This is a genomic window from Yinghuangia soli, from assembly GCF_021502675.1.
Lineage (GTDB): Bacteria > Actinomycetota > Actinomycetes > Streptomycetales > Streptomycetaceae > Yinghuangia > Yinghuangia soli.
The window spans coordinates 1-54,377 of sequence record NZ_JAKFHA010000046.1; the positions used below are offsets into that span (position 1 = coordinate 1).

Sequence of the window (54,377 nt, forward strand, 5' to 3'; positions counted from 1 at the left end):
AGCCGAAGTCCAGGGCGGACTCGGCTTCGGCGCCGGCTTCCGGGGCGAGTGCGGAGGCCCGGATCAGGAAGGCGCGGGCCGCGCGGTCGGCTCCCGCGTCCTGACCGTGCGATCCCTTCCGGGTGCGGCGCTCCGTACCCGGAAGGGATCACCCCCGCAGGAACTTCAGCACCGCCATGACGCGCCGGTGGTCCTCGTCGGAGGGCGGCAGGTCGAGCTTGGTGAAGATGCTGCCGATGTGCTTCTCGACGGCCCGGTCGCTGACCTTCAGGCCCTTGGCGATGGCGGCGTTCGAGCGGCCTTCGGCCATCAGGCCGAGGACGTCGCGCTCGCGCGGGGTGAGTGTGTCGAGGGCGTCGACGCGGCGGCCCGCGCCGAGGAGTTGGCCGACGACCTCGGGGTCGAGCGCGGTGCCGCCGGCCGCCACGCGCGCGAGGGCGTCGACGAAGTCGCGGACGTCCACGACGCGTTCCTTGAGCAGGTAGCCCACGCCCGCGGCGTTCTCGGCGAGCAGCCGGGCGGCGTAGCGGGTCTCGACGTACTGCGAGAAGACGAGGACGCCCAGGGTCGGGTGGGCGCGCCGCAGTTCTATCGCGGCGCGCAGCCCTTCGTCGGTGTGCGTCGGCGGCATGCGGATGTCGACGACGATCACGTCGGGCCGGTGTTCGGCGACCGCGGCGGCGAGCCCGTCCGCATCGGCCAGCGCGGCGGGGACCTCGTGGCCGCGGTCGGTGAGGAGTTGGACGAGTCCGTCGCGCAGGACCGCGGCGTCCTCGGCAATCACGATTCGCATGGTCCCGATGCTCTCAGGCGGCCGGCAGCTCGACGGTCACGCGGGTGGGGCCGTGCTCGGGGCTCTCGATGCGGACGCTGCCGTCGACGGTGCGGACGCGTTCGGCCAGCCCCGCGAGGCCGCCGCCGGGCCGGACCCGGGCGCCGCCGGAGCCGTTGTCCTGCACGGTGACGACGAGGGTGTCACCGGTGCGGACGACGTCGAGCTGCACGGCGGTGGCGTCGCTGTGCCGGGCCACGTTGGTGAGGAGTTCCGCGGCGCAGAAGTACGCGATGGACTCGACCGCGGCGGGCGGGCGGACCGGGATGTCGGCGTGCATGCGGACCGGCACGGCACTGCCCGCGATGAGGGTGGCGAACGCGACGTCGAGGCCTTCGTCCAGGACCGGCGGGTGGATGCCGCGGGCCAGGTCGCGCAGTTCGGTGATGGCCAGGCGGGCGTTGCCGAGTGCGGAGTCGACGTGGGCGCGGGCCTTGGTGAGGTCGGGGGTGCCTTCGTCCTCGTCGAGCCTTTCCTGCGCCTGGCTGAGGTGCATGGCCAGGGCGACGATGCGGGCCTGGGCGCCGTCGTGGAGGTCGCGTTCGATGCGGCGCAGGCGGGCGGCCGAGTCGTCGACGGCGAGGGCGCGCGTCTCTTCGAGGTCGCGGACGCGCTCGGAGACGCGGGTGGGGCCGAGGAGTACGCGCATGAGCCAGATGTCGGCCTTGGCGACGAGGCGGACGGCCCACGGGGCGACGAGGACCATGGCCAGGCCGATAGCGGTGATCCAGGCGATCTCGTACCAGCTGTCCATGTGGTTCTGGCCGAGCGTGACGCCGGCGTCCGGGTCGACGTCGGTCGCGGCCACGTACCACCAGGTCGGGTAGCTGAGGAACATGAGGCCGACGCCCCACAGGGTCCATGCCGTCAGGGATGCGACGAAGGTGACCGGGAGGCGGACGACGAGGTACGCCAGTCCGCGCCAGCCGTCCGCGTGGCCGAGGGCAGAGCCGAGCCAGCCGAAGGCGCCGGGCCGGGGCCGGAACGGACGCGGCCCCTCCAGGTCGGCGCCGAGGAGCGTGCGGCCGATGGCCCGGTCGAATGTGCCTTGGTAGCGGCCGAGCAGGACGACGACGGCGAGCAGCGGGATGCCGACGACGGTGATGGTCAGCGAGACGGAGACCGCGAAGGCGATGAAGAACACGATCGCGAGGGTGAGGGCGATCGGGAACGCGATCAGCCCGTAAAGGAGTTCGCGGAGCGAGCGCACGCGGGTCGGCTCGCGGAGGATCCGCACGAGCAGGGCCCGGGCATCGGGTCCGGTCCGGGGGACGCCCGGGGCACGGGGCTTCCCGGAAGCGGCAGGTCCGCCGGGCCGTCCGGACGCGACGCCTTGGGCGGGTTCGGCATGCCGCGTGGGCCCGGGTTCCGTGCCCTGCGGTTCTGATGCGGAGGTCATGCGCCCATGCTGGCCGCCCCGGGCGGCACCGCGACAGGGCGCCCCCACCCTGTGCCGGGGTACGGCTCACCCCACCCCGGCAGTGCGGTCCGGCACACGGCGGCTCGGCCGAAGGCACCCGGCGACGTGTCCGGTCGCCGCGTTGTCGGAGCGATCTGACACCGTACGCGCATGGCACAGCCGCTCAAGGACATGATCGACACCGGGTCCGTCACCCGCCTCGCCGACGGCATCGCCGCCGCCTCCCCCGCCGGGCGCGCGGCCCGCGACCCGTTCGTCGCCGCCGCGCTCGCCGGGTTGGACGGCCGCGAGCTCAAGGACCGCATCCGGCATGTCGCCGGTGCGCTGCACGAGGCGCTCGCGCTGCCCTTCCCCGCAGCCGCGGCGGTCCTGCGCGACGCGACCGCGCATGTGCGGCTGGACATGTGGAGCGGCTGGCCCGCCACGGAGTACGTCGGCACGTACGGCGTCGACCACCTCGACGAGGCCATGTCCACGATCGCGGTGCTGACCCCGTATGCGACGGGCGAGTTCGCGGTGCGCCCCTTCCTGGACCGGTACGGCGACATTGCGCTGAAGACCATGCGCGACTGGGCCGACGCCGACGACGAGCACCTGCGCAGGCTCGCCTCCGAAGGCTCGCGGCCGCGGCTGCCGTGGGGTTCGCGGGTGCGGTGGCTGATGGCCCCGGGGCCGACCGTGCCGATCCTGGACCGGCTGCGGGACGACCCGAGCGAGTACGTGCGGCGTTCCGTCGCCAACCACGTCAACGACTTCTCGAAGGACGACCCGGACGCCGCGCTCGCGCTGCTCACCCGGTGGCGTGCCGAAGGCGGCACGCATGTCGACCGCGTGCTGCGGCATGCGCTGCGCGGCATGTTGCGGGCCGGCCATCCGGAGGCGCTGGCCCTCGTGGGAGCGGCGCCGGGAGCCGGGGCGGTCGAGGCGCTGGCGGTCGCCGCGGAGGTCGCGGTCGGCGACCGGCTGCCGTTCACCGTCACGGTGCGGGCCGGTGCGCCGGGGCCGCTGATCCTCAAGTACGCGGTGCGCCGGGACGGTTCGCGCCGGGTGTTCCACTTGGCCGAGCGGGTCGCGGCGCGTGCGGACGAGACGTTCACGGTCACCAAGAACCACTCGTTCCGGCCGGTGACCACGCGCACCGAACCGCCCGGCCCGCGCGAGCTGGACATCATCGTGAACGGCGAGCCGCGCGCGACCGCCGCGTTCACCCTGGTCGAGGCGCGCACGGGCTGACGCGGTCAGACCATCAGCCCCACGACGACCGCCCCGACCGCGAGTACGAAGCCGAGGACGAAGAGGCCGCAGCCGTCGTTCGAGGAGTGCCGCGTACGGCTGCGTCCGCGGCCTCCGCCCCGGCGCGGGCGCCGCGGCCGCCGGGCCGCGGCGCCTCCGGTGTGCTGCGCGCAGAACCTCGACCCGGGCGCGGCCGGGTTGCGGCAGTTGACGCCGCCGCGGCTGGAGCGCGTCGAATGCTGACACTTGGCCAAAGTCATCCTCCCCCGACGAGACCCTGAGTGCCGTGCGTGTGCGAACCGTCCGATGCCGCTGCGGGCGGTCTGCGGGGACGCGTGCCGCCCTTCGGCCCTTATGTCCGCTTCATTGCCGCCGGGCGCACCGGTCAACCCTCGTTCGGCCTTGCTGCGCAGGGGAGTTCGTACCTCAGAGCTCGCGCCACCGGGCCATGGCGAACGAGAAGACCCCGAACAGGACGAGCCCGGCCGCGACGGCGACCAGCAGCCAAGGGCCGGCCGGGGTGCCGGCGAACGACCTGAGCGTGTCGTCGACGCCCTTGGCCTTGTCCGGGTTGTAGTCCTTGGCCGCGGTGACCGCGAAGATGCCGGCCGCGGTGAAGACCGCGCCGCGGCTCACTCCGCCGGCGACGCCCACGAAGTCCACGGCCTTGCGCAGGTGCTCGGGGATCTTCCCGGTCTCCATGCGCTTGCGGAACTTCCGCAGGGCCGCGCGTATGCCGATCCAGATGCCGGCGATCGCGATCCCGAGTCCGGCGATGCCGACCAGCCAGCGCCCGGCGGGGAGGTCGAGTACGTCGGCGGTGACGTCCTTGGACTGCTTGTCGCTCGACTCGTTGCCCTTGCCCACGGCGGCGAGGGCCAGTACCGAGCCCGCGACGAAGCCGTAGAAGACGAAGCGCACGAACGCCAGGAGGCGTCGGGAGGCTTTGTCTCCTTCCGGGCCCGCGGCCCCGAAGACGGCCTCGGACAGCCGCCACAGCGCCATGCAGGCCAGCCCGATGCCCAACGCCCAGACCAGCGCGCCGCCGAACGGCTGCCGCGCCAACTCGCCCACCGCGCCGCTGCGGTCCGCCTCGGTGTCCCGCTCCCCGAAGGCGATCTGCAGCGCCAGGGCGCCCACCAGGATGTACACCACGCCGCGCGCGACGAATCCGAAACGGGCCGCGACCCGCACCGCGGTTCCGCCGGCTCCGGGCTGCTCGGCGGCGGTGGAGCCGGGGCTGACTGTGCTCGTCTTCATGCCTCTGCCCTTCTGTGTCCTTGTTGCCGCTGCCCGGATACCGCTATCGGATGCGCGGCGGGCCGCTGCGGGGGCGGGCCGACCGCTCGGAGGGCAGGGCACCGGGGCGGCATAGGATCTGCGGCGGTGCGGGGAGACACACCCCCTGCCGGACCCGATCCGATGCCGCGGGACAGCGCCGTCCCGCAGGAGGCGTGCACGTGAACCACTTCGATGTCGAGACCCTGCCGGTCAGCCCGTGGCGCAACGGGGGCGGTGAGACCCGTGAGATCGCCTCCGGACCGGCCGGCTCGGAGGGACCGGCACCGGCGGCGGCCTGGGGGTGGCGGGCCAGCATCGCGACGATCGCGCAGGACGGGCCGTTCTCGGTGTTCCCGGGCGTCGACCGGTCGATCACGCTGCTGTCCGGCGACGGTGTACGCCTGGTCGGCGAGGGCGGGGTGGACCATCTGCTCGTCCGCGCGGGCGAGCCGTTCGCATTCCCGGGCGACATCGCGCTCGGCGCGACGCTCACCGGAGGCAGCAGCCGCGACTTCAACATCATGACGCGCCGCGGCGGGTGGGCCGCGGACGTGCGCCGCGTGACCGGCCCGGCGACCCCGCCGCCCGGGCACGCCGGGGTGTTCTACGTTCTGCAGGGCACATGGTCGTACGACGGCACCGTGCTGGCGGCCGGCCACGGCGTGTGGTGGCCGCACGACTCCGCCCACTCCCCTGCGACCGCCGCGCCGGCGTCCCCGGACGCGGCCGCACTGTGGGCCGACATCCGCCCCGCGCCGGACGCCGGGCCCGCCGAAGGCTGAACTGGTGCCACACCGGCGCCGCACCGGCGCCGTCTCGCAGTGCGGGCGCACGAAGGCGACAGCCCGGAGGCCGGGCGACTAGCCTGCTCGAATCGTGCGAGGGTCGGGGAAACGAGGGTCGGCGCGTATGGGGTTCTTCTCCGCATGGGGCGAGCGGACGGCAAGACGCAGCGATTTAGCGGCTGCCGACCAGGTCGGCGCGGCCGCCGCCTGCCAAGCTGCCCACCAGGCCGACAAGCAGGCCGAGGAACACGCCGAGGAACAAGCCGACGAGCAAGCCGACGCGGACGACATACGTATGGAGCGGATGTACCGCCAGTACGCCGTCCCGCTCCTGTCGTTCTGCCTGAAGCACACCGGCGGCGACCGGCAGTGGGCCGAGGACGTCGTGCAGGAGACGCTGCTGCGTGCCTGGCGGAACACCGGACTCCAGGACGGTGAGGGCAAGTCGCTGATGCCGTGGCTGGCCACGGTGGCCCGCAGGATCGTGATCGACGACCGCCGGGCCCGCAGTGCGCGGCCCCAGGAGGTCAACCCGGAGCCGCTGGAGTTCGTCCCCGCGGACGACCAGTGGGAGCCGCTGCTCCGCAGCATGGTCGTCGCGGACGCGCTGCAGTCGCTGTCCCCCGCACACCGCGAGGTGCTGGTCGAGACGGTGCTGCGCGACCGCAGTGTCAATCAGGCCGCCGAGGCCCTGGGGATCCCCGTGGGTACCGTGAAGTCCCGGGTCTATTACGCGGTGCGCGCGCTGAAGATCGCACTCGAGGAGAGGGGGGTGGAACGATGAGCGGGTCCGTCGAGCACACCGACGTCGGCGCCTACGCCCTCGGCCTGTTGGAGGACGACGACCGCCGGGCGTTCGAGGCGCACCTGGCCGGGTGTGCGGCGTGCACCGCGGAACTTGCCGATATCGGCGACATGCGGGGCCTGTTCGCCGACATCGAGGCCGACGCCTTCACTCCCATCACGGCCGCGGCCCCGCCTGTCGCACCTGCTGTCCCTGACCGGCCCGAAGCGCCTGTCGCGCCTGTCGCGCCAGTCGCTCCTGTGGTCGACCTCGCCGCGGCCCGCAGCCGCCGCGTCCGGCGCGCCGCGACCGCCTTCGCCGCCGCGGCGGCCGCCGCGGTGCTGGTGCTCGCCGGGGTGGCCATCGGTGGCGGCTTCGACTCGTCGGACGACGCGGGCAAGCAGACCTCCGCGGAGCCGGGGCACGTCATGCCGACGACGCCGTCCGGGACACTGATGCTCACCGGCGAGCGGCATCCCGCGCAGGGCTCGGTGACCGGGGCCGACGGCGCCACGGGGGCGATCGCGCTCGAGGAGAAGGGCTGGGGCACCCACATCGGCCTGGAACTCGGCGGCGTAAGGGGGCCGTTGAACTGCGAGATGGTCGTGGTCGCCAAGGACGGCACCCGCCAGGTCATCGGCAACTGGTCGGTGCCCGCGAAGGGCTACGGCGTCCCGGAGAACACCGTCCCGCTCACCTTCCACGGCGGTACCGCGATCACCAAGGGCAACGTGCAGGCGGTCGAGGTCCGCGTGGTCGGCGGGAAGACCCTGGTGTCGGTGCCGGTCTGAGCCGCGCTGCCGTGCGGGTCAGGCCGCCGCGCGAGCCAGCAGGCCGAGCAGCAAGACCTCCAGCGCGCTGCTCAGCGTGTCGGTGAAGTCCAGGCGCAGAGTGGCCAGTTCCGGGTGCGCCTCGTAGGCCGCGAGCATGGCCGCGGACGGCTGCGCGTGGGTCCACACCGCGCCGGCGGTCAGCACCGCCAAGGCGGCGAACTGCACCGCGTCGGCCTCGTCCAGTTCGGGCAGGTGCCGGCGGACGAGTGCGACCAGGGTGGCGAGACTGGCATGCGCACCGCGCTTGTAGGCGGCGGCGATCTCCGCGGAGACGTTGCGTTCGAGTACGGCGGCCTGGGCGGCGACCAGGTCGCACAGCACGGGCCGGGCGGCGAGTGAGGCCGCGGTGGCGGTGCCGATCTGCCGGGCGCGCCGGGCCGGGGGCGCATCCGCGGTGACGGCGGCGGCCAGGTCCGCCTCGTACTGCGCGAGCCAGTCCCGGACCGCGGCGTCCAGCAGGTCCAGGAGCACGGCCTCGCGCGATTCGAAGTAGCGCAGCACGTTGGACTTGGCCAGGCCGACGCGGCGGCTCAGCTCGTTGAGGCTCAGTTCGGCGACGGGCATCTCGGTGAGCATCGTGCTCGCGGTGTCGAGGATCGCCCGGCGGCGGATCTCGCGCTGTTCGTCGCTGCGCGCGCGTTGGAACGTGGCCATGCCGCGATTCTACGGACCCGCGGTCTGTTGTTAAGAGACCGCAGGTCTTCTACCCTGTCCGCCGCCGACCTGCGGCACCGGTCGGCTCAGAGGCCGAACTCCGCGGCCGGCAGCCCCAGGGCGAAGCACACCTCGCGGACGATTGCGCGCTCCTGCGGGTCGAAGTGCCCGTCCGCGCCGCCGATGACGATGCCGATCTGGATCACCGCGCGGGCCTCGTCGGGCTTCTTCTTGGCCTTGGCGATCTCCTGCATGACCTGGATCTTGCCGACCTGGAAGTCCGTCCCGAGCTGCCCGGCGTAGGCGTAGAACCGGCGCTGCAGGTCGTCCTTGTCGAAGTTCTGCAGGACTTCGTTGGTGGCGATCAGCTGGGCGACCTTCTGGGTCTCGGACTCGTCGATCGTGCCGTCGGCCGCCGCCACCAGCGCGCACATGGCCATACTGGCGTCCCGGAACGCGCCACTGGTCAGGTCCTTCTTCTTCGCGAGCAATTGCGCCTGCATGCTCTGCGCGGACTGCTTGAACTTGTCCCACAGGGCCATGTGTCTCTCCCCGGTCGGCGGCCGCACCCGCCCCGGGCGGCGGTCGCCCGGGATTCGTCGATCCACGCATCAAACGGTTGCCGCCATCCTCCGGTTCCCGCCCGCCGGCGCGGTGGTCGCCGCGCCGGATGGATCATGTGCGGGGCCGGTGCGGTCCGGGTGCGACGATCTGGCCATGACTCTCACCGAACGCACCGGCGTCGCGGAGCAGCCGTGGCCGCACGAGGATCTGGCCGAGGCGTGGCGGACCGCGCGTGCGGCCGTCCCGCCGGGCTACCTGAATGCGGCGGCCTGCAACGTGCCCAGCGATGCCGTGCTGGCGGCGATGGCCGGGCACCTGGACCTGGAGCGCTCGGTCGGCGGCTACGAGGCGGCCGCGCAGGCCGGGCCGGTGCTGGATGCGGGGCGTGCGGCGATCGCCGCGTACGTCGGACTCGCCGCGCAGGACGTGGGGTTCGTGGAGAGCGGCACGGTGGCGATGGCCGTGCTGCTCGGCGGTCTGCGGCTGGGCGCGGGGGCGCGGGTCGGGGTGCTGCGCGCCGAGTTCGGCAGCAACCGGATGCTGCTGAACCGGCTGGTCGCGCAGCGCGGTTGGACGCTGGTCGAGCTTGCCGCGGACGGGCATTCGCGTCTGGACCTGGAGGCGCTCGCCGACGAATTGGCGCGCGGGCTGGACCTGGTCGTCTTCCCGCACATCGCGTCGCAGCACGGCATCGTGCAGCCCGCCCAGGAGGCCGGGGCACTGTGCCGGGGCGCGGGCGTTCCGCTGGTCCTCGACATCTGCCAGTCGCTGGGCCATGTCGAGGTGGGCGGCGTGGATGCGGCGGCGTACGTCGGGACGTCCCGCAAGTGGCTGGCGGGCCCGCGCGGCGTGGGCTTCGTGATCATGCCAGGGCTGGCCGAGGGCGCCGGGCCGGACGGGTTCGCGCCCTCCGTGCAGTCGCACACCTGGGACCGCCCCGAAGGCGCGCCGGTCGCGGGGGCGCTGCGCTTCCAGACGGACGAGGCGTCCGTCGCGGGCCGTGTGGGACTGGCGGTCGCGGTCCAGGAGCACCGGGCGGCCGGTCCGGGACGCGCGTATGCCCGCCTCGCGGCGGCCGGGCAGGCCGTCCGCCACACGCTCGACGGCGTCGGCGGCTGGCGCGCGGTCGAACCGCTCGGCGAACCCAGCGCGATCGTGACGCTGCGGCCCCCGGCCGGGGCAGACCCTCAGGCCGCGGTCCAGGAAGCTGCGGCCAAGGCGCGGGCGGCGGGCATCACCGTGGGGGCGATCCCGGTCAGCCGCGCTCCGTCCGACATGCCCACGCCGGTGCTGCGGGTGTCGCCGCTGCTCGGCTCGGACATGGCGACCGTGGCGGCGCTGGCGGCAGCTCTGGCCCGCTGAGCACGGCACGCCCCGGGACGCGGCGCCGGTCGCGTCAGGCGACCATGCCGGACTCGTAGGCGAAGATCACCAGTTGGGCGCGGTCCCGGGCCCCGGTCTTGGCCAGCAGGTTCGTCAGGTGCGTCTTGACGGTGCTGGTGGCCAGCACCAGGTCGGCGGCGGTCTCGGCGTTGGACATGCCGCGTGCCACCCGGTCCAGGACGTCGCGTTCCCGGTCGGTGAGGGTGGCCAGGACCTGCCGGGCCGGGCTCGGGAAGGCGTCGTCGGCGCGGGTCGCGGGGGTGGCGGTGAAGCGGTCGATGAGGCGCCGGGTCGCCGCGGGGGTGAGCAGTGCCTCGCCGGCCGCGACCACGCGGATCGCGGTGAGCAGGTCCTCGGGCGGGGAGTCCTTGAGGAGGAAGCCGCTTGCCCCGGCGCGCAGCCCGGCGAAGACGTACTCGTCGAGGTCGAACGAGGTCAGGATGACCACGCGGACCGCCGGGTCCGCGGTGATCGCGCGGGTCGCGTCGATGCCGTTCATGCCGGGCATGCGGACGTCCATCAGGACCACGTCGGGGCGCAGCGCGGCGGCGAGTTCCACGGCCTGGACGCCGTTCTCCGCGGTGCCCGCGACTTCCATGCCGGGCTCGGTGCCGAGCAGCGCGGCCAGCGAGGCGCGCAGGAGGGCCTGGTCGTCGGCGATCAGCAGGCGGATCATGGGCGGTCCTCGTGCGGTGCGGAGCGGTACGGGATCCAGGCCTCGACCTGCCAGCCGTCCGGCGGGGTGGGGCCGGCGTGCACGGTGCCGCCGTAGAGGCGGGCGCGTTCCTGCATGCCCGATATGCCTTGGCCGGTCCGGGCGGTGGCGGCCGGTCCCGGGTTGGCGACCCGGAGGCGGATGCCGTCGTCCTCGTGCCCGACGGTGACCGCCGCGGTCCTGGTCGCGGCGTGCTTGACGGCGTTGGTGAGGGCTTCCTGGGCGATCCGGTAGGCGGCCAGGTCGGCGCCGGGCGGCAGCCCGCGCGGCGTGCCGTGGACCGCGATCTCGGTACGCAGCCCGGCCGCCGACGCGGCGGCGACGAGGCCGCCCAGGTCGGCGAGGCCGGGCTGCGGGGCGAGGCCGTCGGTGTCGTCGCCGCGCAGCAGGTTCATGAGGCGGCGCATCTCGGCGAGCGAGGAGCGTCCGGTCTGCTCGATCGTCGCGACGACGTCGTGCAGCGGGTCGTCGGGCGCGGAGCGGAGCCGGGCGATGCCCGCCTGGACGGTCATCAGGGTCACGCCGTGCGCGACGACGTCGTGCAGTTCGCGGGCGATGGTGAGGCGTTCCGCGGCGATGCGGGCCTCGGCCTCGGCATCCGCACGCCGGCGCTGCTGGTCGGCGAACGCGGTACGCCAGGTGCGGCGCTGCCGGACGATGTCGGCGACCAGGCAAGGCGGCAGCGCGATGATGGCCGGCATGACGGCCAGTTGCAGCGGGGTCATGCCGCCTTGGTGCAGCACGATCCCCTGGGCGAGCAGCCAGGTGCCGATCCCGGTGACGACCGCGGCGCGGCGGGACCGGACGGCGGCCGAGTAGGACGCCAGCATCCAGGCCGCGGGCAGCAGGCTGGGTTCCAGCTTGAGGACGAACAAATAGGTGATGGCGTTCGTCCAGATCAGCACCGGCACCGGGTATTTGCGGCGCAGCAGGACCGGCGCGGTGACCAGGAACAGCGGCAGGAACAGGCCCGGTTCGCCGTCGCCGTCCGCGGCGAGCACGGCCAGCAGCAGCACCGCGACGGCATCCAGCGCCACCCAGTGCCACGGCCGCAGTTCGATCATCGGCCGACCGTACCGCCTGGCCGGGCGGCGCCGGTTCCCCCCACGGTCCCGACCGGGGTCGGGACCGTGGGGGGAAGTGCCGGGGCGGCCCGGTCGGCGAGGGTGGGTCCGGGAGGTCGAAATGATCGAGATCACCGGTCTGGTCAAGCGGTACGGCAGGACCACGGCCGTCGACGGGCTCACGTTCGCGGTCCGCCCCGGGGGCGTCACCGGGTTCCTCGGGCCGAACGGCGCGGGCAAGTCGACGACGATGCGCCTGGCCTTGGGCCTGGAACACCCGCAGGAGGGCCGCGTACTGATCGACGGGCGGCCGCTGCGTGCGCACGACCGGCCGCTGACCCGGGTCGGCGCGCTGCTGGATGCCGCGGCGGTGCACCCCGGGCGGTCGGCCCGCAACCATCTGCGGTCGCTCGCGGCGGCGAACGGCATCGGCGACCGGCGGGTGGACGCGTGTCTGGAACGCGTCGGGCTGGCCGGCGTCGCGGGCCGCCGGATCCGCACGTTCAGCCTGGGGATGCGCCAGCGGCTCGGGATCGCCGCGGCGCTGCTCGGCGATCCGTGGGTGCTGATGTTCGACGAGCCGGTCAACGGGCTGGACCCGGAGGGCATCCAATGGGTCCGGACGCTGATGCGCGACTTGGCCGCCGAAGGCCGGACGGTGTTCGTGTCGTCGCATCTGATGGCCGAGATGCAGAACACCGCCGACCATCTCGTGGTGATCGGCCGCGGCAGGCTGCTGGCCGACGCCCCGATCCGCGAACTGGTGGCGGCTGCGTCCGTCGATGTGCAGGTGCCGGACTCGGACCGCGGCCATGCGGTCGCGCAACTGGCGGCCGCGGGCGGCACGGTGGCCGCGGACCGGACCGGCCTGGTGGTGCGCGGGCTGAGTGCCGACCGGGTCGGCGAGGTGCTGCACGGGGCCGGGATCGCGGTGGTCCGGCTGGCCGAGCGGCAGGCGTCGTTGGAGGACGCGTATCTGGAACTCACCGGCGGCAGCGTCGAGCACCGTGCCCAGGAGGTCGGGTCGTGATCATGGGTCGGGTCGGGCCGGCGGAGTTCCGGCATGCGCTGCGCGCGGAGTGGATCAAGCTGTGGTCGGTGCGCTCGACTTGGTGGTGCCTGGGGACGGCGGCCGTCTTGGTGCCCGTGTTCGGGGTACTGGCTGCGGCGTCGGCCGATCCTGCGGATGCCGCGCTGCCCAAGGCCTGGGAGGTCGCGGACGGCGGTTTCGACCCGCTCGAACCGCTGCGCGGCATGCTGCTGGCGCAGTTCGCGTTCGGCGTGCTCGGGGTGCTGGTGATCAGTGCGGAGTTCTCGTCGGGGCAGATCCGCAGCTCGCTCGTCGCGGTGCCGCGGCGTCGTCGGCTCCTGGCCGCCAAGCTCGCGGTGCTGGTCCCGGTGGCCGCGGTCGCGGCGGCGGTCCTGGCGTTCGGGACGTTCTTCCTGACCCAGGCGGTCCTGCCGGACGCCCTGGCCATCGGGCCGGGCGACGGCGGTGCCTGGCGGGCACTGCTCGGCCTGGTCGGCTACAGCGTGTTCATCGCGGTGTTCGGGTTCGCGGTCGGCACGGTGGTGCGCCGCACGGCCGCGTCGGTGACGGTGTTCCTGGCGGTGACCTTCGTGGTGATGAGCGCGCTGCCGGCGGTGTTCCCGGCGTCGATGCGGGACGGTGTCGGGCGCTACACCTTCGTCGGGCTGGCCGATTCGCTGACCGCGCTGCAGCCGGACCCGCGGCCCGGCGTGCCCGTCGCGGCACTCGTCCTGGCCGGGTACGCCGCGGCCGCACTGGCCGCCGGGCTGCTGCCGGCCGAGCGCCGCGACGTCTGAACGGCCGCGGCGCCGGCCGCGGGGCTTCAGCGGCGCTGGTGTACCCCGTCCGCGGCGATCATCAGTACCACGCCCAGGACGAGCAGGATCGGGTTCACCCACAGCTGGAAGTCGCCCAGGAAGGTGAGGTGGCGGGTGAACGTCCACAGCCGGAACCAGCCGAAGAAGTGGTGCACGATGCCCGCGGCACCGGCGATGGCGAACAGGAAGCCGACGGTCTCCAGGAATTTCTTCACGCGTCGATCGTGTCCGGCGGGCGGGGGCCGAGCCTAGCGCCGGAGGTTCCGGGCGGTGCGACGAAAGTAGGTCGTGCCATCGACCTCGGACGGGGCCGGGAATCCCGTACTCCTCCCGGGTGACCGCGAAGGTGCGCGGGGCCGGGGCGGGCCGGGATGCTGGCCCCGGCGCCCGGCCGCAAGGGTCCGCGCCGGCCGAGCGAACCGGAGTCTGCCATGCCGTCCGTCCTGCGTACCGCCGTGCATCGGTCGGGGCTTTCGCGTCCGGTGCGGCACGCACTCGTGTCGGTGTCCATGGCGGGTGCGCTGGTCGCGGCGCTGGCCCCGGCCGTCGAGGCGGCGCCCGCGGCGTCGAACCCGTGCCCGAAGGGCTACGTGCGGATCGTGTGCGTGGACCTGAACCGGCAGAGCCTGTGGATGCAGGACGCGTCCGGCAAGCGCACGTTCGGGCCGGTGCCGATCCGCAGCGGCCGCAAGGGCTTTGCCACGCGTACCGGGATGAAGAAGATCTTCGCGAAGTACGAGAAGGACTACTCGCGGCTCTACCACGTGTCGATGCCGTACGCGCAGTACTTCGACGGCGGTCAGGCGCTGCACGCGTACGCGGGGGCGATCACGAACCCGCCGGGCTCGCACGGCTGCGTGAACATGCGGCACGCGGATGCCAAGAAAGTGTTCTCGCTGACCCGCAACGGCGACCGCGTGTACATCTGGGGCCGCCGGCCCTGACCCCCGCCGCCAGGTGCGCTCGGGCCGTCAGCGGCCCGGGTGCATGGCCAGGCGGTAGGTGGCGCGGTCGAGTTCGGTGATCTGGACGGCGACCGCGGCGGGGGCGTCCACGTGGCGCTGCAGCAGGTCGAGGACCTGCGCGGACAACTCGGCGCGCAGTTCTACGCCGCGGCCCGCGAGGATCTTGATCTCGGCGAGCACCACCGCGCGACCCTCGCTGCCGTCCCCGACCAGGTGGTCCGAGGCGGGCCGGAACACCGTCTTGCACTCCGGGACCGTGGTGTCGATGACGTCGGCGATCAGCCCGTGCAACTCCTTGGCGAGCGCAAGGCGGTCGAAGGTCAGCTCGGCCGAGTAGTCGACCAGGATCTGCGGCACACGGACCTCCGGCGGCAGCGGGAACTACGAGCGGACAGCACGCACCGGCACGGACCGCGTACCTGCGGGCGGCGGCCGGTGATGATCACGACGCTATCGCGCGCCGGGCCCTGCCGTGTCGGCCCCGGCGGCCGCGCGGTCCGCGGCCCCGAGCAGCGCTGCGGCAACCCTGCGGGCCCGGTCCGCCGCGTCCGGAGTGCGCTCGCGCAGTGCAGTGACGATCGCGCCGTCCATGAGCAGGACGAAATGCTCGGCGAGCACGCCTGGTTCGGAGACTCCGTCGGCGGCCAGCAGGCCGCGTACGTACGCGATGACCGCCGCTTTGTGGCCCGCCGCGACGCGGTGCGCGGCGCTGTCCGGGTCCGCCGACTCGACCATCGTGTTGATGAACGCGCAGCCGCGGAAGTCGGCGGCCGCGAAGCGTTCGGCCAGGGCGTCGAACACCGCGAGCGGTCCGCCGCCCTGCGCCTCGACGCGTTCGGCCAGCCAGGCGCGCCACCGCACGTCGCGGCCTTCGAGGACCGCGACGACGAGGTCGTCCTTGCCGGGGAAGTGCCGGTAGAACGACGCGCGGCCGACGCCGGACTCGCCGAGGATGCGCTCGACTCCGACCGCCCTGATCCCGTCGGCGTAGAAGAGCTCCTCGGCGGTGCGGAGCAGGCGTTCGCGTGCTTGGACTGGCATGCCCGCCAGCCTAATCGCCCTTGACCGAAAACGGAACCGGTCGGTACCGTCCATGCCGTCAGAACGGAACCGATCAGTACCGTTTGGAGCGACACGCCATGCCCCGCATCCCCCTCGTCGCCGACGACCCCGGCGGCCTGCTCGACGCGACGCGCCGCAGCCTCGGCCGCGTCCCCAACCTGTACGCGACGCTCGCCAACGGCCCGCAGGCGCTCGCCGGGTACCTGGCCATGCGCGACGCGCTCACCGAGGGCGTCCTCAGTGCCCGGGTCCGCGAGCAGCTCGCCCTGCTCATCGCCCAGGAGAACGCCTGCACCTACTGCGTCAGCGCGCACACCCTGCGCGGCTCGAAGATGGGCTTCAGCGCCGACGAGCTGGTGGGCACGCGCAAGGCGTCCGACGCCGACCCGCACGTCGCCGCGCTCCTCCACCTCACCCGGGAACTCGTGCGGACCCGGGGCCGGGTCGGCGACGACGCACTCGCCGAGGCCCGCGCGGCCGGCGTGACCGACGCCGAACTGGCCGAGGTCGTCGCGCACATCGCGCTCAACACGCTCAGCAACTACTTCAACCACCTGGCCGAGCCGGAGCTCGACTTCCCGGAGGTGGCTGCATGACGCCCGCCCCGCGGCGCACCGCGCGCATCGAACTCCTGCCCGATCACCCGGTCACCGGCCCCGACGGGCAGCCGACCACCGACGTCGAGGCCGAGTTCGCGATCACCGGCGGATACCTCGAACTCCGCGTACCGGGCACCGGGACCGTCCAGATCGTGTCGGCCCCGGCCGTCCGCCGCATCACCCATCCGGACGCCTCCTGACCGGAGTCCGGCTTGCTCCCGCAGCGCGTCCCGCCTGATCCACCGGCGGGACGCGCTGCGCGGTCACGGACCGGTTGGCCTATCGTGCCGGGATGCCGACCACGCCGGCGCAGGACGCCCGGTGCCCCGAGGAGGAACTGTGACCCACGCGATCGGGATCGACCTGGGCTCCACCACGTCGGTCGTGGCCGCGGCCGCCGGCGCCCGGGAAGCCGCGGTCGTACCGGTCGGGAAGAAGGAGCGCACGACCCCGTCGTACGTCTCGTTCGACGGCCGCAAGACACTGCTCGGCGCCGCGGCGCAGCGGCAGACCGGCGCGAACCCGGGCGGCACGTTCCGCCTGCCGCCCGGCCTGGCCCCCTCGGCAGCAATCCCTGGCGGCCCGTCCCCCTACGAACTGGCCCGCCTCGTCGCCGACGGCATCCGCAACGGCCTTGGCAAACCGTTCCGCTCCGGCACCCTGGAAACCGTCGTCGCGGTCCCCGGCACCGCAGACGAGACGCAACTCGCGCTCTACCGCGACGCAGTCGCCCACGCGGGCTTCGCCGTGCGCGGCACGGTGAGCGCGGCCCAAGCCGCCGCCACCGCACACGGCCTGGACCAGGCATCGCAGGCGCGGGCCCTCGTGGTGATCCTCGGCGGCACCACCCTCGAGGTCACGGCCCTGCAGATCAGTGACGGCCGGACGACCATCCTCGGCACCCCCATCAGCCGCCCGCTCGGCGGCGACCACTGGACTTACGCCATCGCCGAAGAGGTCGCCGCCTCCGTCCACGCCGCGCACGGCTTCGACGCCCGCCGCGACCCCCTCGCCTGGCAACGCGTCTTCGAAGCCGCCGAGGCAGCCAAGATCCGACTCACCACCCGCGACTCGGCGTCCGTGGACATCCCCTACCTGGCCAAGAACGGCCGCAACCCGGTACACGCCGACGCCACGATCACCCGCGCCCGGTTCACCGCCATGACCGCCCACCTCGTCGACGAAGCAGTAGCCGCCCTCGCTCCCACCCTCGACCGAGCAGACCTCGCCCCGACCGACCTGGACGCCCTGATCCTGACCGGCGGCGGCACCCTGACCCCCGCCATCGCCACCGCGATCCCCACCCACCTCGCCATCCCCCCGACCCCCGGCCCCCACCCCCAGGAATCAACCGCCCTCGGCGCCGCCCTCCACGCCTGGCACCTCCGCTGACGCCTCCCCGGGCCGGGGTCAGAGGCGTTCGAGGCCCAGTTCGGTGAAGACGTAGTCGGGGTCGGGGCGGCGGCCGTTGCGGAAGGCTCGTATGCGGAGGTCTTTGGGGGTGCCGGCGCCGAGGAGGCGGAGGGCGGTGACGGCTTTGCGGGCCAGGGGGCCGGCGCCGGCGTGGATGACGGGTTCGCCGAGGGTCCATTCGGCCATGCCCGCGGTGAAGATGCTGGGCTCCCAGCCGTCGTCGAAGAAGGTGCGGTGGCGTTCGTCGCCCGGGGATTCGCGGGTGGGCAGGTCGGCGGCGTCGAGGGTGCTGTCCATGGCGCTGGTGTGGACGGTGCTGCCGAAGGTGGTCATGAACTGCACGACGCTGTTGCCGGGGCCGGCGATCACGACGGCGGCGTCGGCGGGGAGGGTGGAGAGGACCCAGTCGAGCCTGGTGCGGAGGTCGTGCCAGTCGGTGCAGGGGCCGGTCGCGGCGCGCAGGCTGGGGCGGTCGTCGAACTCTTCGAAGCCGTAGGCGCGGAAGGGCCCGTCGTTGCCCCAGCCGCGTACCGTCAGCCGGTCGGCGGGCAGTGCGAGGACGTCGCGGAGTGCGGCCACGATGGCGCGGCCGCGCGGTGCGCGGGTCTCGGCGTCGGCGTACCAGCGCCATTCGAGGCACCAGGTAGGCCGGATCGGGGATGTGCCCGATTCGGTCTGTTCCCAGCCGAGGGCGGTGAGTTGCTGTTCCTGGTCCCTGGTCAGTTCCTCGCCTTCGGGGAGGAAGACCTCGGCGATGACGTGGCGGTCGCTGTATCTGGTGAGGGTGACCGATGCGGCGTCGTCGGGCGGGCCGATCCGGACGCGGTCCTGGGCCGCCACTTCCTCGCCCCAGAGGAGGTCCGCCACGGCCGGGACGCCGTCGCTTCCGCTCCGCAACAGGGCGTCCCACACGCTCGGTTCCTTGGTCGCCATGGCCGACAGCATGCCGGGTCGGCCCGCGGGACGTCAGGCCGGGGCCGGGTCGCGCAGGTGGAGGGCGGCGGCCAGGGCGTGCAGGAGGGCGGGGAGTTCCGCGGCGGTGGCGGCCGTGCCGAACAGGTAGTGGTCGGGGCGTACGACCGCGATCTCGTGGCCGTTGGCACGCATGTGGGGCAGGTAGAAGCCGTCGGTGTCGGTGACGACGCGGACCGGGCAGCCGTCGGGTGCGGGCGGGGCGAGGTGGCCGGGTTCGGTGATGTGGACGATGTGGGCGCCGAGGGTGGTGAGGAGGGCGGTGGTCTCGGGGGTGAGGTCGAGGCCGGTGGTGGTGGCCACGACGAATCCGGGGCCGGTGATCTGGTCGAGGCGGTCGGTACGCCCGGTCGCGTCGGTGACCCGGGCCTGCTCGGTGCGTTGTCCGGCGGTGCCGATCGGTATGCCGTCGGCGTCGGTGTGCAGGACGCCGGGGCCGAGCACCGCCGGGGGTATCGGCGGCAGCGCGACCTCGGGGTCGCCGCCGGCCTTGAGCAGGTATTCGTCGCGGAGCGCGGCCGCGGCCGGGTCGGCCAGGCAGATGACGTTGCCGAGTTCGACGGATATGGCGATCGCGTTGCGGACGTGGGCGGCGCGTTCGCTGGTGTAGGTGTCGAGGAGTGCCTCGGCGGCTCGTCCGGTGAGGACGAGGTCGAGTTTCCAGGCGAGGTTGGCGGCGTCCCGGATGCCCGAGCACATGCCCTGTCCGGCGAACGGCGGCATGAGGTGTGCGGCGTCCCCGGCGATGAGGACGCGTCCCGAGCGCCAGCATTCGGCCCAGCGTGCGGCGAAGGTGTAGACGGTGTGGCGTTCCAGGGTGGCGGTGTCCGGTGTGACGTCCCAGGGTGCGAGGAGCCGCCAGGCGGCCTCGGGGGTGTCGAGGTCCGCGGTCGTCTCGTGCGGCAGGCGCATGAACTCCCAGCGGCGGCGGCCGGGGCCGCCGGAGACCATGGTGGTCGGCCGGGCGGGGTCGCAGAGCTGCAGGTTGGTCGGGTGCCACGGGCGCGGTTCGTGCGGGACGACGTCGACGATCAGCCAGTCGTACTGGAAGCCGAGGTCGGTGACGGTTCCGCCGAGGTGGTCGCGGACGAAGCTGTTCGCGCCGTCGCAGCCGACGACGTAGCGGGCGGTGAGGGTGCCCGGTGCGGGGCCGTCGGGCAGTCCTGCGCTTTGAAGCGTGAGACGGACGTGTCCGCGGTCTGCGTCCCCGTCCGGCGCGTGCTCTTCGCTGATGCCGACGACCTGGCAGCCGCGCCGGACGGTCACCCCGAGGGCGGCCGCACGCTCGGCCAGTACCGCTTCGAGTTCGGGCTGGCCGAACATGTTGGCGGTGGGCCAGGCGCCCGGGCCGAGGCCGCCCCAGTCGAAGTGCAGGAGGGTGGCGCCGTCGGCATTGCGCCAGTCGTACGCGTCCGCAGTCTCGGTGATCCGGGCGAGTTCGGGCCCGATGCCCATGCCCGCGAAGGCCCGGGCGATCTCGTCGTCGAAGTGCACGGCGCGCGGCAACCGGTAGGGCTCGGGGCGGCGTTCGAGGACGGTGACGCGGTGGCCGGACTGGGCGAGGAGGATCGCCAGGGCCTGGCCGACCGGTCCGGCGCCGACGACGGCGACGTCGGCATCGACGTCGCGGTCCGTCACCGGTCACCGCCGTGCGCGCCGGTCATGAGCTCGGCCAGGTCGTCCGGGGCGAGGAACGACGGCGGCGGGGGCGGTCCCCAGTTGTAGAGCCCGCGCAGGCCTTCGACGGCCTCGGGGCGCCACAGGGCGTCCTCGACGATGCAGTCGAGGTCGGAGTAGTACTCGGAGAAGTTCCCGGCCGGGTCGCGCAGGTACCAGAAGAAGTTCGAGCCGATGTGGTGCCGTCCGAGGCCCCAGATGTGGCGTTCGGGGTGGCCTTCGAGCATCGCGCTCGCGCCGCGGCCCACCTCGTCGACGTCGTCGACCTCCCATGCGGTGTGGTGCAGGAAGGCGAGCGGTGCCTGCTGGACGAGCACGTTGTGGTGGTCGGTCGAGCAGCGCATGAAGGCGGCCAGGCCGGGCACGGTGTCGCTGGTCTTGAAGCCGAGGCCGGCGCCGAAGAAGCGCTCCGACTGCTCCTGGTCGGTGGAGCCGACGACGACGTGGCCGAGCCGCCGGGGCCGGACGCGCTCGTCGCGCAGGACGCCGGGCGCCCGGGTGTCGGGGCGTACGACGCTGCCGGGTGCGTTGTACGGCGGTGCCGGGGTCTCCTTCTGCACGATCCGCGCGGTCACTTCGACCACCACCGCGGTTTCGGTGCCGGCGTCGACGGCCCGGATGGCACCGCCGCCGGGCGCCCGGGTGGCGGTGATGCCGAGCGCGGCGAGTTGGGCGGCGATCCGGTCGATGTCGTCCGGGTCGTCGGCGCCGATGCGGATCTCGGCGAGCCGGCGGCGCTCGCCGTGCACGAGGCGGAGCTGGTCGCCGCCGTCGGCGGTGGCGTACGTGCCGTCCTGGGCGGCGGACGGTTCGAGGCCGAACTCCGCGTAGTACGCCCCGACTGCGGCGACGTCGGGTACGGCGACGGTGATCTGGTTCAGGCGGTGCAGGGGCATGTCCTGGTCTCCTGGTCTCCGGCTGTCCTGGTCGCCGGCTGTCCTGTGTCTCAGTCGCGCGGGCCGCTGGTCTCCCCGGAAGCGGGCACGGGGCCGGCGACCATGGTGTTGCGCAGTTCGCCGATGCCGACGACGTGGCTGACCAACGTGGTGCCCGGCTGCAGGTAGCGCTGCGGGTCGCGGGCCATGCCGACGCCGGACGGCGTGCCGGTGAAGATGATGTCGCCGGGCAGCAGCGGGCAGACCGCGGAGAGCCGGGCGATCAGTTCGGCGACGCCGAAGATCATGTCCCGGGTCCGGCCCTGCTGCAGCACCTCGTCGCCGATGCGGCAGCCGAGTTCCAGGTCGTCCGGGTCGGCGAACTCGTCCGGGGCGACGAGCGCGGGCCCCAGCGGGGCGAAGCCCGGGTACGACTTGCCGAGCGAGAACTGCGGTACGGGGCCCGATAGCTGCACCATGCGCTCGGACAGGTCCTGGCCGACGGTGAGCCCCGCGACGTGGTCCCAGGCGGCCGACTCGGCGACGCCGACCGCGGTACGCCCGATGGCGACCACCAGCTCGACCTCCCAGTCGACGTGGGCGCTCGGCAGCACCACCTGGGCGCGCGGGCCGGTGATCGAGGTCGGGAACTTGGTGAAGACCGGCGGGGTGTCCGGCCGGGCGATCCGCGATTCCGCGGCGTGCTCGGCGTAGTTGAGGCCGATGGCGAACACCTGCCGGGGCGTCGGCGCCGGGGCGCCGAGCTGCGTCGCGTCGACCGCGAAGTCGCCGCCGCTGCCGCCCGTTTGCGCCGCCCAGTCGCGCAGGGCGTCCCAGTGCTCGAACAGCGCCTGGGGGTCGGAGGGCAGCCGGCCGCCGCTTGCCTTCGCGACGTCCAGTCCCCCGCCGTCGGTGTCCAGCAAGGTGGCTCGTCCGGCGACGTTGGCGATGCGCATGTGGTCTCTCCCGTGAGCGGTGGTGCGGGGCGTGACGGCTGCGGCCAGCCTGCGCCCCGGCGGATGAACCGTCAAGACAAAATCGATTTTCCGTCGGAATGATTGGTGATCCACAGACAATCGTTTCCTCGGTGGTAGCGTGGCCGCGCTCGAAGTCCCGGCACTTTGGGGAGGCATCCGGTATGACCGAGACACCCGGCACACCCACCAGGACGTCGATGAACCCGCCCGCCGCACAGGAGATATCCGCGGAGGAACCGCGTCCGCCGGCAGCACTCTGGGAGCCCGACCCGGACGCCGTGCAGGCCGCGACCATCTCGGCCTTCATGCGCGACGTCGAGCAGCGGTACGGCGTCCCGCTGGCGAACTACCGCGACCTGTGGCGGTGGTCGGTGGACCGGCTGCCGGACTTCTGGTCCGCGGTGTGGACGTTCTTCGCGGTGGCGCCGGGCGAGGCCCCGTCGCCGGTGCTGGCCGCCGACGCGCTGCCGGGGGCCGAGTGGTTCCCGGGCGTGCAGCTCAACTTCGTCGACCGGGTCTTCGCCGGACGCCGCGCGGACGAGGTCGCACTGATCGCGGTGACCGAGGCCGGTGTCGAAGCAGGCGAGGCAGGCGAAGCAGGCGGCCCCGACTCGGCACGCACCCCGGCCGACGCCGAAGAGCGCCTCACCTGGTCCGAGTTGGAGCAGCGCGTGGCCGCGACCGCCGACCTGCTGCGCGATCTGGGGGTGGGTCCCGGCGACCGGGTCGTCGGCTTCCTGCCCAACGGGACGGCAGCCGTGGTCGCGTTCCTGGCCGCCGCGAGCATCGGGGCGATCTGGTCGTGCTGCGGCCCGGACTATGCGGCACCCGCCGCCGCGAACCGCCTCGCGCAGCTCGAACCCAAGGTGCTCGTGTGCGCCGACGGCTACCACTTCAACGGCCGCCGCCACGACCGGAGGGCCGAGGCGGTCCGCCTGGCCGGCCTGCTGCCGACCGTCTCCGCGGTGGTGCACGTCCGGCATCTGGGTCTGCCCGCCCATGAGTTCCCGGTTCCGTCGGTGGACTGGCGGTCCGCCGCCGACCCTGCGCCGGGGCCGCTCCGGGTCGAGCCCGTACCGTTCGACCACCCCCTGTGGGTGCTCTATTCGTCCGGTACGACCGGCGTGCCGAAGGCGATCGTGCACGGCCACGGCGGCGTGGTCCTGGACGGGCTCAAGACCCTCGGCCTGCACTTGGACCTGACCGACCGCGACCGGTTGTTCTGGTACACGACCACCAACTGGATGATGTGGAATTTCACGGTCCAGGCGCTGCTCTCCGGTGCGTCGCTGCTGCTGTACGACGGCAGTCCGGCCCGTCCGCACGTCGACCGCCTGTGGGAACTGGCCGCCGAGCACCGCGTCACGGTGCTCGGCACCAGCCCCGGATACCTCGCGGCTTGCGAGCGCGACGACTCGCGGCGCCTCGCGGAGGCGTACGACCTGTCGGCTCTGCGGCTCCTGGGCGCGACGGGGTCACCGGTGCCCGCGGCGTCCTCGGCGTGGATCCACGGGCAGTTCGGCGGCCGGGTGCCGCTGGTGTCCGTGTCGGGCGGCACGGACGTGGTGACGGCCTTGGCCGGCTGGGCACCGAACCTGCCGATCCGGCCGGGCGAGATCTCCGCCCCGGCGCTGGGCGTCGCGCTCGATTCCTTCGATGCGGACGGCAAACCGGTGCGCGGCGACGTGGGCGAGCTGGTCGTCACCCGCCCGATGCCCACGATGCCGCTGTACTTCTGGAACGACCCGGACGGCACGAAGTACCACGAGGCGTACTTCGACACGTACGACGGCATCTGGCGGCACGGCGACTGGGTCACCGTGACCGAGCGCGGCAGCATCGTGATCCACGGCCGCTCGGACGCGACGCTCAACCGGCACGGCGTACGCCTGGGCAGCGCCGACATCTACGACGTGGTCGAGCGGGTCCCCGGGGTGCTGGACAGCCTGGTGGTGGGCATCGACCGCCCGGACGGGGCGTACTGGATGCCGCTGTTCGTGGTGGTGGACGGCGAGCTGGACGACGGCCTGCGGGCGGCGATCGCGGAACGCCTGAGGCGCGAGGCGTCGCCGCGGCATGTGCCGGACGCGATCGTCGCGGTGCCGGGGATTCCGCGTACCCGGACCGGCAAGAAGATCGAGGTGCCGGTCAAGCGGATCCTGCTGGGCGCCGAACCGGGACGCGTGGTGAGCCGGGACGCGGTGGACGATCCGGTGCTGCTGGACGCGTTTCTCGCGATCGCCCGGAAGGCGGCCGGGGCCTGACCGTCGCGGCTTGCCGTGCGGCGGCCCTTCAGGGCAGGTCAGGGGGCGGCTGCGTCCGCCGCCGCGGCTCGTTCGGCGTAGGCCAGCAGCAGGTCCGTGGTGCGGTTGATGTGCGCGGCCAAGAGCTCCGCGGCGCGGTCGGCGTCGCGGTCGAGGGCCGCGTCCATGAGGTCGCGGTGCTCGCAGGCGACGTCGCGGGTGCGGTCCTGGCTGCCGAGCGGGCCGGACCAGCGCCGGTACAGCTCGGCGCGGTCGCGCAGGCTCGCCGCCAGGCCGCGGAGCCGCGGGCTCGGCGAGGCGCTGATCAGCGCGTCGTGGAACAGGGCGTGCGCGGCGGCCCATTCGTCGGTGACGGTGAGGGTCGCCGGGTCCTTCAGGAACGGGGTACGCGCGAGGCGGTGGTGCGCGCCGACCACGAGCGCCTCGTACTCGACGTCCGCGTGCTCGACCGCTTCGCGCAGCGCGGCCGTCTCGATCAGGACGCGCACTTTGGTGAGGTCGACGAGGTCGGCGACGTCGAGCGAGACGACCGAGAACCCGAGCTGCGGGGCGGCCACCACGAGCCCTTGCTCGGTCAGCCGGCTCAGCGACTCGCGGACCACCGACAGGCTCACCTCGAAGCGGTCGGCGAGCGCCCGGGGGCTCAGCCTTGCGCCGGGCGGGTGGACGCCGGCGAGGATCTGGGCGCGCAGCTCGGTCTGGACGGCGACACCGAGGCTCGGAGCCGACCCGCCGTCGGCGGCCTTGTCCACCCGGCGACCGGACGGACGCTCCTTGCTCTGTCGTGCCGGCAACGCACTGCCCCTTGGCGTCGGAAGACCTGTTCGCGGAACGCGAGTTTAGCCGATTTTCCCCTGATGATCATAAATCCCACGGGCGATCGATTATCCGCCGACACTCGCCGCCTCGACGTCGGCCAGCACGGCGCCGAGCACATGCCGGGCGTTGGCCGCCATCGCCTGATTGGTCGTCCGGTAGTAGGGCAGGGCGATGAGGGCCTGCGACAGCGTGCGCCCGCGCCCGCGGGTCCAGGCGGCATCGTCCGCGTCGAGCGCCTTGCGGAAGGCCTCGCGCCCTGCGGCGGGCAGCAGGTTCCAGGCCGGGAACAGGTCGCAGGCCGGGTCGCCGAGGCCCAGGCAGCCGAAGTCGATCACCGCGGCGAGCCGGCCCGCGCCGTCGAGCAGGAGGTTGCCCGGCATCAGGTCGGCGTGCAGCCACACGGGCGGTCCGTCCGGGCCGGGTGCCCGCAGCGCAGCGTCCCAGACGGCCTCGACCGCATCCCAGTCGAACTTCTCCTCGGCGATGCCGCGGAGTTCGGCGAGTGCCGACCGCGTCGCACGGTCCAAGGAGGCGATCGGGCCTCCGCGGTGCGCAATCGGCGCCCCGGCGGCCGGCCCCGACTCCGACTTCGGCTTGGTGGCCGGATCGGGCACCGGCAGGCTGCCGCGCATCTCGGTCACGAAGGCGGCCAGGTCCGCGGCCAGCAGCTCGGGCTCGGCGAGCGCGTCCGCCTGCGGGATCTCACCGGGGAGCCACCGCAGGACGGACCACGGCCAGGGGTACCCCTCCCCCGGCTCGCCGGCGCCGAGCACCACCGGAATGGCCGTCGACAGGCGTCCGGCCAGACGCGGCAGCCATTCCTGTTCGAGCCGGACGTCCGGTGCCCCGTCGGCAAGCAGGGGCAGGCGGACGGCCATGGCGTCGCCCAGCCGGTACATGGCGTTGACCGTCCCGCCGGATGGCACGCGTACCACCGGCAGGTCCGCCCACTGCGGGAACTGCGCGGCGACGAGCCGTCGCACGAGGGCTTCGTCGACGGGGTGCTGACCGGGGTGCATCTGGAGGGCGCTCATAGGCGGCCATCCGACCGCCGCGTCCCGCCCGCGTCAAACGAGAATCCACCGGCCGCGACGCACCGGCCTACCCCGTCAAGGAATCGAAGTACGCGGCATCCGCTTCCATCGCGGCCCGAATCGCCGCCAGCGCCGGACCCCGGGCGCGGAGTTTGGTGGCGGCATGCGCCTGCCCGTCGAGACGGGCGAGCTCGGCGGCCTTGCGCTGCGCGGCCTCGGCGAGTTCGCCGTCCGCGACCACGGCGTCCAGGAAGCCGGGCGCGACCGCATCGGCGGTCGCGTACACCTCGGCATTGACGACCGCGCGGGTGAAGTGCGCGGGTGTCAGCCGCTGCCGGCAGATCTCGACGGCCGCGTGCGGCATCGTCAGACCGATTGCCGCCTCGTTCGCGGTGATCGTGTACGGCCCGGCCACCCCGATGCGGTAGTCGGCGGACAGCAGCACGAACACCGCCATCGCGATCGTGTGGCCGTTGCACGCGATGACCACCGGCCGCGGGAACGCCAGCAGCCGCGCGGCAAGCTCGAAGCCCGCCAGCAGCATCGCGGACGCATCGGGCCCGCCGCCCTGCAGCACCCCCAGGTCGAACCCGGCCGAGAACACCTTTCCTTGGCCGGTGAGGATCACCACCACACCGTCGGCCTCGGCCTGGTCCAGAGCCGAACCGAGCTCGTCGAGCATCTGCGGCGACAGGACGTTCACCTTGCCGTCGTCCATCGTGATCGTCGCGACGTCGCCCTCGCGGTGGTACGTGACCAGCGTTCCCATGGCGGCTCCCTCGTCGGCTGACCGGCACCCGGCGGCGCATCCGCGCCCCGGGCAGCCTAGGGGCAACTCCCGTGTTTTCGACGGAAGTCACCCGGGCCGACACGCCCGCGGTCCCCTCCCCCTCCCCTCCCGCCTCGGACGGAGCGGTACGCAACCGGCTGCCCGGCCGGCAGCCCGCCTTCGACTGCCGGCCGGGCACAGGGCATCACCGGCCGGGCGCCCTCGCGCACCGGTGGCCTTCGGCAATCACGCGGGCCGCCTGACAGGCGCTAACGACCGGATGAGCTGGTGCGCAGGGCATCCTTCGCCTGGTCGACCATCGCGGCGAACGGGCCGACCGTCCAGGCCGCTGTCGTCGAGCCGGCGGCACCAGGGTGGGCGTGCGTCGGCGCGAACTTCTCCGCGGCACGCAGGCGCGAGCCCATGGTCCGGCGTTCCTCGGGCGTGTAGCCGTCGCGCAGGTTCGGGAACTCCTGGCGCTCCTCCAGTTCCGCGTGGCGCTTGACGAAGGCCTCCAGCGACGCGAACTTCACCGCGAACTCCGCGCTGCTGACGTCCAGATCCTCCAACTCGGCCAGCACCTGCGCAGCCTGCTTCTCCTCGCGGTTGCGGGCATCCGTCTCGGCCGTCCCGGCGACCTTCTTCGCCGCAGGCCGTACGACCATCTCCTCGGCGGCCTCGTGGACCGCGAGCAGGCAGCGCAACTCGTCGAAGGCCCGCCGCTTGGCCGGGCCACCGCTGTCGTAATGCTTCACATCGGCGAACAACTCCTCGATCCGCGCGTGCTGGTCGAGCAGGATTCCGACGACGTCATCGCGATGCAGCCGAGCAGCCTCGGCCCGCGTAGCCTCGGGTCCGGTCATGACCGTTGCCTCCTTCAGATCGGCGCGGGCGGTGTTGCGGACGACCGTCTCGACCGTGGCCGCCATGCCCTTCGCGCGCTGCGAATCTGCGCCGCTACCCGGTCCGCCCGAGATATGCCTCCGGATATGCCTCCCGATATGCCTGCCGGCAACCGCCCCGCGTTCTGCCCGTGCCGGGCCGTTTGTCCGCTGCATCCGGGGACAGCGTCCGGCCATGCGCTTGCTGAAAGCGGCTTCGCCCGCTGAACCGTCCACCCGACCGCGTGCGCACCCGCCCTCCCACGACGGGCTGCGGCCGCGGCTCCGGTCCCGTTTCGGGTCCGGCGCACCGCCTCCGGATCCGTCCTGCCGGGCGCACCGGGTCTCCGCCGCCGACTCCCTGCGCGTGGCCGCCCGGGTGGTCCTGCCGCTCATCGCCCAGGGTCCGATCATCCGGCGGCCGCGTGCCGAGTCCGCGGCAGCACGGGTCGACGCCATGCGGCGGAGCAGCACCCTGCTGAGCCGGTTGCGCGACAAGTACGGTGACGACCCGCTGCTGGTGTCGGTCGGCGGGCGGCAGGTCGTCCTCCCACTCGCGGCCCGGGACGTACGCGAGATCCTCGCCCTGACGCCCGACCCCTACTCCCCCGCAAGCCGCGAAAAGAGCGCGGCGCTCAGGCATTTCGAACCGGACGCGGTGCTGATCACGCCACCCGGGCAGCGCCCGCCGCGCCGGGCTCTCAACGAAGCAGTCCTGGACACGCCGCATTCCGCGCACCACCTTGCGGGTGCCTTCCATAGCGCGGTCCGGGACGAGACCGGGCGGCTGCTCCAGCGTGTCGGTCCGACCGGCATCGTCACCTGGGAGCGGTTCCACCTGATGTTCCACCGCATCGTCCGGCGCATCGTGCTGGGCAGCGGTGCTGCCGACGATGTCGTGCTCACCCGATTGCTGGACAGCCTGCGCGCGGACGGGAACTGGGCGTTCGCGCACCCGCGCCGGTCCGGGGAACGCGGCCTCTTCGCGGACCGGCTGGCCGGGCACCTGCGGCGCGCCGAAGCGGGCAGCCTCGCCGGCTCCCTGGCGGATCTCGACGGCGGCCCGGAAGCCGAGCCGTACGCCCAGGTCCCGCATTGGCTGTTCGCTTTCGACGCGGCAGCCATCGCCGCGTTCGACACGTTGGCGCTGCTGGCGGCGCATGAGTCGGAGACCGAGCGGGCCTGCCGCGAGGTCGAGGCGTACGACCCCGACGACCCGCGGGTGCCGGCCGAGCTCGCTTTCCTGCGCAGTTGCGTCCTCGAAGCGCTGCGCTTGTGGCCGACGACGCTGGTGATCCTCCGCGAACCGCTTCGCCCTACCCCGCTTGCGCCGGTCGGCGCGGCGGTGGCCATCGTGAGCTCGTTCTTCCACCGGGACGCCCAGGCCTTGGACTTCGCCGACCGGTTCACCCCCGAGGCGTGGCCCGACGGGCGTGCGGCTCCGGCTCGCGGGATCGTGCCCTTCAGTGACGGCGCGGCCGCCTGCCCGGGGCGCAATCTCGTGCTCTATACGGTGACCGCTGTTCTCGCGGAGGTCCTGCGCGATTTCCGCGGCATGCGCCTGCTGTCGCCGATGCTCGTCGGCGGCCCCCTCCCGCACACGCTCGACCACACCCAGATCGAGATCGCCTTCGGCCCTGCCAAGTAGTTCCTGGGGGTTGCGGCCACGAGAACGGCGAGCTGTCGCCGTCCCCCTGCCACGCGTAGCGCAGAAGTGCCTGCGGCTTGCCAATACGCCTCGCGATGGTGTTAGTTGGATTTTCCAACTTACTCCGCTGCGGGAGGGTATACGAGCATGAGCGACATCGGTGTGCGCATCGACGGGGTCACCGCACTCGTCACGGGTGCGAATCGCGGGCTGGGGCGGGCCATTGCCTCGGCGTTGCTGGACCGTGGGGCTGCCACTGTCTACGCGGGGGTGCGGGATGCGGCGTCGGTGACCGATTCCCGGCTCATGCCGGTCGAGCTGGACGTCACTGATCCCGCGGCGGTCGCTGCTGCGGCCCTCCGATGCGGGGATACCGCGCTGCTCGTCAACAACGCGGGGATCGCGCGGGGCGGCGGGTTCGCGGCTTCTGCGTCGTCGGCTGCGGCGCGTGCGGAGATGGAGACGAACTACTTCGGGACGCTGGAGATGTCCCGCGCCTTCGCCCCGGTGCTCGCCCGCAACGGGGGCGGGGCGCTGGTCAACGTGCTGTCGGTGCTCTCGTGGATCACGCTGCCGAACGTCGCCTCTTACGCGGCGTCCAAGGCCGCGGCCTGGTCCCTGACGAACGCGCTGCGGCTGGAGCTCGCGGAGCAGCGCACCCTCGTGGTCGGCGTGCACGCGGCGTTCATCGACACCGACATGGCGGCCGGCATCGCGCAGCCGAAGACCTCGCCCGAGGACGTGGCCGCGCAGATCCTCGATGCCGTCGAGAAGGGCCTGCCCAGCGTCTTCGCGGACGCGATCACGCGCGGCACGGCCGCGACGGGCGTCGGACGACTGGGCGTACCCGCCTCATGAGCGCGGCCGAGGCGTTCGCCGCCGAGGTACGGCAGGCGTTCGAGGAGCTCCGGAGTGCACTCGCCGAAGAGGGACTGGGCTTCGAGCGGGTGGCGAAGCTGCGACTGACCATGGTCGGCCACGACGAACTTTCGCTGGCGGTCGTCCTCGCCGAGGTCGCCCGACTCGGGGACGGTACGACGCCTGCCTACACGCTGCGGCGCGTGGCGGGGCTTGCGGAGGCGCATGCGCTCTTCGAGGTGGCCGTCGAGAGGAAGGATGACGCCGTTCGGGAAGCCTACCGTCCGCTTTCCGACCTCGGCGAACGCTGCGGGGAACTCCCTGCCGACATGGCTGCGCATCCCCGGTAGGTTCGGGTCGGCGGCCGTGGGGACTGCCGCTTCGGTCGAGACAGGAACAGGGACGGGGACGGGGGCGCCATGCGCAGATTGGCACCGGGGGACAGCGCGCACGTGGGCGAGTTCGCCCCGTCCGGCGATCTGGTGGTCGGGATGGCCGCGGTCGGCCACGGCGCCGTGCTCCAGGGCGGCTGCCTCGGTCTGCAGGAGGGTTGGCGGTTCGCGGGTGCGCAGTACGCGGTCGGCCCGATGCGCGGTGCCTTCCCCGAAGGCGGCGTACGGTCGCTGTCCAGCCCGATCGGCGAGACTCTGTTCGCCATCGACCCGCGCGCGCTCCCGCCGCATCTGCACCACCTGGTGTTCGTGGTGCACCTGGTCGCGCCCGGACCCGGTTCGGGCCTGCCGGTCGGCGGCGCGCCCGGTCCGCAGATGCCGGCCTCGGTACGCGTCCGCCTTGCATCCGGCGGTGTCGACACCGCGCATCTGGACCTCCCCGCGGGCCAGTTGGCGCCCGGGCGCAGCGGTCTCGTACTGGAGATCAAGCGGCACGGGAACGGCTGGTGGCTGGGCGCGCTTGCGCATGTGTACGCGGGCGGGCTGGCCCAGCTCTCCGGCGAGCTGGGCGTACCGCTGAACCACCTGCCGTTCCCGACCGTGGCCGCGGACCCGACGAACTCGACGGGCGGGGCTGCCGCGTACGTCCAGGCGTACCAGGAGCGCGCGGCGCAGAATCCGACGCCGTCGGCACCGACGCCGTACGCGCCGTTGCATACGCCGTGGGGTGTCCCGCCCGGGCAGGCGGGGCAGCCGGGTCCGCCGCCGCAGTTCCCGGTCGCCCCGGCCGCGCCGGTCGCCCCGGTGCCGCCGTCGCCTGCCGAATACGGGCCGTTCGCCGAGTTGCACGGGTCCACGACGACGTCCATGCGGATCCCCCAACTGCCGCCGCAGCAGCCTCCGTATCCGCCGCAGCAGCCCGCGGTTCCCTACCCCCAGCCCGGCGTCCCGTACCCGCAAACCGGAGGTCCCTTCCCGCAAGGCGGAATCCCGGCACCGCAGGCTGCGCCCTACCCGCCGGCCGCGCCGTACCCGCCTGCTCCGGTCCACTCGCTGCCCCCGTCCCCGCCTCCGGCGCATGGCCCGCAGCACATGGGAGCACCGCCCGCCCCGCCCATGTCCGGCGCCGCGGCGCGGCAGGACGGGCACGGCAACGGGACGATCGCCCTGGCGGCTCCGCCCGGCGCCCGGATGGTGCTCGTGGAGTTCACCCCGACCGACGCCAGGCCCGACTCGACCGCGTCGGTGGACGTCATCGACCACACCGGCCGTTCGGGGAGCGCTGTCCTCGACTCCCACGACGGGACCCGTGCCCTCGGCATCGCGCCGGTCCCTGCCGACGGCCAGTGCCGGTTCCGGGTGCGGTACCGGGGGTCGTGGTCGGTGGCGCTGCTGCCCGTCGGGACGGTCCGCAGTCTCGGACCGGGGCTGCGCTTGCGCGGCCGCGGAAGCGACGTCGTCCGATGGGACGGTGGCGGGTCGGTGGGCATGGCCTACGACGGCGACAGCATGTTCACGGTGGAGACGTTCGACTACTCGGGCCGCTCGCGCGGCATCATCGCGGACGAACTCGACTACTGCCGGCTGCAGATCCCGATGCCGCCGGAGCCCTGCTACCTGCGGATCACGACCGAGGGCCCGTGGACCTTGTCCTACGGCTGACCTTGTCCTACGGCTGACCTGCTCACCCGAGCAGGTCAGCCGCCAGGCAGGTCGCCGCCGTACTGCTTGCCGACCTGCCGACGCACGAGGAGTCGCAGACCCACGGTGCGGCCGACGACTCTTGTCAGCGCCTCGGAAATCTCCGGGAAAACCCAGGCCACTACGGACAGCATGCCCACTCCCTTCCTCATGTTCATCGGAAGGAACGAGCAGCACGGAGGCCGCAGTTCCGCGATGTCCACAATGCGCGAAGGACGGCAGCGCACATTGTCGCGCGAGTCCGCGGGTCAGCGTCAGACGCGGCTGTGCCGACGCGGCGCCAGCAGGCCGGATGCCGCGGCGACCGCCTCGGCCAGCGGGGCCGCCTCGTCCTCGCGGAGTTGGGCGACGGTGATGCGGATGGCCGGCCCGGAGTTCAGCCGGTAGCGCTTGCCGGGGGCGACCAGCCATCCGCGGGCGAGGAGTTCGGCGACCGCGCCGACCTCGTCGCGGACCGGTACCCAGACGTTGATGCCGGACTTCCCGTGCGCGGTCACGCCGCGCGCAGCGAGTGCGTCGACGAGCCATGCGCGGCGCTGGGCGTACGTGCGCCGGGCGACTTCCACCTGGGCCGCGACATCCGGGGATGTCCAGGCGTGCGCGACCGCATGCTGCAGGGCGTGGCTGACCCAGCCGGGGCCGAGGCGCTGGCGTCCGGCGATGCGGCCGATGGTGGTCTCGTCGCCGGACGCGACCGCGCAGCGCAGGTCGGGGCCGTACGCCTTGGCGCTGGACCGCACGTACAGCCAGTGCTCGGAGCCGCCCAGCACCGACGCCAGTTCGGGGCCGGCGATGGCGTTGCCGTGGTCGTCCTCGACGACGAGGACGCCCGGATACCCGGCGAGCACCGAGCGCAGGTCGGCGGCGCGGGCCGCGGAGACTGCGGCGCCGGTCGGGTTCTGCGCGCGTGAGGTGATGACGAGTCCGCGGGCGCCTTCGCGCAGGCCGGCGGCGACCTCGTCGGGGTCGGGGCCGTCGTCGTCGATGCGTACCGGACGGGCCGTCAGGTTGAGGGCGGCGAGCAGGTCCAGGTAGTTCGCCCAGCCGGGGTCCTCGACAAGGACGGTGTCGCCGGGGCGCAGGTGGGCCATGAGCCCGCGTTCGATGGCGTCCAGCGCTCCGGAGGTGGCCACGAGGTGGTCGGCGGGCACGCCGTCCGCGGTGAACACGGCGCGGGCGGCGTCGGCGAGCGGTTCGTACAGCGGCGGGTGGCTGTAGAGGGGACGCCAGGTCGCCGGGTCCGGGAACGCCGGATCGGGCAGCAGCGCGGCGTCGGGTTCGCCTTTGGCAAGGTGCCGGGTGCCGGGCGGAGCGGTCGGGCCGAGGGCGTTGCGCTCGGTGGCAGCGGGCCGCGGGCGGACGCGGGTGCCGGCGCGGCCGTGGGTCTCGACCGTGCCGCGGTCGCGCAGCAGCCGGTACGCGGCGGCGACGGTGTTGGCGTTGACCCCGAGTTCCGCGGCGAGTGTCCGGACCGGGGGCAGCGCATCGCCGGGTGCGAGGTCGCCGCGGCGCAGGTCGCGCTCGACGGAGGCCGCGATGTCGGCGGCGGTGCGGCCGGTCGGTGCCACGGGCGTTCCTCCTGCGGGCGGTCGTTCCTGCGTTCGTGCGTGCTGTTCGTGCGTGCTGTTCGCGCCTGTGGTTCATGCGTGAGTGGACGTCCGACCACGCACGCTACGCCACCACAGGCCCGCGGACCCCGGCCGGGATTCGCCGTTGACAGCACTCCCCGCTCTGCATTTATTGTACTACCGCGAAGACACGATTGAACTAGTACAAAGAAGGTCCCGCCATGACCGTCGCTCCCGAGGCCCCTCCCGTCTACGCCCGCACCGAGGCCACCACGCCCACCCGCGCCCGCGACCGCATGCGCTACGACGCCGATGTGGTCCACGCGATCCTCGACGAGGCGTTCCTTGCGCACATCTCGTTCACCGCCTTCGGGCAGCCGCACATCCTGCCGCTGGCCTTCGGCCGTGACGGCAGCCGCGTGTACGTGCACGTCTCCAGCGGTTCGCACCTCGCCACGGCGGTCCGCAAGGCCGGCGACGAGGGGCTCCCGGTCTCGTTCGCGGTCACGCACGCCGACGCGCTCGTCCTGGCCCGCTCGGCGATGCACCACTCGCTGAACTTCCGCTGCGTCATCGCGCACGGCCCGCTGCGCCGCGTCACCGAGCCGGACGAGCTCGTGCGCGGCTGGTCGGTCCTGCTCGACCACTTGGTGCCGGGGCGCTCCGCGGACACGCGTCCGCCGAACCGCAAGGAGGCGGCGCAGACCGGCCTGTTCGCCCTCGAACTCGTCGAGGTCGCGGCCAAGGTCCGCACCCACGGCCTCTCCGAGGACGAGGCCGACCTCGGCCTCGACCACTGGGCAGGCGTCGTCCCGCTCCGCGTGGTGGCCGGCACTCCCGAGGCGGACGCCGGGGTCTCCCCCGAGCTTCCGGCATACCTGGCCGCGTGGACGGCCGAGCACTCATGACCGGCACCGGCCGCCCCGGCGAATGCCTGACCGCCTAGCCTGTGGAAATGACCGTTTTCCGGGCGGCCGGTCCCGACGACCTCGACGGCATCATGCACCTGTACCGCCAACTCCAGCCCGGGGACCCGGTATTGGACGACGGCTCGGACACGGCGACCTTCGCCGTCATCCTCGGCACCCCGGGGCTGACCCTGTTCGTGCTGGAGGACGAAGACGCGGCGCGACTGGTCGCGACCACCTACCTCAACGTCATCCCGAACCTGTCCCGCTCGGCCCGGCCGTACGCAGTCGTCGAGAACGTCGTGGTCGACGAGGCGCTGCGCGGCACCGGGCTCGGCCGGCGCATCATGGCCGGCACCCTCCAGGCCGCCTGGGACGCAGGCTGCTACAAGGCAATGCTGCTGACCGGTTCGCACGACCCGTCGACCCACGCGTTCTATCGGGCCTGCGGATTCTCTGCGGACGCCAAGACGGCCTACCTCGCCCGTCCCCCGGCGGCCGCCGCGCGCTGACCGGGGCACCGATTGCCGTGTCCCGCACGAAGTCGTCGGCGTACCAAGCCGTGGGGCGGGTCAGCCGGTCGACGGTTGGGGCGGGGCGACCTTGATGCCCTTGCGTACGACGTCCAGCACGCCGGCCGCGGGCGCCTCGGTGTCCTTGTCGAGGGCGGTGACCACCAGGGGGAACACCTGCTTGTTGCGATCCGGGAATGGATTGTCGACCACGATGATCTGCACGGACTTGCTGCGCACGATGCCGTTGCCGTCCGGCTTCTTCATCCGGATCTCCACCATCAGCCACATCGCGCGTTTGCCGTCGACCGTGACGGGTTCGTTCCGGACGGTGCGGATCAGGGTGAAGTCCGGGTTGTCGCTTGCCTCGTCGAGCAGGTCGCGGGCGGCCTTCTCGATGCTGTCCCCGCGGAGCGTGTGGATCGCGACCTCGCCGAGGAAGCAGCCTATGTCCCGCTTGTCGGACGGGCAGGGGTACGCGCCCGTGGTCTGGTGCCCGGGCGCCGTGCCGGAGAGGTCGGACCAGCCCTTGAGGCGCGGCACGCTGATGCCGGTGCGCGGGTCGGTGACCACGCCGTCGACCGCCGTGCCGGAGCCGTCGTCTGCGGCGCGGTCCGCGAGCACGACACCCAGGCCGGCGAGGAGCGCGACCGCGACCACCGAGGCCGCGATGATCCAGGCTCGGCGCCGCGTGGACCGCGGCCGGGGCGGCGGCGCAGGGGCGGCCGGAGGCACCGGAGGCGGGGGCACGTGGAGCGGCATGTGGGGCGCCGTCTGGACCGACACCCCATGCGGAGTCTGATGCGGGGTCGGAGGCGGTGTCGCCTGCGGAGTCTGATGCGGGAACGGCGGTGGGGCCGTGACCGGGCCGGGATCGCCGAGCAGGGCAAGTGCCTCCGCGATACTCGGCCGGTTCTCCGGCTTCTTCATGAGCAGCCCGACGATCAGCCGGGCCAGCGCGGGATCCCCGCGCCGGAGCGGCGGCGGGTCGTGCAGGACGACCGCGGTCAGCGTCCCGGTCGCGGTCTCGCGGCGGAACGGCGAGACGCCCTCCAGCGCTTCGTACAGGGTCACGCCCAGCGAGAACAGGTCGCTCGCGCCGTCGTCCTGGTCCCCGTCGAGCCGCTCAGGTGCCATGTACGCGACGGACCCGACAATGCCGCCGCTGGTCGTGAGCCTGGTGTCGGTCTCGTGGACCGCGATCCCGAAGTCGGCGAGGAGGATCTGCCCCTGGGCGGTCACCATGACGTTGGCGGGCTTGAGGTCGCGGTGGACGACGCCGGTCGCGTGCGCGGCCTGGAGTGCGCCGAGGAGCGCGCGGGCGATTCCGGTGACCCGCGGCGCGGGCAACGGGCCTTCCGAGGCGAGGATTTCGGCCAGTGACCGGCCGACGACCAGGCGCATGACGATCCACGGGACGCCTTCTTCGACCACCACGTCGTGGACGGCGACGATGTGCGGATGGTCGCGGAGCCGGGCCGCATTGCGCGCTTCACGTACCGCACGGGCCACGAGGTCCGCACGGACGGTCGCGGAGTCGGACCCGGGCTCGTCCGCATCGGAGTCGTGCGGCAGCCCGACTTCCTTGACCGCGACCTCGACGCCCAACACGGAGTCGTACGCCCGCCACACGCGCCCGAAGCCGCCGGCTCCGAGCGGGGCGACGAGGCCGTAGCGCCCGCCGATGACCCGCTGCGGCTGTGCCGGTCCCTGTTCCTGCGTGCGGTGACCTGGTTCTTGCGTGTGGCGCCCTGCCGACAAATCCCTCAGCCCCCGTGGCTGGCCGTTCTTCCGGGCGTCTCCCGGCACCGACCGGATTCAGAGCGTACGGACCCGCCCGGCCGGGATCAACGTGACCTGGCCCCGGCCGCGTTGCCGGGCTACGTTGCGGCCCCGGACGGGCGGACTCAGGCGTTGCGCGGGCGGTCGGCGCGGGGCGCCGCCGGATCCCCGGCCTTGGCCTGTTCGGCGTGCGCGAGCATGCGCTTGAGCAGGGCGTCCAGGACGTCGCGGTCGTCGGGGCCGAGCGGTGCGACGAGGTCGGTCTCGGCGGCGCTCATCAGGTGCATCGCGGATTCCCACCGGGTGCGGCCGAGGTCGGTCATCTCGACGTCGACGCGGCGGCGGTCCTCGGTGCTGCGGATGCGCCGGATCAGGCCGGCCTCCTCCAGCGTGTCGAGGCGGCCGGTCATGCCTGCCGGGGAGACGAGGAGTTCGGCGGCGAGTTCGGACGGGGTGGCGCGTCCGGTGCCGGCTGCCCGGCCCGGCGGGCGGCGCGCGGCGAGGCGGTGGAGGGTCTCGAACTCGAAGTCCTGCAGACCGACTTCGGCAAGCGAGTGACGCTTGGCCTGGGCGACGTGCTTCACCAGGAACTGCATGCGCGTGACGATGCCCTCGACCCGCTCGTCGAACGGCGCCCGGCCGCGCCAGCGTGCGATGTGGCGGTCGACGGAGTCCTCGGCGGGGTCGGCGCCGGGTCCGGTGGCGGGTCCGGTGACGCGTGACGCCTGACCGGACGCATCGGACGCATCGGACGCCGACGCGTCGGCCCCGTCGCCCGCGCCGGGACCCGTCGGGCCGGGCGCGGTGCGGCCTTTGCGCGCAGGGGCGTTCCCCGCAGGGGTAACGCGCTGCGGGGACTTCTGCTGCCGGGGTGCCATGTCCCGCATTATGCTACGCCAGCGAGTATTTCGTTGACGAATGATTCGCCAGCGAAATACATTGCCCGGCATGATGCCTCCGGTGCACCGCCTCCTGATCGGTCGCACGGTCGCCGCCCTCGCGACCGCACTGATCCCGACCACGCTGATCCTCGCCGTCCTGCGCACCGGCACCCCGACCGACCTCGGGATCGTCCTGGCCTGCGAGTTGGTGCCGATGCTGATGCTGCTCCCGGTGGCCGGCGTGGCCGCGGACCGCTTCCGAGCCGGGCGCGTCGTCCTGGCTGCGGACCTCGTACGGGCCGCCGCGCAGTTCGGCATCGGCGCCGAACTGCTCGCCGGCAGCGGGCGTATCCCCCTGCTGGCCGGGCTGGCCGCGGTGACCGGCGCGGCGATCGCGTTCGGGATGCCGGCGGTACGCACCCTGGTCGCGGGCTGCGTCGCCGAACCGGACCGGCTGCGGACGAACGCCCGGCTGAACGTCGCGCAGGGCCTCGCCCAGATCACCGGCCCGGCCGCGGCAGGCGGGCTGATGCTGGCCATCGGGCCGGGGTGGTCCTCGATGCTGACGGGGCTTCTGTTCATGGGCTCGGCTGCGACGTTGGGGAGCCTGCAGCCCCGGCGGCGGGCGACCTCCGAAGCGGGCCCGACGGAGGTTAGGGGGGCGAAGGGGTCGAGGAAGGCGATGGACGGCACGGCGGCGGCAGGTGCGGCGGACGCGGCCGAGTCGGCGGACGTCGCAGGCACCGCGGGCACCGCGGAACCTGCGGATACTGCGGACAACGGCGCAGACACCGCCAAGCGTCGGCATTGGCGGGCCGACCTCCGCGACGGATGGGCCGAAGCCCGCCGGCACCCGTGGTTCCTCACCAACGTCGCGGGCCACGGGGTGTGGCACCTGGCCGCGGGCTTCCTGCTGACGCTCGGCCCGGCGATCGCGGTCGACCACCTCGGCGGGGAGACCGCGTGGGTGGTCATCGCCCAGCTGGGTGCGGTGGGAATGGTGGCCGGCGCCTTCGCGGCGGCCCGCCTGCCGATCCGCCGGCCGGCGGTCGCGGTGGCCGTGGGTGCATCGGCTTACGCGATCCCGCTGGTCGCGTTCGCGGTGCATGCGCCGGTGGCGGTGGTGACCGCGGCGTACTTCGCGGCGATGTTCGGGCTGGGAGTGCTGAGTCCGCTGTGGGAGACCATGATGCAGAACCGCATCCCGGCGGAGGCTCTGGGCCGGGTGGGGTCGTTCGATGCGCTGATCTCGTTCGCGGCCCGGCCGGTCGGCCTCGCGGTGGCCGCGCCCGTGGCGGCGGTGATCGGCACCAGCGCGCCGCTCCTGATCGCCGCGGCACTCGTGGCCGCGGCGAACCTCGCGATCCTGCTGCTGCCCGATGCGCTCACCGCACCGATCGGGACAGCGGAGGAGTACCCGTCGACCGACACGGCGGAGGCAACCGAGGCGACCGAGGCAATCGACGAACCGCATGCCGCCGACGCGAACGACGCGGCCGAGGCCGACGGCGGCCTCGGCTCCGTCACACCGCCGCAGGCAGCGTCACGGTGACCACCAGCCCGCCCGACTCCCGGGGTTCGGCCCGGACGTCGCCGCCGTGCGCCCGGGCCACCGCCCGCACGATCGACAACCCGAGCCCCGCGCCCGGGGCCGCGGAGAGCCGGTCCGCACCGAGCCTGCGGAACGGTTCGAACAGCGTGGGGATGTCGTACGGAGCCACCACCGGCCCGGTGTTGCTCACCTCCAGGACGACCGTTCCGGGTACGTCGCCCGGTCCGCAGGCCACCCGGACCCAGCCGCCGTTCGGCGTGTTGTGGCGGACACCGTTCTCGACCAGGTTCTGCACGAGGCGTTCGAGCAGCACCGGGTTTCCGGTGGTGGGTGCCTCGTCGGCAGCCGTCACCACCTTGACCTCGGCAGCGCTCTCGCTGTCGGCGGCATCCGCGAGGTCGGCCACATGTTCGACGACGTCGGCGAGGTCGACGTACGCCTGTTCCAGCACCTCGGCCTCCGAGCGGGCCAGCAGCAGGAGTCCGTCGATCAGGCGTTCGTGCCTGGCATTGATGTCGAGCAGCGTGGTGCCGAGCTGCCGGACCTCGACGGATGCCTCTGCCCCGCGTACCGCGACCTCGAGGAGCGCCTTGTTGAGCGAGAGCGGTGTCCGCAGCTCGTGCGACGCGTTGGCGATGAACCGCCGCTGGCCGTCGAACGCGTGGTCGAGCCGGGCCAGCATGACGTCGAACGTGTCGGCGAGCACCTTCACTTCGTCCGCGGGCCCGGGCAGGGCGATGCGCTCGTGCAGGCCGCGGTCCGCGGCCGGGGCGTCCGCGATCCGGCGCGCGGTCTCGGTGACGCGGTGCAGCGGTTGCAGGACCCGTCCGGCGATCAGCCAGCCGAGCGCTCCGGAGATCGCGCCGACGACGCCCAGGGCGATGGCGCCTTGGGTGAGCAAGGAGCCCATGACGTCGTTCTGGGCCTGCTCGGCGTAGTGCTGGTTGGTCACCGCACCCGGCGGTGCGCCTCCGGGCGGATCGTCGCGCGGGCGGTCGCCTTCGTTCAGGGTGACGGCTTCGGGCGGCAGCGGGCGGCCGTCCGGGGCGACGCCGGAGATCATCTTGCTGTCGCCGGGCGGGCTGTCGAACTGCTGGGAGACCAGGACGTACGTCAGGCCCAGCAGCAGGACGCCGGCCAGCATGAACAGGCCGCCGTACACGAGTGTGAGGCGGGCCCGGAGGCTGAGGGGCCGACGCCTGCGGGCCGGCGCGGAGGCGGCGGCCGCGGCGACCGCGGAAGGGATGGCGGTGGCACTGGCGGTGGGCGTAGGCGTGGGAGCGGCGGTCACGGTATCCGGTACCCCACTCCCGGCTCGGTGTGCACGACCGCCGGTTCGCCCAGCTTGCGGCGCAGTTTGAGGATGGCGATGCGGACCGCATTGGTGAAGGGGTCGGCGTTCTCGTCCCAGGCCTTCTCCAGCAGGTGCTCGGCGGAGACGGCCGCGCCGTCCGCGCGGAGCAGTTCGGCGAGGACCGCGAACTCCTTGCGGGAGAGCGGGACGTAGCGGCCGTCGCGGTAGACCTCGCGGCGGTGCGGGTCGAGCCGGATCCCGGCACGCTGGAGCACCGGCGGGGCGCTGGGCCCGCCGCGGCGGCCGAGCGCGACCACGCGGGCGGCCAGCTCCGGGAACGCGAACGGCTTGGGCAGGTAGTCGTCCGCGCCCAGCGCGAAGCCGGCCACCCGGTCGTCGATCTCGCCCGCGGCGGTCAGCATGAGCACGCGGGCCGGTGCACCCTCGGCGGTGAGCCGCCGGCAGACCTCGTCGCCGTGCACGACCGGCAGGTCGCGGTCCAGCACCACCACGTCGTAGTCGTTGACGCCGACCCGCTCGAGTGCGGCCGCCCCGTCATGGACGACGTCGACCGCATGCGCGTCGCCGCGCAGCCACTTGGCCACGGCATCGGCCAGCAGCACTTCGTCCTCCACCACCAGAATGCGCATCCGCACATCGTGGCCTGCGGGGGTGTTTCCCGGGCGTTAACGCTTTCGGAAACGGCCGGGATATGCGGCCTCGGCTCGAATGCGGGGCAGCGGCCGGCAGGTGTCCGGCCCGGAGGAGGACGACGGCTGCCATGCAGAACCGACCCCGCAACGAGATCCGGCACCAGCGCCGGAATCACCACCAGTTCCAGGACCGGATGCAGAACCCGACGTACGCCCCGGCCTGTGCCGGCGGCGACACCCCCGCGAGGCCGCGCACCCGGCGCCCGCGGTCCGGCGCTGCGGCGACCGCCGCCGCGGCCGCCGCGTTCGTCCTGGCGCTCGCCCTTGCCGGGTGCAGTTCCTCGGACGGCGACGGTTCCAGGGTCGCCAGCGCCGCAACCCCAAGCGCATCCTCCCCCGGCGGCAGCGCGAGCCCCTCGGGCTCGTCCGGCAGCGGGGATTCGGAGGAGCAGAAGATGCTCCGGCATTCGCAGTGCATGCGGGAGAACGGCGTCCCCGACTTCCCCGACCCGGTGATGGACGGCAAGGGCGGCGCCGGGATCTCCCTGCCCGAAGGAACCGACATCAACGCCGTGAAGAAGGCCGAGGCGGCCTGCAAGAAGTTCGCCCCGGGCGGCGGCGAGAACAAGCCGATCAACCCGGAGGCCGCGAAGCGCAACCGGGAGATTTCCAAGTGCATGCGGGAGAACGGCGTCCCCAACTTCCCCGACCCCTCGGCGGACGGGACGCTGCAGATCGAGGCCACCCCGGGGTCCGGCATGGAGCCGGGCAATGCGGCCTTCGAGGAAGCGTCGAAGAAGTGCAACATGCTGGGTCAGGGCGGCGGTTCGACGAACCAGGTGAAGCCGTGACGCGTACGGGACGGGTCGTCGGCGCCGCGGCCGCGGTCGTCGCGGTGGCCGCGGGAGCGGCGGCCGGGCTCGGTTTCGCCCCCGAGTTCGGCGGCAACGGCGAGGACGGGAAGCCGGCGCGCGGCAACCTGCCGCCGGCGACCGCGACCGTCGGCAAGCAGACCCTGGTCGACACCACGACCAAGACGGGATCGCTGAGCCACGGCGACAGCACCACGGTGAACGGCAAGCTGACCGGCACGGTCACGGGCCTGGCGGCGGTCGGCAGCATCGTCGCGCCCGGGAAGGCGTTGTACGACGTCGACGCGAAGCCGGTCGTCCTGCTGCAAGGGGCGTTGCCCGCGTACCGGGCCCTGGCCCCGGACACCGAGGGCGCGGACGTCAAGCAGTTTGAACAGAACCTGTGGGCGCTGGGCTACCGGGGCTTCACGGTCGACACGAAGTACACCGACGCCACGGCGACCGCGGTGAAGAAGTGGCAGAAGGCGCTCGGTCTGGAGAAGACCGGGACCGTCGAACTCGGGCGGATCGTGTACGCGTCCGGGCCGGTCCGCGTCGATGCGCACAAGACTGTGGTCGGCGACGCGGCGCAGCCCGGGCAGGCGGTTCTCACGTACACGGGCGATGCGCGGGTGGTGACCGTCGACCTGGACGTGGCCGACCAGCGGCTCGCCGTCGAGGGCGCGGCGGTGACCGTCAAGCTGCCGGACGGGCGGCCGGTGCCCGGGAAGGTCACCGGGGTGAAGACGGTCGTCGACCCCGGTACCGGGAAGGGCGGGGGCGGTACGGACGACCCGAAGACAAAGGTGCGCGCCACGGTGGCGCTGGACGAGCCCGCCAACCTCACCGGCCTTGACCAGGCGTCGGTGGGCGTCGCCTTCACCGCGGGCAAGCGCGAGGGGGTGCTGACCGTGCCGATCGGCGCGCTGCTGGCGCTGTCCGAGGGCGGGTACGGCGTGCAGGTCGTCGAGAACGGCGCGTCACGGGTCGTGGCGGTGGAGGTGGGGATGTTCGCCGACGGGCGGGTCGAGGTCAGCGGCGGCGGGCTGGCCGAAGGGACGACCGTGGGGATGCCGACGTGAGCCTGTCCGCTTCCGCCTCCTATCCGGATCCGGCTCGCGACCGGCCGGGCGACCCGGCCGGAGTCGCCGACCTGGCCGGCGGCATCGGAGCCGTCGAAGGCGGGGTCACCGAAAACGGCGCCGCCGGAGTCGGAGCCGCCGGAGTCGGCGTCACCGAAGTCGGACTCGCCCAAGTCGGGCTCGCCGAGGCCGGCCCGACTGCCCGGTCCACCGCCCTCGTCGAGCTCGACCGGGTGAGCAAGACGTACGCCGGGAGCGTGGCCGCCGTCCGCGAGGTCTCGCTGACCATCGGGTTCGGCGAACTCGTCGCCATCGCCGGGCCGTCCGGCTCGGGCAAGTCGACGATGCTGAACCTGATCGGCACCTTGGACCGCCCGTCGTCGGGCACGGTCCGCATCGACGGGCACGACGTCGCCGCGCTGTCCGACCGGAAGCTGTCCGCGCTGCGGGCGCAGCTGATCGGGTTCGTGTTCCAGCAGTTTCATCTCGCGCCCGGGCAGGCCGCGGTCGACAACGTCGCCGACGGGCTCCTGTACTCGGGCGTCTCGCTGCGCGAGCGCCGGCGGCGGGCGAAGGAGGCGCTGCTGCGGGTCGGGCTGTCCGGTCGGTTGACCCATCTGCCGCACGAAATGTCGGGCGGCGAACGGCAGCGGGTGGCGATCGCCCGCGCGGTCGTCGGCGAGCCCGCGCTGCTGCTGGCGGACGAGCCGACCGGCAACCTCGACTCGGCGTCGGGTGCGGGCGTCATGGAGTTGCTGCACGAACTGCACGCTTCCGGCACCACGGTGCTGGTGATCACGCACGACCGGGAAATCGCCGCGGCCCTGCCGCGCCGTATCTCGATGCGGGACGGGGAGGTGGTCTAGGTGGCGATGGTGCTCTCGCCTGCGCGTCTGCGGGTCCGGGACGTGCTGCGGGTCGGCGGGTCGGGGTTGCGGACACGCCGCATGCGGGTGTTCCTGTCCGCGCTGGGCATCGCGATCGGCATCGCGGCGATGACCGCGGTGGCCGGGATCTCGACCTCCAGCCGGGCGGAACTCGACCGCGAGCTGGACCGGTTCGGGACGAACCTGCTGACCGTGGCACCGGGCAACAAGCTCACCGGCGGTGCCGCGTCGCTGCCGCCGGAGGCCGTCCCGATGATCGCCCGCATCGGCCCGGTCGAGACGGTCGCCGCGACGGGGCAGTTGTCCGGCGCGAAGGTCTACCGGAACGACCGCATCCCGGCCGCCCAGACCAACGCGATCTCGGTCCTCGCGGTCCACCTGAACCTGCCCGCGACGCTGGGCGCGGACCTCGCCGACGGCACCTGGCTCAACGCCGCCACCGCGAAGTTCCCGGCCGTCGTCCTGGGTTCGGAGACCGCGCAGCGCCTCGGCATCGGGGCCGCGGCGCCGGACGTCCAGGTCCTGCTCGGCGGCGAACTGTTCACCGTCGTGGGGGTGCTTCAGCCGGTGGCCCTGGCCCCGGAGGTCGACTCGGCCGCGCTCATCGGCTGGCCGGTCGCCCAGTCGCTCCTCGCGTTCGACGGGCACCCGACGACCGTGTACTCCAGGTCCGTCGAGTCGCAGGTCGAGGCGGTGCGCGACGTCCTGGCCGCGACGGCCAATCCGGCCAACCCCAACGAGGTGAAGGTCTCGCGCCCGTCCGATGTCCTGGCCGCGAAGCACGCCACGAACGAGGCCTTCACCGGTCTCCTCCTGGGCCTGGGCGCGGTGGCACTCCTGGTCGGCGGGGTCGGCGTGGCCAACACCATGGTCATCTCGGTCCTGGAGCGCCGGGCGGAGATCGGCCTGCGCAGGTCGCTGGGCGCCACCCGCGGCCAGATCCGCACCCAGTTCCTGACCGAGTCCCTGCTCCTTTCCGCCCTGGGCGGCATCGGCGGCGTCTTCCTGGGGACCGCGGTCACGACGGGCTACGCCGCCACGCAAGGCTGGCCCGCGGTGGTCCCGTTGTGGGCGACGGCCGGCGGGGTCGCGGCCACGCTCGTCATCGGCGCGATCGCCGGCCTGTACCCGGCCATACGCGCGTCCCGGCTGCCACCGACGGAGGCACTGGCCGCGACGTAGGTACGCAGTGGAGGTGCGGCGAATACGTCGCGGAGGTGGGGCGCCGGCCCAACGGGGGGGCCGCCCCCAACTGCGGCCCCCCAAGGCGCCGAGGGGCGGCGTAGCGGCATCCGGCAGGTCCCCACCCGCACGACTCCGACCCCGCTGAAGAGACCGCCACGCCCAACCGGATAATCGGTTCCCCTGTCCGGCGGCCCTGCCGCCCAGGCAGCGCCCGAACGCAGGCCGCCCCTATCCACCCCCGCATCCCGCCCCCGCAGGAGGCCCGCATGAACGCCCCCGCGCCGTCCGCCCGGCTTCTCGCGGCCTTGGCCTGCACCGTTCTCCTCGGCGCTGTCGCCGCGTGCAGCGGGGACGACTCCCCCGCGGCCGCCCCGGCAGCCTCGACGCCGGAGGCCGCCCTGCCCACGGCGCCCGCCTCCCCTGCCCCGGCGACCTCGCCGGCAGTCGCACCCACCGCGGCCCGTACCCCGTCCGCCTCCGCGGGCACCCCGTCGCCCGCGTCCACGTGGTCCGAGATGGCGCCGAACCACGGGGACTGGCGCGACCGGCCCCGCGCGGGCACGGCCCCGGACAACGAGAGCGTGAAGCAGCACTTCGAGGAGTACATCGGCGACATGGAAAACACGTATGGCTCAGGCCGTGGCGCCAAGTGCTGGCCCGAACGGCCCACCATGTGGACCGACAAGTGCGCCCTCGGCGCCGCAAAGGCCACCGAGGCGGTCAACGCCACACTGGGCCTCATCAAGCACGAGCCCGCCAACACCTACCCGACCCTGCGGGCCAACGCCGCCCTTGTCCTCAAGGCCGCTTCGGCTTATCGCGCCAACAACTGCGCATCCGACCCGAAGGACCCGAAGACCCGCGCGACCTGCCAGCAGAACGCCCACACCATCGCCCTCGCGTACGGCTACCTCCGCGACGGCGTCAACGCCGGCCTCGAAGGCCGCTGAAGCAAGCGAGCATCCGGATCGTGCAGCGGGCGGCCCACGTAGGCGAGTGTCGAGGTCGCGGCGCCGACGGCGCCGACGCGGCCGGATGCTGATTGCTCCGCATCCCTTCGCGTGGCGGCCTTGCGCGAGTGCAAGGTGCGTACCGGAGTGACGGTTCTAGACTCCTCCTTGTGGGGGACTTCGGTACTGACCTCGACTTTCACGTGGTCATCGGGGCTGCGACCGACGGCGGTTACCACGTCACGTGGCAGGCGCCAGGGGGTGGCGAGGCGGCGACTGTCATGGCGTTGCCGCCGACGGCTGTGCTGGACGCGCTCGTCGAGCGGATACCGGACTCTGTTCTGGCGTCGTCCGCCCGTACCCGGCGGGTGATCGTCGGGGACGAGATCCCCGTGAACCGGCTCGGTCGGCTGCTGTTCGATGCCTTGGTCACCTCTGAGGGCCGGTCGCTCCTGCTCGCGAGTCGGCGACAGGCACACCACGCGCACGGACGGCTCCGCTTCGTCTTACGGATTCTGCCGCCCGAGCTTGCCCGGCTCCCTTGGGAGTTCATGTACGACTCGGCCGACGAGGAGTACGTCTGCCTCACCACTCCCCTGATCCGCCACCCCCAGGCCCTGCCCGCTGCACGGCCGCTGCGCGTCGAGGCGCCGCTGCGCATCCTGTGCATGAGCGCGCGGCCCCATGATCAGCGCAACCTGGCGGTCGACGCCGAAGACGCGCAATTGCGGAGGGCTTTGGCCGACCTCGAGGCGAGCGGCCACGTCGAGGTCGGCTGGGTGCGCGGCCAGACCTGGCGGGACCTCCGCGATGCGCTGCACCAAGGCCCCTGGCACGTCTTCCACTTCATCGGGCACGGCAGTTTCGACCGCAGCGCCCAGCAGGGTGCGCTCGCGCTGGCCGACGAGAACGGCGGCACGCGTTACCTGGGCGCCGACCAATTGGCCACGCTGCTGGCGCAGCACCCCTCCGTGCGGCTCGTCGTCCTCAACGCCTGCGAGACCGGGCGCGCGGCGGCCCTCAATGCGTCGTCCAGCGTCGCCGGGTCGCTGATGCGCAAGGGGCTGTCCGCGGTGCTCGCCATGCAGTACCCGATCTCGGACGACGCGGCGGTGGAGTGCAGCCGGACGTTCTACGAGAGCCTGGCCCGCGACCTCCCGGTCGACCTGGCCGTCACCGAGGCGCGCCAGGCCATCTGGATGTCGCACCCGGGGTCGCTGGAGTGGGGCACTCCCGTCCTCTATATGCGTTCGCCGGACAGGCACGTGTTCGACGTCGCGGCCACCATCGTCGCTCCCGCCCGTACCCCCGTCCCGGAGCTGCCGCCCGCGCATGAAGTCGGAGTGATCCACACCGACCCTTGGGACGCTGCGGCCGCCACGTTCCTCGCCGCCCTGCGCAGGAACGGCGCCCATCTCGTCGCCACTTCCCCCGCCGTCGTCCAGCCCGCAGAGGGGCCAAGCCCTGCGGGGCCGGAACCACTAGGACCTGAGGACACGAAGGCACCACGGACCCTGCGCGCCGTGCACGCTGCACAGCTCATGCTCGACCTCCCCGTGGACTGCCTCGCCGTCGACAAGGGCGGATATCTCATGGCGGCCGCGTCGGGTCCCGGCACGGTCGCGATGTTCAACCTGTTCGAGCTCTTCGCCGGGCGAGACCCCGAGGTCAGCCGTGTACGGCTCGGCAACGCCAGGAGCACCGGCCTCCATGCCGTGGCGATTTCCCCGGGGGTCAACCTGACCGCCACGACATCGCCCAACGGCAATGTCCGGATCTGGCACTCCCATAGCGGCGAGGGGGCGCGCTGGCGCTTCCGGCACCGGAGCGCCGTCCTCGACGCGGCGTTCAGCCTCGACGGCAAGCGGATCGCCACGGTGAGCCTCGACCAGGGGGTCAGCGTGTGGAGCTGGCAAGGCGACCTGGAGTCCCGATTCGACATCGGCCTCCCGGCGGGCCGTGTGGTCTTCAGCCGGGACAGCCGGTGGGTCGCCGCGACCTCGCTGCAGAACCTCGTCCACGTCTGGGATCTGGAGTCCGGGACCGAGACCGTCCATGCCATGCGGTACCTCGGACCGTCCGGGCTGACCTTCACCGCGGACGGACGCGACCTCGTGGTGGGCAACATCGGCGGGATGGCCGAGTTCATCGACGTGGTCACGGGTGAGCAAGGCAGAACCCTCACGCACTTCGTGACGGACGAGAAGCAGCTCGCCGAACACCCCGTCCCGACCGCCCGCGGCCTGCCCGGTCTGGACGTCGCCGTCGGCGACGACGGACGTGTGCTGGCCACGTTCGGGCCGGGCCACGACGTGATGCTCTGGGACCCCTCCTCCGGCGCGGAGCTCGCCCGGATCACCCACGAGTCGGCCGTCCGCGCGGCGGTATTCGGACCCCGCGGCAGGTTCCTGGCGACCGGCTGCGACGACGCGACCCTGACCGTCTGGCGGCTTGCCGAGGAGACCGATGACTGACGCCGTCCCGCCCCCGCACGCCGACTTCGTGGTCGACGCCGCGGTCACCGTCGAGCAGGAACTGCCGCTGCTGGAGGCCTTGGACGCCATCGGGTTCACGGTCCGCACACGCGTGCTGCCGACGCGCCGGGCCGATCCGCTCACCTGGCTGATCCTGATCGCGGTGCCGCTGAGCGGCTTCCTCGGCGGCTTCGGCACCAAGGCGGGCGAGGACTCGTACCGCAAGTTCACCGACGGCCTGCGGGCGGTGCTCCGCCGCCACAACCGTCTCACGGAGTCGTCCGACGAAGCGGAGCCGGACGCGGGATCGGCATCGGAACCGGCGTCGGAACCGGAGCCCGAGCAGCCGTCCGGCACCGCCCCGCGGCACATCGTCCTCCAAGACCCGGCCTCCGGGCTGCGGATCCTCATCGACCACGAGCTGACGCCCGAGGCCTACGCGGAACTCCTCAGTCTCGACCTGACCACCTACCAACTTGGCCCGCTCCACTACGACCACGCTCAGAAGCGCTGGCGCTCCACTGCGGACGAGGCCCTCGCCGGTTGAACGCGCATGCGAGCGGCGGCTCGTACGGTCAGCCGGGAAGGAGGGCTGCCGGGCCCTTATGCGCCCCTGCCTTTGGTGACCTGCGGGGCGTCATCGCACGCGATCCCGAGGTCGCACATCTCGCTGAGCAGCGTGGCCGCGTTGTCGGCTGCCTGGGGGTCCAGCGGGCCGGATGCGGCGAACGGGTCTTGCGCGCTTAGCTGTTCCAGCACCGCATCCTTGGCGGCGGCGAACGAGGGATGGCGTCCGGCCTCTCGGCGTACGGCGTCGGCGATCCGCTCGGAGGCGGTCAGGCTCGCCGACAGGTACGCCGCGCAGTCCGTGCCGCGGATGACGTTCGTGAACGTCAGCACCCCCTGCGGCACGGGCCGCGACGCTTATTGCCTTCTGTCCGCGGCCACTCAGGCGGTGGCGTACAGGACTGTTCCGGCGGCTGCGAGGAAGACTCCGCCGGCCAGTTGCAGCCAGGTCATGGCCCGGACGAAGCGCGCTGCGTCGTCCTCGCGGGGCTGGGACGCGGTGGCCAGGTCGCCGTGGCGTCGGTGCAGGTGGGTGACGTTGGACATGCGCCGCTGCACCGCCTTGTCGAGGCTCCCGCCGAGGTTGAGGACTACGCGCAGGTTGTACGCGGCGATCGCCAACCCGGCCAGCGCCAGGATCACGAACACGCCGGTCGGTTCCTCGCCACCACTCGCTGCAAACATCGTCCCCCCGGAGATCCATGATCGACGCGACGAGCGAGTATGGCAGGAACCATCCGCAGACGGCATGCCGAAATTGCTTTGTTCGTCGGTTGGTTCGGGGTGGCTGTCGGGGCTTGTGCCTGCTGCGGACCGGTCAGGACGCTGCCGCGCTCCAGCGATTAAGCGTCTCGCTGACGGTGTCGTAGGTCAGCCAGGTTCCGTCCCCGAGCGGGCGTACGTAGCTCTCGACGGGCCCCGTGGGATAGGCGAGCCGTCCGCGCACCGCCAAGGTGTGTGCGTCGAGCAGCCAGTGGCCGGGATCGTCGGAGTCGAGCGTCGAGCCGATGACCGTGTCGGCATCGACAAAGCCGCAGAGGTAGTCCCAATAGGGCAGTTCGCCGTCGTCGGTCGGCTCGGGCGGCCCTTCGGAGAGCACAGTGCCGTCCAGGGCGTGGAGTTGCAGATTCGCGCATTCGTGGTCGACGGTCAGGAAGCCTGCATGCCCCGGGTGGACGTCCGTGAGGATGCGGTCCATGTGCTGGTTCAGGTCCCAGCCGATGAGCTTCTCGCCGTCCCAACGCGCCCAGTACAGCAGGATGCCGTCCTGGCCCATGCCGATGCAGAGCCCGACGTGCACGCCGTCCGGGTGCGAGAGCTGGTGCGAGCCGGAGGCCACGCTGTCCTCCAGTGGCAGGCGGGCCAATTCCCGTCCGTCCCGGGCGTCCAACACGACCCAGCACTCCAGAAACTCGTACTCGTCGGGCTCCGGCAGCTCGACCATGACGTGTGCCCACACAAGGCGGCCGTCGTCGGAGACACGGCAAGAGCCGTGCTCCAAGCCGTAGCACAGCTCCTGCTCGTCCCCGGTGTGGGTGTGATCGGTCACCGGCCCCCAACATGCGTGCCGGTACTCCCACAGCACTTCTCCGGTCGCGCTCACGGCCCTGACTGCGCGCTGGCCGGAGAACACCGCGTACGACCCGTCGGGACTGACCGACGGGATGCTGCGGTCCCACGCCGGCCACGGAAGGGGGACGACCGCGGTCGGCACTCTGTCGCCCTTGAACAGCCTGGCCAAGTCGTGGACGACCAGTGCGTGCTCGTTCCGAAGCAGCGCATGGTGCTCCCCGTCGCCACGGCTTTCGAGGGCAAGGCCGCCCACCAGGGCTTCTCCGCCCGGAAGCCGCACCGAGTCGCGCAGTTGTGCAGTGATCGACATGGCCGGAACCTAGCGAACCGCCCGGACAGGGCATCCGTACGCCACCTCGAACCGGAGGCCCCGACCCGGGCCAGGAACTGCCGCGCGACTACGCCGTGGCCGGCAGGTCGCTGCGGCGCCGAGCGCGCCACCGCGGCGAAGCGTGGAACACCGCAGCCTCCGAGGAGGCCTACCCCACTGCCCTCGTGGCGGAGGCCGCCGCTAGGGTCCGGCCATGATCTCGTCGGATGCTTCGCAGGCCATCGCCGTACGCCACCGGCCGCTGACGGTCCCGCTGGTCGGGCAGTTGGTCGACCTGGCCCGGGCGGACTGGGACCGGGAGGCCGTCGCGCGGCTGTGGGACACGTTCGGCTGGGGCGCCGGGCCCGTGCCGCCTGCGCGGCTGACAGGTACGGGGCATCCGCTCATGCCGTCTGACGAAGACGCGGGCGGGCACACAGCCTTCTTCCTGGAGTTCGCGTACCACCATCCGGATGCCGACGACGAGTACGGAGAGGACTTCCTCGGCGCCGAATTCCCCTGGCCCGACTGGCCGGAGACCTTGGCCGGGGACGCTGCCGCGGCAGCTTTCGCCAAGGCGTGGGCGGATGCCGAAGAGGTGATCATCGCCGCGCTCGGCCGGCCCGAGGTCCGGTACACGCAGGACACCGGGCCGGACGGGTGGAACTTCGCCGCGTGGCGCCTGGGGAACCGGGCGCTGGTGCTCGCCCAAGGCGAGGAGTTCAGCACGTACGGCGAGTTGGAGATGGCCGCGCTCTGGCTGGTGCCGCACCCGGCGGCGGCCCCGTTCCCGGCCGGTCCCGACTTCTACGACTGGCTCGTCAGGCCCTCCCAGGGGCGGGAGTCGCACGGGGCCTGAGCCGACGCGGCATGAGGACGCGGCCGAACCTGTCCCGTACCTGGCTCTGGTGGGGCCCGGCCCCGGCCGCCGGTCCGGCACTGGGCTTGGCGACGAGTCCGGCACTCACGTCCGTCACCGTCCGGGTACTGACCTTGGCGACCGGCCCGGTGCACACCTCCGCCACCCGTCCCGCCCTGACCTCGGCCTCCGCCTCGGCGCGACGGACGGGCCGCCCGGATTCGCTCCGGACGACCCGCCTACCGGCCGTCGCGTGCGCGGGCCGTCCCGCGCAACCACGGCCCCTACTGCAGCAGTTCGTGCAGACCGCGCCACTCCATATAGAGCAGGAAGCGGATGTGGTTGTAGGCCGCGTGCAGGTCGTCGCTGCGGTCCGGCTCCATCTTGACGAGCTTGCCCTTGGTCGGCGCGAAGGTGCGGCCGCTCATGCCTTCCAGGTCGATGAGGCCGAGCTTCTCCATCTGGATGAGGCCGTTGTCGGCCTTGAACATGTCGGCCCCGATGAGCTTGTTCATCTCGCCGTTCGCCGGGTTCTTGGACGGCGGGCCGCTGATCATCGGGGTCGGCGGGCCCTTCCGCAGGGCCTTGATGCACGCGTCGCGGCCGCCGTTGAGGACGTCGACCCAGTTGATGCGGTAGCTCGCCGTCTTCACGGTCGGGCGGCCGATGTCGGTGGTGATCGTCACCTCGGGGACGTTCAGCTTCTTCATCTGGCGGCTGCGCGCCTCGATCGTGGAGCGCATGGCGAGCAAGTGGTGTGCCAGGTTGCACAGTTCGCCGATCGGCGCGTTGAGCGGGTTCACGTCGAAGGCCTGGTTCACCGTGGGCCCCGGACACCACTCCCAGTCGACCGGCAGGGTGACCACCAGGGCGATGACGGAGTCCAGCAGGCAGGCGTTCTTCGTGAGGTTCGGTACCAGCGCGGTCGAGACGAGCGTCCGGACGGGCAGCATGGTGGCGGTCTTGAAGACCGCGGCGGCGTTGCTGCTGTTGGTCCATTGCCCGTCGAGCTTGTAGTCGGCGGACGTCGGGGCCCCGCCGGCCGGGTAGGTGTAGGTGACGTGGTGGACCGCGCCGTGCAGGAACTCGCTTCCCGGGAGCTTCCCGCCCTCCCCCGGGACCACGTTCCAGGTTCCATTGGCGACCGGACCAGGCAAAGCCATGGCTGTTCCCCTCCCCCGCGGGCACAGGCGCGCCCGCACAGCCGCATGGTTGCGGCACCTCCGGTTCCGGGGCAAGAGTTACGCAAGGTAGTAATGGGTTAATTATCTTATATGGCTGGCAATTGCGAATCACTGCCTGCTTCCGCCCCGCTTGCTGTCGGCAATCGACCGCCCGACGACCCGTCCTGCCACCCCGGATCCGTCCGGCGACAGCCCGGTGTAGCTCGGACAGTGGAACGTCTCACGCGTGAACGCGGTACGCAGCCCCCAGTCCGCCCGCGGGCCCGTCCGCCGGCTTCGCGGAAGCAGGCCATGCCCGCGCCCACGCCGACGACGTCGGGGCGGCGCAGTAGTACGTCACTGAACATGACTTGCTCAGAACGGGGTTCGTGGCGCGCGTGGTTCCCGGTCTCGTGATGAAGGCCGGCTGAGGTCGGCGGTTTCGCTCAGGCCGGCCTGCTGACGAGTTCGTAGGTGAAGCCGACGGTTTCGGCGAGGCGGCCGTCGGTCGTGTGGCGCTCCAGTGCGGCGGCGAGGGCGGCGTCGAAGTCGGGGCTGCGGTCTGCGAGGACCGCGGGCGGCAGGAAGGACGTCGAACGGATGTGGCCGGCGAGTTCGGCCACGGTCCACTGGTGTTCGGTCGGGAAGTCGTGGCGTCCGGCGGGCTGGAAGCCGGCGCGGGCGAGGAGGGCGTGGTCGGGGTCGGTCTCCCGGGTGTCGTGCCAACCCGCGGGGACGCGGGACGTCGCGCCGAGCGTGTCCTTCCACGTGCCGATCAGGGCGTCCAGGTCACGCTGCCACGCCGCGTCGCCGGCCCAGGGGGACGTGGACCAGCACAGCGCGAGGTAGCCGCCGGGGCGGAGCCAGGAGTGGATGCGTGCGGCGACGAGGGCGCGGTCGAGGCGATGGAAGGCGTTGCCGATGACGACCAGGTCGACGCTGCCGGGGTCGACGTCCAGGGCTTCGGCGCCGGAGGTGACCGCAGTGATCCCGTCTGCCTTGAGTGCGGCGGCTTTGGCGCGGAC

General features: G+C 72.8%; 57 protein-coding genes (1 of these 57 running past the window's edge). 27 read left to right on the forward strand and 30 right to left on the reverse strand.

What is annotated here, in order from left to right; genetic code table 11:
* Positions 1-148: 148 nt before the first annotated feature.
* Positions 149-793 (reverse strand): response regulator transcription factor, encoded by a 645-nt coding sequence (locus tag LZ495_RS39260; protein WP_235058003.1) that lies wholly within the window; start codon positions 791-793, stop codon positions 149-151.
* Between the two features lie 13 nt (positions 794-806).
* Complete coding sequence (locus LZ495_RS39265; RefSeq protein ID WP_268823944.1) at positions 807-2,231, reverse strand: sensor histidine kinase; 1,425 nt, start codon at positions 2,229-2,231, stop codon at positions 807-809.
* Between the two features lie 171 nt (positions 2,232-2,402).
* Between LZ495_RS39265 and LZ495_RS39270 the strand changes: the two genes are divergently transcribed.
* The gene (locus LZ495_RS39270; protein WP_235058004.1) at positions 2,403-3,485 is read left to right on the forward strand and encodes a YhaZ family DNA alkylation repair protein; all 1,083 of its coding nucleotides are present in this window, start codon (positions 2,403-2,405) and stop codon (positions 3,483-3,485) included.
* Between the two features lie 5 nt (positions 3,486-3,490).
* On the opposite strand, the gene LZ495_RS39275 is transcribed toward LZ495_RS39270, so the two are convergent.
* Positions 3,491-3,739, reverse strand: a complete 249-nt coding sequence (locus LZ495_RS39275) for a hypothetical protein (RefSeq protein ID WP_235058005.1) — start codon at positions 3,737-3,739, stop codon at positions 3,491-3,493.
* A gap of 172 nt (positions 3,740-3,911) precedes the next feature.
* Positions 3,912-4,745, reverse strand: a complete 834-nt coding sequence (locus tag LZ495_RS39280) for a DUF1206 domain-containing protein (RefSeq protein ID WP_235058006.1) — start codon at positions 4,743-4,745, stop codon at positions 3,912-3,914.
* 200 nt (positions 4,746-4,945) lie between these two features.
* Here LZ495_RS39280 and LZ495_RS39285 point away from each other — a divergent pair, with 200 nt between their 5' ends.
* The 3 genes from LZ495_RS39285 to LZ495_RS39295 all read left to right on the forward strand — a co-directional run bounded on the left by LZ495_RS39285 (position 4,946) and on the right by LZ495_RS39295 (position 7,126).
* Positions 4,946-5,548: a HutD/Ves family protein gene (locus tag LZ495_RS39285; RefSeq protein ID WP_235058007.1), complete on the forward strand. Its 603-nt coding sequence runs from the start codon at positions 4,946-4,948 to the stop codon at positions 5,546-5,548.
* A gap of 127 nt (positions 5,549-5,675) precedes the next feature.
* A complete protein-coding gene (locus LZ495_RS39290; protein ID WP_268823945.1) occupies positions 5,676-6,335 on the forward strand; it encodes a sigma-70 family RNA polymerase sigma factor in 660 nt (219 codons plus the stop codon).
* The gene (locus LZ495_RS39295) at positions 6,332-7,126 is read left to right on the forward strand and encodes an anti-sigma factor family protein (protein WP_235058008.1); all 795 of its coding nucleotides are present in this window, start codon (positions 6,332-6,334) and stop codon (positions 7,124-7,126) included. Before LZ495_RS39290 ends, LZ495_RS39295 begins: the two co-directional genes overlap by 4 nt.
* Positions 7,127-7,144: 18 nt before the next feature.
* On the opposite strand, the gene LZ495_RS39300 is transcribed toward LZ495_RS39295, so the two are convergent.
* Together LZ495_RS39300 and LZ495_RS39305 are read right to left on the reverse strand one after the other, a co-directional pair.
* Positions 7,145-7,822 carry a TetR/AcrR family transcriptional regulator gene (locus LZ495_RS39300; RefSeq protein ID WP_235058009.1) on the reverse strand — a complete coding sequence of 226 codons (678 nt, stop codon included), beginning with the start codon at positions 7,820-7,822 and terminating at the stop codon, positions 7,145-7,147.
* Positions 7,823-7,908: 86 nt separating this feature from the next.
* Positions 7,909-8,364, reverse strand: coding sequence for a tellurite resistance TerB family protein (locus tag LZ495_RS39305; protein ID WP_235058010.1), 456 nt, complete (start codon positions 8,362-8,364; stop codon positions 7,909-7,911).
* A 175-nt stretch (positions 8,365-8,539) separates the two neighbouring features.
* Here LZ495_RS39305 and LZ495_RS39310 point away from each other — a divergent pair, with 175 nt between their 5' ends.
* The gene (locus tag LZ495_RS39310; protein ID WP_235058011.1) at positions 8,540-9,748 is read left to right on the forward strand and encodes an aminotransferase class V-fold PLP-dependent enzyme; all 1,209 of its coding nucleotides are present in this window, start codon (positions 8,540-8,542) and stop codon (positions 9,746-9,748) included.
* Between the two features lie 34 nt (positions 9,749-9,782).
* On the opposite strand, the gene LZ495_RS39315 is transcribed toward LZ495_RS39310, so the two are convergent.
* Positions 9,783-10,445, reverse strand: coding sequence for a response regulator (locus LZ495_RS39315; protein ID WP_235058012.1), 663 nt, complete (start codon positions 10,443-10,445; stop codon positions 9,783-9,785).
* On the reverse strand, positions 10,442-11,548 hold the full coding sequence (locus tag LZ495_RS39320) for a sensor histidine kinase (protein WP_235058013.1): 1,107 nt from the start codon (positions 11,546-11,548) through the stop codon (positions 10,442-10,444). The genes LZ495_RS39315 and LZ495_RS39320 overlap by 4 nt, the downstream gene beginning before the upstream one ends.
* Before the next feature lie 121 nt (positions 11,549-11,669).
* On the opposite strand from LZ495_RS39320, the gene LZ495_RS39325 reads away from it, so the two are divergent.
* Both LZ495_RS39325 and LZ495_RS39330 read left to right on the forward strand, forming a co-directional pair.
* A complete protein-coding gene (locus LZ495_RS39325; protein ID WP_235058014.1) occupies positions 11,670-12,578 on the forward strand; it encodes an ABC transporter ATP-binding protein in 909 nt (302 codons plus the stop codon).
* 2 nt (positions 12,579-12,580) lie between these two features.
* Positions 12,581-13,375 (forward strand): ABC transporter permease, encoded by a 795-nt coding sequence (locus tag LZ495_RS39330; RefSeq protein WP_235058062.1) that lies wholly within the window; start codon positions 12,581-12,583, stop codon positions 13,373-13,375.
* 26 nt (positions 13,376-13,401) lie between these two features.
* On the opposite strand, the gene LZ495_RS39335 is transcribed toward LZ495_RS39330, so the two are convergent.
* Complete coding sequence (locus LZ495_RS39335) at positions 13,402-13,611, reverse strand: hypothetical protein (RefSeq protein ID WP_235058015.1); 210 nt, start codon at positions 13,609-13,611, stop codon at positions 13,402-13,404.
* A 216-nt stretch (positions 13,612-13,827) separates the two neighbouring features.
* Between LZ495_RS39335 and LZ495_RS39340 the strand changes: the two genes are divergently transcribed.
* Positions 13,828-14,340: a L,D-transpeptidase gene (locus LZ495_RS39340; RefSeq protein WP_235058016.1), complete on the forward strand. Its 513-nt coding sequence runs from the start codon at positions 13,828-13,830 to the stop codon at positions 14,338-14,340.
* 27 nt (positions 14,341-14,367) lie between these two features.
* Here the strand turns inward: LZ495_RS39340 and LZ495_RS39345 are convergent, their stop codons facing one another.
* Positions 14,368-14,718 carry a 5-carboxymethyl-2-hydroxymuconate Delta-isomerase gene (locus LZ495_RS39345; RefSeq protein WP_235058017.1) on the reverse strand — a complete coding sequence of 117 codons (351 nt, stop codon included), beginning with the start codon at positions 14,716-14,718 and terminating at the stop codon, positions 14,368-14,370.
* Positions 14,719-14,811: 93 nt separating this feature from the next.
* Positions 14,812-15,402, reverse strand: a complete 591-nt coding sequence (locus LZ495_RS39350) for a TetR/AcrR family transcriptional regulator (RefSeq protein WP_235058018.1) — start codon at positions 15,400-15,402, stop codon at positions 14,812-14,814.
* 98 nt (positions 15,403-15,500) lie between these two features.
* Here LZ495_RS39350 and LZ495_RS39355 point away from each other — a divergent pair, with 98 nt between their 5' ends.
* The 3 genes from LZ495_RS39355 (at position 15,501) to LZ495_RS39365 (ending at position 17,414) form a co-directional block, all read left to right on the forward strand.
* Complete coding sequence (locus LZ495_RS39355; RefSeq protein WP_235058019.1) at positions 15,501-16,019, forward strand: carboxymuconolactone decarboxylase family protein; 519 nt, start codon at positions 15,501-15,503, stop codon at positions 16,017-16,019.
* A complete protein-coding gene (locus LZ495_RS39360; protein WP_235058020.1) occupies positions 16,016-16,222 on the forward strand; it encodes a hypothetical protein in 207 nt (68 codons plus the stop codon). Before LZ495_RS39355 ends, LZ495_RS39360 begins: the two co-directional genes overlap by 4 nt.
* A gap of 139 nt (positions 16,223-16,361) precedes the next feature.
* Positions 16,362-17,414 (forward strand): Hsp70 family protein, encoded by a 1,053-nt coding sequence (locus LZ495_RS39365; protein WP_235058021.1) that lies wholly within the window; start codon positions 16,362-16,364, stop codon positions 17,412-17,414.
* 18 nt (positions 17,415-17,432) lie between these two features.
* On the opposite strand, the gene LZ495_RS39370 is transcribed toward LZ495_RS39365, so the two are convergent.
* Genes LZ495_RS39370 through LZ495_RS39385 form a run of 4 tightly spaced genes read right to left on the reverse strand, consistent with a single transcriptional unit; the run spans position 17,433 to position 21,915 of the window.
* The gene (locus LZ495_RS39370; protein ID WP_235058022.1) at positions 17,433-18,368 is read right to left on the reverse strand and encodes a TY-Chap domain-containing protein; all 936 of its coding nucleotides are present in this window, start codon (positions 18,366-18,368) and stop codon (positions 17,433-17,435) included.
* 33 nt (positions 18,369-18,401) lie between these two features.
* Positions 18,402-20,045, reverse strand: coding sequence for a bifunctional 3-(3-hydroxy-phenyl)propionate/3-hydroxycinnamic acid hydroxylase MhpA (mhpA, locus tag LZ495_RS39375; RefSeq protein ID WP_235058023.1), 1,644 nt, complete (start codon positions 20,043-20,045; stop codon positions 18,402-18,404).
* A complete protein-coding gene (locus tag LZ495_RS39380; protein ID WP_235058024.1) occupies positions 20,042-20,980 on the reverse strand; it encodes a VOC family protein in 939 nt (312 codons plus the stop codon). The genes mhpA and LZ495_RS39380 overlap by 4 nt, the downstream gene beginning before the upstream one ends.
* Positions 20,981-21,030: 50 nt before the next feature.
* Complete coding sequence (locus tag LZ495_RS39385; RefSeq protein ID WP_235058025.1) at positions 21,031-21,915, reverse strand: fumarylacetoacetate hydrolase family protein; 885 nt, start codon at positions 21,913-21,915, stop codon at positions 21,031-21,033.
* A gap of 218 nt (positions 21,916-22,133) precedes the next feature.
* On the opposite strand from LZ495_RS39385, the gene LZ495_RS39390 reads away from it, so the two are divergent.
* Positions 22,134-24,200 (forward strand): acetoacetate--CoA ligase, encoded by a 2,067-nt coding sequence (locus LZ495_RS39390; protein ID WP_372498711.1) that lies wholly within the window; start codon positions 22,134-22,136, stop codon positions 24,198-24,200.
* A gap of 38 nt (positions 24,201-24,238) precedes the next feature.
* On the opposite strand, the gene LZ495_RS39395 is transcribed toward LZ495_RS39390, so the two are convergent.
* From LZ495_RS39395 to LZ495_RS39410, 4 genes are all read right to left on the reverse strand, one after another.
* Positions 24,239-24,994 carry a GntR family transcriptional regulator gene (locus LZ495_RS39395; RefSeq protein ID WP_235058027.1) on the reverse strand — a complete coding sequence of 252 codons (756 nt, stop codon included), beginning with the start codon at positions 24,992-24,994 and terminating at the stop codon, positions 24,239-24,241.
* 90 nt (positions 24,995-25,084) lie between these two features.
* A complete protein-coding gene (locus LZ495_RS39400; RefSeq protein WP_235058028.1) occupies positions 25,085-26,053 on the reverse strand; it encodes an aminoglycoside phosphotransferase family protein in 969 nt (322 codons plus the stop codon).
* Positions 26,054-26,120: 67 nt separating this feature from the next.
* Positions 26,121-26,822, reverse strand: coding sequence for a crotonase/enoyl-CoA hydratase family protein (locus LZ495_RS39405; RefSeq protein WP_235058029.1), 702 nt, complete (start codon positions 26,820-26,822; stop codon positions 26,121-26,123).
* 269 nt (positions 26,823-27,091) lie between these two features.
* On the reverse strand, positions 27,092-27,751 hold the full coding sequence (locus tag LZ495_RS39410) for a hemerythrin domain-containing protein (RefSeq protein ID WP_235058030.1): 660 nt from the start codon (positions 27,749-27,751) through the stop codon (positions 27,092-27,094).
* Between the two features lie 319 nt (positions 27,752-28,070).
* Between LZ495_RS39410 and LZ495_RS45150 the strand changes: the two genes are divergently transcribed.
* The 4 genes from LZ495_RS45150 (at position 28,071) to LZ495_RS39430 (ending at position 32,263) form a co-directional block, all read left to right on the forward strand.
* On the forward strand, positions 28,071-29,351 hold the full coding sequence (locus tag LZ495_RS45150) for a cytochrome P450 (RefSeq protein WP_235058031.1): 1,281 nt from the start codon (positions 28,071-28,073) through the stop codon (positions 29,349-29,351).
* 147 nt (positions 29,352-29,498) lie between these two features.
* A complete protein-coding gene (locus LZ495_RS39420) occupies positions 29,499-30,209 on the forward strand; it encodes an SDR family oxidoreductase (RefSeq protein ID WP_235058032.1) in 711 nt (236 codons plus the stop codon).
* Entirely contained in the window at positions 30,206-30,559 is a 354-nt protein-coding gene (locus tag LZ495_RS39425) for a RidA family protein (protein WP_235058033.1), read from the forward strand. Before LZ495_RS39420 ends, LZ495_RS39425 begins: the two co-directional genes overlap by 4 nt.
* A 69-nt stretch (positions 30,560-30,628) precedes the next feature.
* Complete coding sequence (locus LZ495_RS39430; protein WP_235058034.1) at positions 30,629-32,263, forward strand: TerD family protein; 1,635 nt, start codon at positions 30,629-30,631, stop codon at positions 32,261-32,263.
* A 35-nt stretch (positions 32,264-32,298) separates the two neighbouring features.
* Here LZ495_RS39430 and LZ495_RS39435 read toward each other — a convergent pair whose 3' ends face one another.
* Together LZ495_RS39435 and LZ495_RS39440 are read right to left on the reverse strand one after the other, a co-directional pair.
* Positions 32,299-32,436, reverse strand: coding sequence for a hypothetical protein (locus LZ495_RS39435; RefSeq protein ID WP_235058035.1), 138 nt, complete (start codon positions 32,434-32,436; stop codon positions 32,299-32,301).
* Positions 32,437-32,556: 120 nt separating this feature from the next.
* Positions 32,557-33,870, reverse strand: coding sequence for an aminotransferase class I/II-fold pyridoxal phosphate-dependent enzyme (locus LZ495_RS39440; protein ID WP_235058036.1), 1,314 nt, complete (start codon positions 33,868-33,870; stop codon positions 32,557-32,559).
* 221 nt (positions 33,871-34,091) lie between these two features.
* Between LZ495_RS39440 and LZ495_RS39445 the strand changes: the two genes are divergently transcribed.
* On the forward strand, positions 34,092-34,778 hold the full coding sequence (locus tag LZ495_RS39445) for a pyridoxamine 5'-phosphate oxidase family protein (RefSeq protein ID WP_235058037.1): 687 nt from the start codon (positions 34,092-34,094) through the stop codon (positions 34,776-34,778).
* A 47-nt stretch (positions 34,779-34,825) separates the two neighbouring features.
* Positions 34,826-35,290, forward strand: a complete 465-nt coding sequence (locus LZ495_RS39450) for a GNAT family N-acetyltransferase (RefSeq protein WP_235058038.1) — start codon at positions 34,826-34,828, stop codon at positions 35,288-35,290.
* A gap of 60 nt (positions 35,291-35,350) precedes the next feature.
* Here the strand turns inward: LZ495_RS39450 and LZ495_RS39455 are convergent, their stop codons facing one another.
* Entirely contained in the window at positions 35,351-37,099 is a 1,749-nt protein-coding gene (locus LZ495_RS39455) for a serine/threonine-protein kinase (RefSeq protein WP_308268797.1), read from the reverse strand.
* A gap of 98 nt (positions 37,100-37,197) precedes the next feature.
* Positions 37,198-37,950, reverse strand: a complete 753-nt coding sequence (locus tag LZ495_RS39460) for a MarR family winged helix-turn-helix transcriptional regulator (RefSeq protein ID WP_235058040.1) — start codon at positions 37,948-37,950, stop codon at positions 37,198-37,200.
* 70 nt (positions 37,951-38,020) lie between these two features.
* On the opposite strand from LZ495_RS39460, the gene LZ495_RS39465 reads away from it, so the two are divergent.
* A complete protein-coding gene (locus LZ495_RS39465) occupies positions 38,021-39,505 on the forward strand; it encodes an MFS transporter (RefSeq protein WP_235058041.1) in 1,485 nt (494 codons plus the stop codon).
* Here the strand turns inward: LZ495_RS39465 and LZ495_RS39470 are convergent.
* Both LZ495_RS39470 and LZ495_RS39475 read right to left on the reverse strand, forming a co-directional pair.
* Positions 39,477-40,796 (reverse strand): sensor histidine kinase, encoded by a 1,320-nt coding sequence (locus LZ495_RS39470; RefSeq protein WP_308268800.1) that lies wholly within the window; start codon positions 40,794-40,796, stop codon positions 39,477-39,479. The genes LZ495_RS39465 and LZ495_RS39470 overlap by 29 nt on opposite strands.
* Positions 40,793-41,449 carry a response regulator transcription factor gene (locus LZ495_RS39475; RefSeq protein WP_235058042.1) on the reverse strand — a complete coding sequence of 219 codons (657 nt, stop codon included), beginning with the start codon at positions 41,447-41,449 and terminating at the stop codon, positions 40,793-40,795. The genes LZ495_RS39470 and LZ495_RS39475 overlap by 4 nt, the downstream gene beginning before the upstream one ends.
* A gap of 131 nt (positions 41,450-41,580) precedes the next feature.
* Here LZ495_RS39475 and LZ495_RS39480 point away from each other — a divergent pair, with 131 nt between their 5' ends.
* The 7 genes from LZ495_RS39480 to LZ495_RS39510 all read left to right on the forward strand — a co-directional run bounded on the left by LZ495_RS39480 (position 41,581) and on the right by LZ495_RS39510 (position 49,428).
* A complete protein-coding gene (locus LZ495_RS39480; RefSeq protein ID WP_235058043.1) occupies positions 41,581-42,303 on the forward strand; it encodes a hypothetical protein in 723 nt (240 codons plus the stop codon).
* Positions 42,300-43,385 carry a peptidoglycan-binding protein gene (locus LZ495_RS39485; protein ID WP_235058044.1) on the forward strand — a complete coding sequence of 362 codons (1,086 nt, stop codon included), beginning with the start codon at positions 42,300-42,302 and terminating at the stop codon, positions 43,383-43,385. The genes LZ495_RS39480 and LZ495_RS39485 overlap by 4 nt, the downstream gene beginning before the upstream one ends.
* 233 nt (positions 43,386-43,618) lie before the next feature.
* A complete protein-coding gene (locus LZ495_RS39490) occupies positions 43,619-44,251 on the forward strand; it encodes an ABC transporter ATP-binding protein (RefSeq protein ID WP_235058064.1) in 633 nt (210 codons plus the stop codon).
* A 6-nt stretch (positions 44,252-44,257) separates the two neighbouring features.
* Entirely contained in the window at positions 44,258-45,454 is a 1,197-nt protein-coding gene (locus LZ495_RS39495) for an ABC transporter permease (RefSeq protein WP_235058065.1), read from the forward strand.
* Between the two features lie 269 nt (positions 45,455-45,723).
* A complete protein-coding gene (locus LZ495_RS39500) occupies positions 45,724-46,407 on the forward strand; it encodes a hypothetical protein (protein ID WP_235058045.1) in 684 nt (227 codons plus the stop codon).
* Between the two features lie 170 nt (positions 46,408-46,577).
* Entirely contained in the window at positions 46,578-48,881 is a 2,304-nt protein-coding gene (locus LZ495_RS39505) for a CHAT domain-containing WD40 repeat protein (protein WP_235058046.1), read from the forward strand.
* A complete protein-coding gene (locus LZ495_RS39510) occupies positions 48,874-49,428 on the forward strand; it encodes a hypothetical protein (RefSeq protein WP_235058047.1) in 555 nt (184 codons plus the stop codon). Before LZ495_RS39505 ends, LZ495_RS39510 begins: the two co-directional genes overlap by 8 nt.
* A 56-nt stretch (positions 49,429-49,484) precedes the next feature.
* On the opposite strand, the gene LZ495_RS39515 is transcribed toward LZ495_RS39510, so the two are convergent.
* The 3 genes from LZ495_RS39515 to LZ495_RS39525 form a co-directional block, all read right to left on the reverse strand.
* The gene (locus tag LZ495_RS39515) at positions 49,485-49,793 is read right to left on the reverse strand and encodes a hypothetical protein (RefSeq protein WP_235058048.1); all 309 of its coding nucleotides are present in this window, start codon (positions 49,791-49,793) and stop codon (positions 49,485-49,487) included.
* Between the two features lie 36 nt (positions 49,794-49,829).
* Positions 49,830-50,096 (reverse strand): hypothetical protein, encoded by a 267-nt coding sequence (locus LZ495_RS39520; protein WP_235058049.1) that lies wholly within the window; start codon positions 50,094-50,096, stop codon positions 49,830-49,832.
* A gap of 169 nt (positions 50,097-50,265) precedes the next feature.
* The gene (locus tag LZ495_RS39525; protein ID WP_235058050.1) at positions 50,266-51,330 is read right to left on the reverse strand and encodes a hypothetical protein; all 1,065 of its coding nucleotides are present in this window, start codon (positions 51,328-51,330) and stop codon (positions 50,266-50,268) included.
* Positions 51,331-51,544: 214 nt separating this feature from the next.
* Between LZ495_RS39525 and LZ495_RS39530 the strand changes: the two genes are divergently transcribed.
* Positions 51,545-52,189: a hypothetical protein gene (locus LZ495_RS39530; protein ID WP_235058051.1), complete on the forward strand. Its 645-nt coding sequence runs from the start codon at positions 51,545-51,547 to the stop codon at positions 52,187-52,189.
* Between the two features lie 284 nt (positions 52,190-52,473).
* Here the strand turns inward: LZ495_RS39530 and LZ495_RS39535 are convergent, their stop codons facing one another.
* Positions 52,474-53,352: a hypothetical protein gene (locus LZ495_RS39535; protein ID WP_235058052.1), complete on the reverse strand. Its 879-nt coding sequence runs from the start codon at positions 53,350-53,352 to the stop codon at positions 52,474-52,476.
* A 446-nt stretch (positions 53,353-53,798) separates the two neighbouring features.
* A protein-coding gene (locus tag LZ495_RS39540; protein WP_235058053.1) for a class I SAM-dependent methyltransferase crosses the window boundary here: on the reverse strand, positions 53,799-54,377 show its 3' portion. Its footprint extends 243 nt past the window's final position; 579 of the gene's 822 nt are visible here — the last part of the coding sequence; its start codon lies off the right edge, out of view; its stop codon occupies positions 53,799-53,801.

What these genes read in the sequence shown, in the direction of transcription:
- LZ495_RS39260 (WP_235058003.1), bottom strand. Translation starts at nt 793, where the DNA reads ATGCGAATCGTGATTGCCGAGGACGCCGCGGTCCTGCGCGACGGACTC.
- LZ495_RS39265 (WP_268823944.1), bottom strand. Translation starts at nt 2,231, where the DNA reads ATGACCTCCGCATCAGAACCGCAGGGCACGGAACCCGGGCCCACGCGG.
- LZ495_RS39270 (WP_235058004.1), top strand. Translation starts at nt 2,403, where the DNA reads ATGGCACAGCCGCTCAAGGACATGATCGACACCGGGTCCGTCACCCGC.
- LZ495_RS39280 (WP_235058006.1), bottom strand. Translation starts at nt 4,745, where the DNA reads ATGAAGACGAGCACAGTCAGCCCCGGCTCCACCGCCGCCGAGCAGCCC.
- LZ495_RS39290 (WP_268823945.1), top strand. Translation starts at nt 5,676, where the DNA reads ATGGGGTTCTTCTCCGCATGGGGCGAGCGGACGGCAAGACGCAGCGAT.
- LZ495_RS39295 (WP_235058008.1), top strand. Translation starts at nt 6,332, where the DNA reads ATGAGCGGGTCCGTCGAGCACACCGACGTCGGCGCCTACGCCCTCGGC.
- LZ495_RS39300 (WP_235058009.1), bottom strand. Translation starts at nt 7,822, where the DNA reads ATGGCCACGTTCCAACGCGCGCGCAGCGACGAACAGCGCGAGATCCGC.
- LZ495_RS39305 (WP_235058010.1), bottom strand. Translation starts at nt 8,364, where the DNA reads ATGGCCCTGTGGGACAAGTTCAAGCAGTCCGCGCAGAGCATGCAGGCG.
- LZ495_RS39310 (WP_235058011.1), top strand. Translation starts at nt 8,540, where the DNA reads ATGACTCTCACCGAACGCACCGGCGTCGCGGAGCAGCCGTGGCCGCAC.
- LZ495_RS39315 (WP_235058012.1), bottom strand. Translation starts at nt 10,445, where the DNA reads ATGATCCGCCTGCTGATCGCCGACGACCAGGCCCTCCTGCGCGCCTCG.
- LZ495_RS39320 (WP_235058013.1), bottom strand. Translation starts at nt 11,548, where the DNA reads ATGATCGAACTGCGGCCGTGGCACTGGGTGGCGCTGGATGCCGTCGCG.
- LZ495_RS39325 (WP_235058014.1), top strand. Translation starts at nt 11,670, where the DNA reads ATGATCGAGATCACCGGTCTGGTCAAGCGGTACGGCAGGACCACGGCC.
- LZ495_RS39330 (WP_235058062.1), top strand. Translation starts at nt 12,581, where the DNA reads ATGGGTCGGGTCGGGCCGGCGGAGTTCCGGCATGCGCTGCGCGCGGAG.
- LZ495_RS39340 (WP_235058016.1), top strand. Translation starts at nt 13,828, where the DNA reads ATGCCGTCCGTCCTGCGTACCGCCGTGCATCGGTCGGGGCTTTCGCGT.
- LZ495_RS39350 (WP_235058018.1), bottom strand. Translation starts at nt 15,402, where the DNA reads ATGCCAGTCCAAGCACGCGAACGCCTGCTCCGCACCGCCGAGGAGCTC.
- LZ495_RS39355 (WP_235058019.1), top strand. Translation starts at nt 15,501, where the DNA reads ATGCCCCGCATCCCCCTCGTCGCCGACGACCCCGGCGGCCTGCTCGAC.
- LZ495_RS39360 (WP_235058020.1), top strand. Translation starts at nt 16,016, where the DNA reads ATGACGCCCGCCCCGCGGCGCACCGCGCGCATCGAACTCCTGCCCGAT.
- LZ495_RS39370 (WP_235058022.1), bottom strand. Translation starts at nt 18,368, where the DNA reads ATGGCGACCAAGGAACCGAGCGTGTGGGACGCCCTGTTGCGGAGCGGA.
- LZ495_RS39380 (WP_235058024.1), bottom strand. Translation starts at nt 20,980, where the DNA reads ATGCCCCTGCACCGCCTGAACCAGATCACCGTCGCCGTACCCGACGTC.
- LZ495_RS39385 (WP_235058025.1), bottom strand. Translation starts at nt 21,915, where the DNA reads ATGCGCATCGCCAACGTCGCCGGACGAGCCACCTTGCTGGACACCGAC.
- LZ495_RS39390 (WP_372498711.1), top strand. Translation starts at nt 22,134, where the DNA reads ATGAACCCGCCCGCCGCACAGGAGATATCCGCGGAGGAACCGCGTCCG.
- LZ495_RS39400 (WP_235058028.1), bottom strand. Translation starts at nt 26,053, where the DNA reads ATGAGCGCCCTCCAGATGCACCCCGGTCAGCACCCCGTCGACGAAGCC.
- LZ495_RS39405 (WP_235058029.1), bottom strand. Translation starts at nt 26,822, where the DNA reads ATGGGAACGCTGGTCACGTACCACCGCGAGGGCGACGTCGCGACGATC.
- LZ495_RS39410 (WP_235058030.1), bottom strand. Translation starts at nt 27,751, where the DNA reads ATGGCGGCCACGGTCGAGACGGTCGTCCGCAACACCGCCCGCGCCGAT.
- LZ495_RS39420 (WP_235058032.1), top strand. Translation starts at nt 29,499, where the DNA reads ATGAGCGACATCGGTGTGCGCATCGACGGGGTCACCGCACTCGTCACG.
- LZ495_RS39425 (WP_235058033.1), top strand. Translation starts at nt 30,206, where the DNA reads ATGAGCGCGGCCGAGGCGTTCGCCGCCGAGGTACGGCAGGCGTTCGAG.
- LZ495_RS39430 (WP_235058034.1), top strand. Translation starts at nt 30,629, where the DNA reads ATGCGCAGATTGGCACCGGGGGACAGCGCGCACGTGGGCGAGTTCGCC.
- LZ495_RS39435 (WP_235058035.1), bottom strand. Translation starts at nt 32,436, where the DNA reads ATGCTGTCCGTAGTGGCCTGGGTTTTCCCGGAGATTTCCGAGGCGCTG.
- LZ495_RS39445 (WP_235058037.1), top strand. Translation starts at nt 34,092, where the DNA reads ATGACCGTCGCTCCCGAGGCCCCTCCCGTCTACGCCCGCACCGAGGCC.
- LZ495_RS39450 (WP_235058038.1), top strand. Translation starts at nt 34,826, where the DNA reads ATGACCGTTTTCCGGGCGGCCGGTCCCGACGACCTCGACGGCATCATG.
- LZ495_RS39460 (WP_235058040.1), bottom strand. Translation starts at nt 37,950, where the DNA reads ATGGCACCCCGGCAGCAGAAGTCCCCGCAGCGCGTTACCCCTGCGGGG.
- LZ495_RS39465 (WP_235058041.1), top strand. Translation starts at nt 38,021, where the DNA reads ATGATGCCTCCGGTGCACCGCCTCCTGATCGGTCGCACGGTCGCCGCC.
- LZ495_RS39475 (WP_235058042.1), bottom strand. Translation starts at nt 41,449, where the DNA reads ATGCGCATTCTGGTGGTGGAGGACGAAGTGCTGCTGGCCGATGCCGTG.
- LZ495_RS39480 (WP_235058043.1), top strand. Translation starts at nt 41,581, where the DNA reads ATGCAGAACCGACCCCGCAACGAGATCCGGCACCAGCGCCGGAATCAC.
- LZ495_RS39495 (WP_235058065.1), top strand. Translation starts at nt 44,258, where the DNA reads ATGGTGCTCTCGCCTGCGCGTCTGCGGGTCCGGGACGTGCTGCGGGTC.
- LZ495_RS39500 (WP_235058045.1), top strand. Translation starts at nt 45,724, where the DNA reads ATGAACGCCCCCGCGCCGTCCGCCCGGCTTCTCGCGGCCTTGGCCTGC.
- LZ495_RS39510 (WP_235058047.1), top strand. Translation starts at nt 48,874, where the DNA reads ATGACTGACGCCGTCCCGCCCCCGCACGCCGACTTCGTGGTCGACGCC.
- LZ495_RS39525 (WP_235058050.1), bottom strand. Translation starts at nt 51,330, where the DNA reads ATGTCGATCACTGCACAACTGCGCGACTCGGTGCGGCTTCCGGGCGGA.
- LZ495_RS39530 (WP_235058051.1), top strand. Translation starts at nt 51,545, where the DNA reads ATGATCTCGTCGGATGCTTCGCAGGCCATCGCCGTACGCCACCGGCCG.
- LZ495_RS39535 (WP_235058052.1), bottom strand. Translation starts at nt 53,352, where the DNA reads ATGGCTTTGCCTGGTCCGGTCGCCAATGGAACCTGGAACGTGGTCCCG.